Below are 57,671 nucleotides of genomic sequence, written 5' to 3'. Positions count from 1 at the left end.
AAGAAGAACATGAGTCTCTTCAAAATGCCACATCAACTAATGAGGATGAATTAAGAACTTTAAGTGACTTAAAAAACTTTTTTGATGATCATGGTACAATTTCTAATTATAGTAAAAATGATATTGTTTATAAAGAAGGCCATAACTCTAACTTTATCTATCTCATCTTAAAAGGTGTTGTTAAGTGCTATAAATTTGATACAAAAGGAAAAGAATTGACAACGGCACTTCATGCAGAAGATGACCTTTTTGGCTATACGTCTTTTACCCAAAATATACCCTATAGAGAAACTGCAATTGCCATGAAAGATTTAGAATTGGCAGGCGTTTCTAAGTCTGAATTAACCGATGTGTTAGAGAATAACCACAAACTAACATTAGAAGTAATTCAATTATTAACCGAAGATATTACTGGTGTTAAAGATCAATTACTGCAAATGGCTTATAGCTCTGTGCAACGTAAAACAGCCTCAACAATTTTAAGGTTTGCTGAAAAGTTACATTCAAACCCAGGTGATCCCATTGTAATTTCTAGAAATGATTTAGCAAGTGTTGCAGGTATTGCTACTGAAACATTAATTAGAACGATGTCCGATTTTAAGAAAAAAGGAATTATAGATATGGAAGGTAGAAATATTAAAATTCTAGATCTTCAAAAATTACATGATATCAATTGATTATTAAACATATTTTTCAATAAATTCATTTAAACTTTTGGTTTTTAACAAATTAAAAACGCTTAAAAAGATCAATATGACCAATATCATATTTTAATTATCCTCATCGATTTAGATTTGTATCCACTAAGAAATTTAAACGATGAACATTTTATTACCAACAGATTTTTCTGAAAACTCGTGGAATGCCATTTCTTATGCCATTGACTTTTTTGAGCCAGTAGCATGTAATTTTTATCTGCTTCACGTTAATAGAGTAGATACCTTTATGTCGGGTGATGGTGGCTATGTGCCAACGGCAGATCAAATTGAGGAAATATATGTTAAACCTTCAAAGCTTAAATTAAGAACGTTACTAAAAGAAATTGATGAACACCATAAACCTAATAAAAATCATAAGTTTTATACGTTAAGCGATTATGGTTTTTTCTTAGAATCAATTAGAAAATATGTAACTAAGAAAAAGATAGACTTATTAGTAATGGGTACCAAAGGTGCATCAGGATTCAAAGAATATATTGTAGGCAGTAATACTGGCGACGTTATAACAAAAGTGAAATGTACAACATTGGTTGTTCCAGAAGATGCAAAATATAAAGGGCTTAAGGAAATAGCGTTTCCAACAGATTTTAACCTCTCTTACGACTTAATGGCACTTCAGCCATTTACAGATATCTTAAAAACTGTAGAAGCGAGTTTACACATCATTCATATTCAGAAAAAGGATGCTAAGCTAAATATAGAACAGCTTGAAAATAAAGATGTATTAAGCGATTATTTTGAAGAATTTAAACCTAGCTTTCATTATCTAACTAATGGTAAAGTAGAAGATGCTATACAGTGCTTTGTGGAGAGTAGAGATATTAATATGATTGTCATGGTTGCTAAGAATCTCAACTATTTTCAGAGTATACTATTTCATTCTAATGTAGAAAAAATTACGTATCACACAGACATACCATTTCTAGTTTTACATCAATAAAATATTTAAATTATGGGAAATTCAATTTTTTTAGCAAAGTTTTGGGGATGGTATCTTATTATTTTCTTTTTAATCTTAAGTCTAAACCCTAAACGTATTAAGCAGATTTTTAACGATCTTAAAGATGAAAAATTTTTAATTGTTTTTTCATTCATTGCCATAATTGTAGGACTATTAAATGTGCTGTTTCACAATATATGGGAACCGAACTATAAACTAATTGTGACGCTAATTGGTTGGTCATCCTTATTTTTTGGATTAGCCTTATTTATGTTTCCAAAACCAACGGTGTATTGGCTCGAGATTATTAACATAAAAATGGTGCAAGTGATTTATACCTTATTGTTTTTAATTGGTCTCTTTTTGCTTAATGTGGTTTATAATATTGTTCCTGTATAGTGCGCTTTAAGTTGAAGTAACTATTGAAAAAATCAAATACAATATTAAGGGATATACATTTTATTTGCTATTAATCATTTAAGGCATCCAGCTAAACGAAGTTGGATGTCTTTTATTTTATAATAGTGTCATCTGATATATATCATTGTTTTTAGTGTTTCAGTACTTTAACTTTAGTAACGTAATTTAAAACAATCATTATGTTAACTGTTCTACTTCCCACCGATTTTTCCGAAAATTCTCGGAATGCTATTAATTACGCTGTACAATTATTAAAGAATGAAAAGTGTACGTTTTATTTATTTAACGCGTATACACCTGTTATTTATCATGTGGAATATGTTCTTGGTTATCCTGCCCAATTTGGTTTAGGAGATGCTGTTAGAAATACATCACAGAACAATTTGAATGCTATAGTTTCAACACTTAAGGACACCTATGATAACGATAATCACAAGTTTGAAACTTTTGCAAGATTCGAAACGCTAGTGTCGGGCATTAAAGAGTTCGTCGAAGAGTATAAAATTGATTTTGTAGTTATGGGAACTAAAGGGGCTACTGGTGCAAAGGAAGTTCTATTAGGCTCAAATACCGTGCATGTGTTTAAAGAGATAAAATGTCCTATTTTGGCAGTTCCATCAAGTTTTTCTTTCGAAGCTCCTCACGAGATTTTATTTCCTACTGATTTAGATGTGGAGTATAACGATTCGACCCTTAAAATTCTAAAAGAATTAGTATACTCAAACCATGCTAGACTAAATGTTTTACATGTATCAACAGGTTCTGAGCTTAACGAGAAACAAAAATCAAATAAAGAAAAATTAAAATTAGTATTTAAGAATTCAGCTTTTCTATTTCATCAGTTCAAAAGCATGGAAATAACTGATGCTATAAATGAATTTCAAATAAAACAGAAAATCAATCTCTTAGTGATGATAAATAATAAACATTCTTTCTTTGAGAATCTGTTCTTTAAAAATAAAATTAACCAGATTGGGTTTCATTTAAATGTTCCTTTTTTGGTTATTCCTTGTGAAGCTTGAGATGTTATTTGATACTAAAGGTTCTGAAGGCGGCTTTAGCATTTTATAATAGTATTGATTTTAATAATTCTTTTAAACTTAGATTATGAATATTGACGATATAGACATTATAAAATACTCTGGCGAAAAAGTGAAATTTTCGTTAGATAAATTACGTGTATCTCTAAAAAGAACAGGAGCAGATGATACTATTATTAATCAAATCCTAGATAAAGTGAGAGATGAATTGTATCAAGGTATTTCAACTAAAGAAATTTACAACAGAGCATTTGCCTTACTTAAAAAAGATAAGCGCTGTTTTGCTTCAAAATATAAACTAAAAAAAGCACTATATGAATTAGGACCGACAGGTTTTCCTTTTGAGCATTTTGTAAGTGCAGTGTTAAATTATTCAGGCTACAAGACAGAGGTTGGTAAAATTTTGCAAGGAAAATGTGTTTCGCACGAAATTGACGTCATCGCCCATAAAAATTCAGAGTCAACCTTAATAGAATGCAAATTTCATAGTGAGCAAGGGCTTAATTGCAATGTAAAAATTCCTTTATACATCAACTCAAGGTATCAAGATGTAAAAGCCAATTGGAATAAAAACTCTAAAGATAATGCCGCATTAACCAAAGGCTGGGTGGTAACCAATACACGGTTTACAAAAGACGCTTTACAATATGGTAGTTGTTGTGGCTTGTATTTATTGAGTTGGGATTTTCCATCAAACAATGGTCTCAAAGATAGGATAGATCGCTTAGGATTATACCCAATAACCGTATCTACACTGCTGAACCAAAGAGAAAAGCAATTTCTCCTTAGTAGATCTATTGTGTTGTGTAGAGATTTAATTAACGATAAGTTTTATTTAGATCATCTTGGAGTTTCCGAGACACGGAAAAAGAAAATTTTAAATGAAATCTCTCAATTGTGTGCCTAATTAAATAATAAATCATGGAAAAATTTGCGAAAATCAATTTTTTGGGAGCAGCAGGAGTTGTTACTGGATCAAAATTTTTAATTGAAACTTCAGAAAAAAACATACTGATAGATTGCGGTATGTTTCAAGGTCTAAAAGAACTAAGAAAACTCAATTGGGAGGATTTACCTATAGATGTGGCAGCTATTGATGTTGTTTTGTTAACTCATGGTCATTTAGACCATGTTGGTTATCTACCACGTTTATTAAAACAAGGATTTAAAGGTAAAATTAAAGGGACTGCTCCAACGCTTGCCATTGCAGAAATAATATTAAAGGATAGTGCTAAAATCCACGAAGAAGAAGCTAATAAAGCCAATAAGGAAAAGTATAGCAAACACAATCCTGCGTTGCCATTTTACACTATTAAAGATTCTGAAAATACTATAAAGAAATTTGAAATAGAGCTTGTGGATAAATGGATTCAGTTATCAGAACATATTTCTTATCGATTTCAGTATAACGGCCATATAATAGGGGCTACATTTATAGAAATTGAAATAAACGGTAAGCGCTTTGTGTTTTCTGGAGATATTGGTAGGCGGAATGATTATTTACTCAATGCTCCCAAAAAACCAGAATGGGCAGATTTTTTATTTATGGAAAGTACCTACGGAAACAAAATACATCCAAAAGAAAATGTTGAAGATGTCCTAACAGAAATCGTTTTAGAGACTCTACAAAAAAAAGGCAATTTAATTATTCCAAGTTTTGCCGTAGAACGATTACAAACACTGATGTATATTCTCTGGAAGTTGTATCAGCAAAATAGAATTCCAAATATTCCAATTTTTGTAGATAGTCCAATGGGTAATAATGTTTTGGATGTTTTTAAACGTTTTCCGAAGTGGCATAAATTAGCGATGCAAGATTATGATGCTATGTGCAATCATGTCAATATTATTCAATCGTATAAAGAAACTTGGGAAACTATTGACGACAAAAGATCTAAAATTGTTATTGCTGGTAGTGGCATGGTTACAGGCGGACGCGTACTCACATATTTGCAGCAGCTTATAGATGAGCCAACAACGACTGTGCTGTTAGTGGGTTATCAAGCAGAAGGTACACGAGGTAGACAACTTTTAGAAGGGGCACACGAGATTCGCTTTTTTGGTAAATACTATCCTGTAAAAGCTACTATAAAAAGTATTGAGAGTCTATCAGCACATGCCGACCAGCAAGATTTGTTAGATTGGGTAAGTGATATAAAAAATGTACCTGAAAACATATATTTAATTCACGGAGAACCAACAGCTCTCGATGCTTTTAGAGTGAAATTAAAAGATAAATACAATTGGAATGTGACTATTCCGAAATTGACAGATGTTGAAAAAGTAATGCTATAAAAAATAAGTAAGCAATTATTGGTTGAACTGACATTCGTCATTTTAGTTTTTAGTTATAGGTATTAACTTAGTACTTAAATTAATAATTAACCCAAAACCTATGGAAATCATGAAAACCACACAAACAAACTTACGCCATGCAGAATGGTTGAGTGCAGAAGAAATGCACATAGTGTCTAAAGAATGGTTGTCTGAATTGAATTTTATAAAAGATGAACATCTGTTTTTTGAAGATTTAGTAACACATTTTACATCTCAATTAATAGCATCTGATAAGTTTTCTGATAGTAAAGAAATTGTAGATGCCATTAATAGATCAGAAAAGCATAACAATAAACTAATAGAGGCTGTTAAAATGCATGAAAATGAGTTAGAAATAATGGTGGATGGCATTGATCAAAAAGAAGCGGAAAAAGCATATACTAAAGAACATCAGGATTTAGTCATTGGGATTAAAGACTTCTTAAAAGAGTATAAGTCATTGAAAACACAACTTTTTGATATTATAAAAAACATCAAAAAAGAAGATAAAAGAAGTCATCTGCTAGATAGGGAATGAAATATCAAGAAAAATTTAATCGTCTATGAGTTGTATAGAAGAGGAAGATAGGCAAAATAGACGCTCTGAGTTTTTGATTGTAAAGGATTATAAATGCTTTTAGTAAACATACTAAAAGCATTTTTTTTTGCTAAAAATCTTACGCTTAATTTCATCATTAATTTATGTAGTGCGCTAAATCTTTTCTGTTTGAAGAGTGTATGTTTATATATTATTTTAATAATCTCTAGAGATTTAGTTCACTTTGTATTTAAAACAATATATAAATGGTATTGCCACAGGAATTAGTGTCTACGAAAATAGCTTAAATGGAGGGCCATGGCAAGTTGAGGGTGTTTTTACTAATGTTTCTGCAGGTGAACATGACATAACAGCAAGAGATAAAAACGGTTGTGGAAAAACAACAGAGTCTATTTTTGTTATCGACTATCCATTGTGTTTTACACCTAATGGAGATGGTAATAATGACGCATGGAACATTCAAGGTATTGGTAGTAAAGCATCAACTTATATTTATGATCGCTACGGTAAACTGCTAATTCAAATGAATCCTGATGGAGAAGGATGGAACGGAACATTCAATGGTAATGCTTTGCCAACAAGTGACTATTTTACTGTAGAGTATGATGAACCAAGTAGCGGCTTACGTAAAGAGTTTCAATCACATTTTGCTTTGAAACGGTAGTTTCAATTTAAAAGCAATTTATATAGAAAGCTGAATGTCTCTAAGAGCCATTCGGCTTTTTCATTTTATAAGAGTCGTTCTTGTATCAACTAATCAATCCAAAGATATATTATGTATTTTTGAAGAAAAATAAGAACAAATGTCCATCATAAAACAATTGAAATGGAGGTACGCAACCAAAAAATTTGATGCTACTAAAACACTTTCAAAGGAAAAATTAAATACTTTAAAGGAAGCTTTCAATTTAACAGCTGTGTCTTTTGGTTTGCAAACCTTAAAAATGGTTGTTATAGAAGATAAGATTGTAAGAGAGCGTTTGATAGAAGTCGCTTATGGTCAACGACAGGTTGTTGATGCTTCTCATTTATTGGTACTATGTATTCAAACTGAAATTGACGGTAACGATGTAAATGATCATTTTGATACGATTAAAGCCATACGAAATACACCAGATGCAATTCTTAATCCTTTTAAGGAAGAATTAAAATCTACAGTTGAAGATATGCCTGCAGATAAGAAACTAATTTGGGCAACTAAACAGGCATATATCGCTCTAGGTAATCTCATGACGGTTTGTGCTGTAGAAGGTATAGATAGTTGTCCGATGGAAGGCTTTATACCAAAAGCGTTAGATGAAAAATTAGAATTGGAAAAACACGGTTTAAGTTCTGTATTATTGCTACCTGTTGGTTATAGAGCCGATGATGATATGTTTGCCGATTTTAAAAAAGTAAGACAACCTATTTCAAAAACCGTTATAGAATTATAGCAGTTTTCACTGTAAGAAATATGTAAAATGATATCTTTGTTTTTCGACTGAAAAAACACAATAAAATCAAAATTCACTATGCCAGGATTCGAGTTATTTAGCGATTTAGAACGCAAAGAAGTTAATGATGTTTTAGATAACGGAGTATTAATGCGCTATGGTTTTGATGGTATGCGAAACGGCCATTGGAAAGCTAAAGAATTGGAAGCTGAATTGGCGACCACATTTCAATCTAACCACGTTCAATTGGTTTCTAGTGGAACAGCCGCAGTATCTGTTGCCTTAGCGTCAGCGGGAGTAGGAGCAGGTGATGAGGTGATTATGCCAACCTTTACGTTTGTGGCGAGTTTTGAAGCCATTATGATGTTAGGGGCTATTCCTATTTTGGTTGATATTGACGATACATTAACTTTAGATCCAAAAGCTGTTGAAGCTGCAATTACTCCAAAAACTAAAGCCGTTATGATTGTACAAATGTGCGGAAGTATGGGGAATATGGATGCGTTGCAAGACATTTGTAATACGCATAATTTATTATTTGTAGAAGATGCATGCCAAGCTATTGGAGGCACTTATAACGGAAAACCATTAGGTAGCATTGCTGACTTAGGGTGTTTTTCTTTCGACTTTGTAAAAACAATTACCTGTGGTGAAGGAGGAGCTGTTGTCACGAATAACAAAGATTACTATATAAATGCCGATCATTACAGTGATCATGGTCATGACCATCTTGGTAATGATAGAGGTGCAGAAACACATCCGTTTTTAGGTTATAATTTTAGAATTTCAGAATTACATGCAGCCGTTGGTTTGGCTCAAGTAAGACGTTTACCTGAGTTTATTTCTATTCAGAAACGTAATTATACGATTCTAAGAAATGCATTATCTAGAGTTCCGGGAGTAACGTTTAGAACTGTTCCTAAAGGAGGTGAAGAAAGTTATGCCTTCTTAAACTTCTTTTTACCAGATGCCGAATCTTCGCAAAAAGTAATTGAAGCGTTTAAAACAGGTGGAGTAGATGCGTGTTGGAATTACTATCACAACAATTGGCATTATATTAAAGAATGGAATCATCTTAAGGATTTAAAATCGTTGTTTCCAATTTCAACAGAAGTAAAAAAAGGTTTAGAATACCTTCAAACAAAAACCTTTGAGCAATCTGATTCATACATCGCTCGTAATATATCGTGTTTAATTAAATTGTCTTGGACAGAAGATGAAGTTAAAGCACGTGCTGAAAAGATGGCGAAAATTATTAAAGCGCATATTTAAATTTAAACTTATTTTCTATCAGTCTATGTATTTGTAAGAAACCATGTTTTAATTTTCTTACATTCAAACTTCAATTTTTTTAAATTAGAATTTATTTATACACAAGGCAGAACAGATAAAAGTAGATCAATTAGAGTCTGGTACTTACGTATTGAAAATTTATTCTGATAAAGGAGAAATGACAAAAAAGATAGTCATAAAATAGAATAAAAGTCGCTATTAATAACTATAAAAAGAGAGCCAGATTTAAAAAATAAGGCTCTCTTTCTAATTAGTGAAAAAACACTATAACTAATACATTTATATAGTAGACGTCCTTAATACTCTACATAATCTACAATTTCTAAACCATAACCAATCATACCAACACGTTTGGTTTGGAGACTGTTGGATAATAATCTTAGTTTTCTCACTTTAAGATCGTGAAGTATTTGGGCTCCAATACCGAAATCTTTAGAATCCATACCTAAACTCGGTGCTTTTACTAATTCCCCTTCTATTTGATTGTCTTTCAAAATAGACAGACGATTCAATAGATTCATCGATTCTGCTTGCTGATTAATGAAAATTACAGCTCCTTTTCCTTCTGTATTGATGGCGTTGAACATATTGTCCAATTTTTGATCTGCATTATTGGTTAACGTTCCAAGGATGTCATTATTAACTAAGGAAACATTAACACGTGCTAAAACAGGTTCGTCTTTTGACCAACTTCCTTTAGTTAAAGCAATATGAATTTGATTGTTCGTTGTTTGTTGGTAGGCTCTTAGTCTAAATTTACCAAAACGTGTTTCGATATTAAAATCTTCTTTCTTTTCAATTAAAGAATCGTGCTCCATACGGTAGGCTACTAGGTCTTCAATTGAGATAATTTTTAAATCAAATTTCTCAGCTACTTTCAATAATTCAGGAAGCCTTGCCATGGTGCCATCCTCATTTAAAATTTCGACTAAAATTCCGGCAGGTTGAAATCCAGCTAAACGCGCTAAATCAACCGCGGCTTCAGTATGACCTGTACGTCTTAAAACTCCGCCATTCTTAGCTTTAAGAGGAAATATATGTCCTGGACGACCTAAATCTTGTGGCTTGGTATCCTTTTCAACTAAAGCTTTAATTGTTTTTGCTCTGTCATGGACAGAAATACCTGTTGTACATCCTTGTCCTATTAAATCAACAGAAACCGTAAACTGGGTATGATGTAGAACGGTATTGTTTTGTACCATCATTGATAAATCTAGTTCGTCACAGCGGTCTTCAGTAAGAGGAGCACATATGAGCCCTCTACCATGTTTTGCCATGAAATTTATCATTTCAGGCGTTACAGCTTCTGAAGCTGCAATAAAATCACCTTCATTTTCACGATTTTCATCATCAACAACAATAATAACCTTACCTTGTTTAATGTCTTCTATAGCTTCTTGAATAGTGTTTAGACTGGTTTGTGTATTCTTGGTTTTAGTTATCATCATGGTGCTTTTTTTTTGACGCTGCAAAGATACGTTTATTTTATATTTTGAAGACAGCTGAGGTAGAAGTCTTGAGAAATTCTACTTCTTACAATTATATACTTTAGTGGATAAATAGGAAGTGTTAAGGCAACAATAAAAGGATTGATGTGCTTTCCTTCCTGATTAATAATCTTATAAAATTTTGAATAGACAAAAGCGTTGACAATAACATATATAACAAAAAATATGAATGCGATAATACTTAAAGTTAAAGCCGACTCTGCTAATTCCGGAAGTTTATTATTGTTAAATACAAAATGTAACACAAGTAGTACAATACCAACACAATAACTTATTAAACTAGTTTTTGAATAATCATTGTAATCTTTAAGTAGTACTCTCGCTTTTATAAGTGTATCTGGAATTTCTAAACCTTCAGACTTTAAACCTTCAAGTGAAATATTGCGATCTAATATATTATGAAGTGCAATCTCTTTTGGCTTTTTATCCAACGTAATTTCATCTTGATTTTTAATAATCCCTATTAACTCTTCCATAGAATATTTGGAATAAAAGTTATACACTTTAGTATCACTTTCTGAAAGTTGAAGTTTATTCTTAGGATTGAATAATCGTTTTAAAGGCACAATGATGGCATCAAACTGAAAAACACCTTTATCATTTGTCGCACGTGTTGTAAGATAAATACTTAAAGGTAGCATTACGGCTGTAGAAAGCCAAGAACCAATAATGGGACTAAAACTACCTTTTTCAGCACTGTTTTTTGCGAAAATTCCAAAGAAATGATAGGTTAGGAATAGTACAATAGCGATGACCATTGGGAGTCCAAGTCCACCTTTACGTATTAATGCTCCAAGTGGTGCTCCTACAAAAAAGAGAATAATACAGGCAAATGCTAAAACAATTTTATCTTGTAATGAAATAATGTGCTTGTTTAAGAATATTTGCTTCGTTTCTAAATTCTTTTTATTAGAATCTAAAATTTGTCTAGTACTATTAGAAGAATTTACTGCCAAATTTAAAATCTGAATTTTTTGAGCTGTACTATAAAAATCTAAAAGATTCTTAGAAATTAAAATAGAATCCTTAGGAACGGTTTTTCTAGTCTTAGATGTATCTATATTAATATTTAAAGACGCATATGTACTTCGATTGTATAAGGTGCTAGATAAAGCTTTATAATCATTTGCTCTGTTTCGTTCTAAGGTATCAATTACTTTATTTAGCTGAGCTACACTTAACATGTTGTATCTGTCAGATTGACTTTTCTCATCTAAGTCATCACTATTTAGTATTTCTAAATCAACATTGGTAATGTAGTTATCAAAATAGCTTTTTACATGCGGCTTGTTTTGATTCTTCCTTACGTCTTTGCTAATGACTTCTTCGTAGTAATTCCCATTCAACAATTCAAGTTGAAGAATATTAGAGTCTGGACTACTTTTTAATTCACCTTTTTCAGAAGCAATAACTTTATAATTTCCGCGTCTCGTGGTGCTTTTTTCATGAATAACAACATCTTCAAGAAACTGCCCTCGGTCACCAGATTTCTTGGCAACTTTTATATTAATATTTCCTATTTCATTAAACTGACCTTCAGCAATAGCTAATGCTGGTTTCATTTTAGCGATGTTACGTCTTAGGTTATAAAAATTATATTCTCCCCAAGGAATCACATTATTCGCAAAAAAGAAACAGCCGATTCCAAGTGCAACAATAAAGACACTTAAGCTACGCATAGCACGTTGCAAAGAAATACCTGTAGATTTCATTGCCGCAAACTCATAGTTTTCTGCAAAGTTGCCAAAAACCATGATTGAAGATAATAAAACAGTCAAAGGCACTACCAAAGGAATTAACTTTGGCATATAGTACAAAATAAATTTAGCCGTCACAGTAACGTCCAGATCTTTACCAGCAAGTTCAGCAATGTATAGCCAAACTCCTTGTAAAATAAAGATGAACATGAATATAATAAAGACGCTAAAAAACGTCTTTAAAAATGTGATAAGTATGTACCTATCTAATATTTTCACACAATTAAAATTTAGCCTTAGTCTATTTTATTGATAAAGTAATCGCTGTATTTACTTTTGTCAAATGTAAATAAGGTTTTTGATATAGGTTGGTCGGTTTTAAAAGAATTAACAGTTAATGTTGTTTTCGTTCCGTTTTTACCAACTTCAATTAAATTGTAAATATGCTTAGTAGTTGCATCAATCCCTAATAAAATATGCTTTATTTCAGAATTTGTATCCATTGGATTGAGTTTGATATACTGAATTTTGCGTCCTTTGATGGTTTGTAAGATGTCCATTTTAAAGCTATAACCATCTTCATAAAAGGATAACATTTTACTTGGTGTGATGGTACTTTCATCTTCTGAATTATCCGAAGAAATAGTAACTTCCTCATCTTCAGGACTAATAGTGTGTAATGTCTTGCCATCAAAAATGCGTGTAACACCTAGGATGTTAAGCTTGTATTTTTCACCCTCTATGACTACATCACCTCGCGTTTCTTGTTTAATATTCTCGCTAATATTATTTAATTCATATTTAAAATCTAAGCTAATGTTTTTATAGCTTTTAATTTTTGTGCTTACTTCTTTTAGTAAAGATTCTGCTTTGGCATCATTTTGAGCGAAAGCATTGAACCCTATAGCAATACATGCGATAATAATTAATTTTTTCATTCTTTTTTGTTTCTATTTATAGTGTAAAATAATGTTTTTGTTACCTAGTGCAATGTACTGTTATTGTTCATTATCTAGCAACTGATCTAAGGATACTAAATCAGGAATTAAAACTTGACGCGCTTTACTTCCTTCAAAATTTCCAACAATACCAGCAGCTTCTAATTGATCAATAATACGACCTGCTCTGTTGTAACCTAATTTTAATTTTCGTTGTAATAAAGATGCAGAGCCTTGTTGTGCTGTTACAATAAGTTCTGCTGCTTCTCTAAACAATTTATCTCTGTCTGATATATCAATATCAAGATTTGTGCCACCTTCTTCACCAACGTACTCTGGCAGTAAATGAGCATCCGGATATGCTTTTTGTGAACCGATAAATTCTGTTATTTTTTCAACTTCAGGAGTGTCTACAAACGCACATTGAATACGAATAAGTTCGTTACCTTGTGTGTAAAGCATATCTCCACGACCAATCAACTGATCGGCACCCGAACCATCTAAAATAGTACGCGAATCTATTTTACTCGTTACTCTAAATGCGATACGAGCTGGGAAATTCGCTTTAATAATACCTGTAATAACGTTAACCGATGGACGTTGTGTTGCCACAATTAAGTGGATACCAATAGCACGAGCCAACTGCGCAAGTCTAGCAATTGGTGTTTCTACCTCTTTACCTGCCGTCATAATTAAATCTGCAAACTCATCTACAACCAATACAATATATGGTAAAAATGCATGACCATCATTAGGGTTTAATTTTCTGGCTTTAAATTTTACGTTGTATTCGGCAATGTTTCTACAAAAGGCATTTTTAAGCATTTCGTAACGGTTATCCATTTCAATACAAAGTGAATTTAAGGTGTTTATAACCTTTGTATTATCTGTGATGATGGCTTCTTCACTATCTGGAAGTTTTGCCAAATAATGACGTTCAATTTTATTGAAAAGTGTTAATTCTACTTTTTTAGGATCAACAAGAACAAATTTTACTTCTGCTGGATGCTTTTTATATAATAAAGAAGTCAGCACAGCATTTAAACCTACCGATTTACCCTGGCCTGTTGCACCAGCCATAAGTAAGTGTGGCATTTTAGCCAAATCGACAACAAAGGTTTCATTGCTAATGGTTTTTCCAAAAGCGATTGGTAATTGCATATCCGATTTTTGAAATTTTTGAGACGCAATAACTGAGCGCATCGATACAATAGTCGAATTTTTATTAGGTACTTCAATTCCAATGGTTCCTTTTCCTGGAATAGGGGCAATGATTCTAATTCCTAAAGCCGCAAGGGATAGGGCAATATCATCTTCTAAGTTTTTAATTTTTGAAATTCGGATACCAGCATCTGGCACAATTTCATATAGTGTAACTGTTGGTCCGATAGTCGCTTTTATGCTCGAAATTCCAATTTTGTAGTTGTTAAGTGTTTCTACAATTTTGTTTTTATTTTCTTCAAGCTCATCTTGATCTATAGAAATACCTTCATTATCATATTTCTTTAATAAATCTAATGGAGGAAATTGAAATTTACCTAATTCGAGTGTCGGATCAAACTGTCCAAAATCTTCAACTAATTTATCGGCTAAATTGTCGGTTTCAGATTTTTCTTCTTCAACGGCTTCAACCTCGATTTTTAATTCAGGAGTTTCAATGGTTTCTTCTTTTGGCTTTTCTGTGACTTCCATTTTTAGCATTTCCACTTTAGAATCCTTCTCAACCTCAGGTTCTGGTTTAGAATGCTTAGTAATAGTAGGTTCTGTCTTTTTTAAAGGAATGTCCAAAGCAGACTTAATAGCTTCGGCTTCTTCAGTTAAACTATTATCGAAAATAGGTGTCGGTTCTGTTGCCTTTTTATCGGATTGTAAATCTTCTTTGATAGAGCTTTTTGCACTTTTAAAACTGTTTACTAGAGTCTCTCCTGTGATTTTAAATCGAATAGCCAAGTAGGTGATAAGCCCAAACACTAACAAGAGTATCGTACCAATTTTACCAATGTAATCTTGAAAGAATTGATTCATCTCGAAACCAATAGTGCCACCTAGAAAATCATATTTATGAGTGAAAAATCCAAAAAGAATTGACAGCCATACAACGATCAGTGTTCCCCAAATCCAATGTGATCTTAATTTTGATTTGTTTAAACTCAAAGTAACATAAACACCTGAAAGAAATAATAAACCAGCAAAAATAAAGGAAGGTAAACCAAATCCTTTAGTAATAAAAAATTCGCTTACCCAAGCACCAAGCTGACTTGCCCAGTTCTTATATTCATTTGAACGTTCTGGGAAATTATGAAGCACACTTTGATCTTCCTTACCCGTAAATACAAAGGATAAAAATGAAATAAAGAGGAGTGCTCCTAAAATAATAAGGAAACTACCAAAAATTAGTTTTTGTTGACTAGACAACTTAAGTGAAGGCTTTTTAAATGCCCTCTTAGCCTTAGTCTTTGGTGCCGCTTTAGTGGTTGTTTTCTTTTTTGTTGTTTTTTTTGCCATGCTTACTTCCCACGAAAGTAGGAATCTATATTTTAGTTGTAATCTTTTGCTCCTTTAGAAATCCCATTGACATAGTCTTCTATAATATGTAATTCTTTTGCTGTTTCAAAACCTTTAAAATCACTAATATCTTCAATGGTGATATTAGAATTATAAAACTCTAAATAGTGATGTGCTAGTGGTAAATAAGACCAATGCCATTTTTCTAGATTGTAACCTGTTCTGCCATTTTCTTTGGTGGTGTAAACTTGATAAAACCCAAAATTATGAGCATTAGCATTCAGCCAATCATAGATAGACTTTCCTTCTCCACTGCTAAAATACGAATTACTTAAACTATTTAAGTCTAAATCTGTTCCCCAATGATGACGAGAAGAACTTGGCATAGAACTATATTCTAAAATTTTATGAGCTCGTTTTAGCGGCTCAAGATTAGAATAGGTATTCCATTTGCGTTCCCAAATTGCTTTTTGTTCGTCAAAATTTCGTGTTCCTGATAAGATGCGTAATACGACTCCGTCTTTTTCAGCAGCATTATACATGTCTAAAAAAGAAGCATAAACCGTTTTATTAAGGTATAAGGTTTTTGCAGAATGTTGTGCACTAACCTTACTAAATGTAGAATCTGTTTTATAATCAAACTTTCCTAAAACCAATGCTTTTGTAATGGGGATGCTTGGAGCTTCACTAGTTTTTAAAGTATCTATTTGGGCTGTTATAAGTTCTGTAGAACTAATTTTTTTATCCTTTTCATTGCAACTGAAGAGCGCTAATACAATAGAAAACGTCACAAATAATGATTTCATCTTAAGGCTTAAAAGTGTTGTTGGTTTTGAATGGGACAAAAATACAAATATGAAACGTTTCTATTCTTGATTTTGGTATGGAAACGTGAATTTATAGATGGGATATTTTAATTTACTTACCTAAGGTGTGTTTTTTTCCTTATATAAACTTAGGAATATAAATAATGCCAGCAATTATAACCGCGACTATAGAGGCAATAAAAACGGCACCAGCAGCCACATCTTTTATTAATCCAATTTTTTTATGATAGTCAGGATGTATAAAATCAGCAAGAGCTTCAATAGCAGTATTCATACCTTCAAGACTCATTACCAAGCCAATCATTGAGAATTGTGCAATCCATTCGGTTTTAGAAATATCAAAACAGAAGCCAGTAATTGTGACCACTATGGCGATGCATAGTTGTACTTGAATACTGGCTTCTGTTCTAATAAGTATAAGCATGCCTTTAAAAGCAAAGCCTATACTTTTTATTCTATTAATTAGAAAAGATTCTTTTTTGGGCATGCAGTAATTATGCTAAACTTGCTAATGCACTTTCGTAATTAGGCTCATCTTTAATTTCAGCAACTTGCTCTGTATGTAAAACAGTACCATCAGTATCGATAACGACAATACAACGCGATAATAAAGGTGCTAAAGGTCCTGTTTTAAAAGTGATACCGTAATCTTTTCCAAAATCTCCGGTTTTAAAATCAGAAAGACTTTCTACGTTATCTAAACCTTCAGCTCCACAAAAACGAGCTAAAGCAAATGGTAAATCTTTAGAAATACATAATACTTTTGTGTTGTCTAATGCGCTTGCTTTTTCATTAAATGTTCTCACAGATTGCGCACAAGTACCAGTATCTATACTTGGGAAAATATTTAATATCAATCGATTGCCTTTGTAATCTGTATTAGATTTAGCCGATAAATCGGTTGCTGTAAGTGTAAAATCGGGTATTTTTGTACCTACTGCAGGTAATTGACCTGTAGTTTCTATTGGGTTTCCTCCTAATGTTATATTTGCCATGATTTATTTTTTTGTTTGTTAAAAATACCAACTTTTATGCGCATTACTCTTAAATTAAGAATAATATTTAGAATTATTATTTGAATTGATTATTACTGTAAAAATGCTGCTTCGTATATACTATTAATAGAATGGATTTAAAGCGTTTTAAACATACAAAAGCCCTTAATCATAAAGTTTAAGGGCTTCTTGTTTTTGATAATTATTGATTGTTATCGCAATTCAGCCCCCAGTTTACTTTCAAAATTAGATTGTAGTTTGGACATGATTTTATCAATTTGTTTATCGTTTAGCGTCTTGTTTTCGTCTTGAAATATAAAACTCACCGCATAACTCTTTTTACCCTGAGGTAAATTTTTGCCTTCGTAAACGTCAAATAAATTCACGTTTTTAAGCAATTGTTTTTCGGTCTGCTTGGCTATGGTGTCTATATCTTCAAAAGTAACATTGTTGTCTAATAACAAAGCAAAATCGCGTCGTATAGATGGGTATTTAGAAATAGGACTAAACTTAATTTTATTATGTTTTGCCATTTCTATCACATTATCCCAGTTAAAATCTGCGAATAATACATTCTGAGAAATACCAAAATGTTTCAATACCGATTTTTTAACCAATCCGAAGTCAACCATTTTCTTCTTTCCAACAGAAAAACTCATGCCTTCACTGAAAATATCAGATGTATTTGGAGTCGATTTTAAACGTGATAAACCTAAACGTTGTAAAATCACTTCTATAGTTCCTTTTAAATAAAAGAAGTCACCTGGATGAGCAGCTGCATTCCAACGTTCTTCCGTTTTATTTCCTGTTACAAATAACGATAAGTGTTTGTGTTCTTCTCGCGCTTCAGTGTATTGATGATAGGTTTTACCGTATTCAAAAAGCTTTAAATCGTTGCGTTTTCGGTTAATGTTATGTGCTACAGCTTCCAATCCTGAAAACAATAATGACTGACGCATCACTTCTAAATCACTACTAAGTGGATTCAGCATTTTTACATTATGATCCGCGTTTAAGTCGTCACTCAATTCAACATACTTAGGTGTTGTTAATGAGTTGGCCATAATTTCATAAAAACCTTGAGATACTAATTGATTTCCAATGATATTTTGAAGTTTATAATCTTCAAAACGTGATGAATTAGAAATAGACGCATTAAGCTTTTCTGTAGTGGCTATATTATTGTAACCATACACTCTCAAGATTTCTTCAATAATATCAGCTTCACGCTGAACATCGTTTCTGTAGGCAGGTACAGTTAATCCTAAACCAGCTTCAGTAACATTATTGACTTTAATCTCTAAAGAGGATAAAATACTTTTTATAGTTTCTTCGGGAATCGTTTCTCCAATTAATTTTTTAGCACTGTCAAAACTCAATCGTACTTCAAAATCTTTTATTTTCTTCGGATAGGTATCTACAATATCACTTGTAATTTCACCACCAGCAATTTCCAGAATTAATAAAGCAGCGCGTTTTAAAGCATACTCAGTAAGATTAGGATCAATACCACGTTCAAATCTAAAAGAAGAGTCCGTATTTAAACCATGACGTTTAGCTGTTTTACGAACACTAACCGGATTAAAATAAGCACTTTCTAAGAAAATACGCGATGTGTGTTCTGAAACACCAGAATCAAGACCTCCAAAAACACCAGCAATACACATTGGTTTTTTGGCATCGCAAATCATTAAGTCTTCCTCGTGTAATTCGCGCTCAACACCATCTAAAGTGGTGAATTTTGTTCCTGCTTTACAGGTTTTAACTTCAATTTTATTACCGGTAATTCTATCACCATCAAAAGCGTGTAAAGGTTGCCCTAACTCGTGTAAGACATAATTTGTAATATCTACAATATTATTAATAGGTGATAGGCCAATAGATTTTAAACGGTTTTGCAACCAAGCCGGAGAACTTTCAACTTTAATTCCAGATATGGTTACACCAGAATAGCGTGGTGCTTTTTCATAATCTTGCACATCAACATCTACTTTATATGCTCTAGCATCAACGTGGTAAGAGCTTACTGAAGGAGTAATAAGCTCTAGGAAAATTTCTTTTTGTAATAAACCAGCTTTTAAATCGCGCGCTACACCGTAATGGCTCATCGCATCTGCTCGGTTAGGAGTCAGGCCAATTTCAAATACTTCATCATTTTCAACCTTAAAAAGATCTGCAGCTAGTGTGCCAACTTTTACATTAGCATCTAAAACCATAATACCATCGTGCGATTCTCCAAGACCTAATTCGTCTTCAGCACAAATCATTCCATGACTTTCTTCGCCTCTGATCTTACCTTTCTTAATGGTCCAAGCTTCTCCTTCTGCAGTGTATAGCGTAGTGCCAATAGTTGCTACAGGTACTTTTTGTCCGGCAGCCACATTAGGTGCCCCACAAACAATTTGTACAGGAGTATCCTCACCAATATTTACGGTTGTAACTTTTAATCGGTCTGCATTTGGGTGTTGTACGCAAGTTAAAACCTCACCCACAACAATACCTTTTAATCCGCCCTTTACAGATTCGTAAGTGTCAATACCTTCTATTTCTAAACCCAGATCAGTAAGTAATTCGCCTGTTTTTTCGGCGTCCCAATCGGTTTTTATAAACTGTTTAAGCCAGTTGTATGAAATCTTCATTTTTTCAATTTAGTGAAGCTACAAAGATAGTAATAGTTGATTTGTAATGAAATGTGAAAGGATAAAATTTAGAATTGATTTTAACATTGTGATTTTTGACGCGTTACACCACAAAAATGATGGATTATAAGATACTGAAGTATGGGTGTTTTGTCGTTTTTGGGAATGACGTTCAAGATTTGTTAACGTATTTATTTTACTTTTTATGTTGAAAAACATTCTAGATTTACGATTTTTATCAATTAATTAGAATAGAAAATTATACTATGAAAAACCTTATAGGCTTTTTAGCCATTATTTTATTGTCCTCTTGTAAATCTGAGACATCATCTAAAACCTTAGAAATGGGGTCTTATAGAGCTGTTATTGAGGTACAAGACAATGAAGAATTACCATTTATTTTTGAAGTAAAGTCAGCTACCGAAATAAAAATATTTAATGCAGAAGAAGTCATAGACGTCAACGAGATTACTTATGAGAATGATTCTGTTTTTATTAAGCTACCAGTATTTGAAGGTTATATCGCTGCTAAATTTGAAGGTAATAATCTAAAAGGGAGTTTTATAAAAGAAAGTTTAGATCGCATTGTGCCATTTACTGCAGATTATAATAATGCTAAACGTTTTGAAGTAAAATCGAAGCCATCACAAAATAGTACAGGTATTTGGGAAACCATTTTTAGTAAAGACATTGCTGACGACGAGTATATTGCTAAAGGTATTTTTAAACAGGAAGGAGATAAGGTAACCGGAACTTTTAGAACAACCACAGGTGATTATCGTTTTTTAGAAGGAGTTATGGATGGAAATGAAATGAAACTGTCGACGTTTGATGGAGCTCATGCATTTTTATTTACAGCAATCGTTACAGATTCTACCATGGAAGGTCATTTCTATTCTGGCAACCATTGGAAAGAACCTTTTGTCGCCAAACGAAACGATACTTACGAATTGCCAAGTGCTAATAATTTGACCTTTATAAAAGAAGGTTATGATGATATTGATTTTGAATTCTCAAATACCGCTGATGAATTAATATCTATAAAAGACGAGCGTTTTAAAGATAAAGTTGTGATTGTGCAAATTATGGGAACGTGGTGCCCAAATTGTCTAGACGAAAGCAAATATTATGCAGAATACTATAAAGAGAATAAAGGCAGAGGGATCGAATTTGTAGCTCTAGCATTTGAATATGCAAAAACAAAAGAAGATGCTTTTAGCCGCATAGACCGTTTGCAAGACAATGTTGGTATTGATTATCCGATACTTTTAGCGCAATACGGAACGTCAGATAAAGTCAAGGCACAAGAGAAATTACCAATGTTAAACCACGTGTTATCGTACCCAACCTCTATTTTTATTGATAAAACAGGTAAAGTGCGTAAGATTCATACCGGTTTTAATGGACCAGCAACTGGTAAAAAGTATGTTGAGTTTAAGGAAGAGTTTGAAGGATTTGTTAATGGGTTGTTGAAGGAGTAGGGGGGGCGCTGTGCTATTTGGCTTTTTAAGTGGTTTGGTAATTAAAAGCGGAATATAAAATCTTTGAATATTTTGTAAGTAGATTAGAGCCAATAATAAATTATATAGGTTGTTGTAAGTAGCTTTTATTCCGTTCCTTTTGATGAAATAACTTTTGTTTTTGCTCCGTAAATTTCAAATACTACTTTAGCTTTATTTCTCGTTCGTTTATCATCCGATATGAAATAGTCAAAATATGATGAATAAAAACTATGACTTGCATCCCATAATCTCGCGTAATTAGATTTTGAATTGTGTTTGTCTTTCCAAATAGCCAATTAAATCTAATAGTTCAAAAATTCCAGCAAATCTATTTCCATTCCCATTTCTTTTCCTTGTGGATGAATATTAATAGCGTTTTCAATCATTCCAACAAATGATAATCCACCCAATTCAGTACTCCGAGTATTTACTTGTTCGATAACCTCTTGCGGTATATAATTGTTCATTTGAACGAAATTAATTTTCATTCTTTCTCGAAAGTTCTTTTTTGTTTCTTCACTTATGGAATTTATCACTGCTTTAATCACACTTTGGACATTTGGCACATCTCTGATTGTTTCAAAAACTGTTTTAGGATTTTCAGTTTAAGTCTAAACTTTATTCGAGGGTAGCTCTTGGTTGACGTATTTATTATTAGTAACTAGACTTAAAGTTTCAAATCGCCTTTGAAGTCGCTCTTCAAGTAAAATGGACGTTTCTGCTTTGATTTCGTTAGCCTCTTGTAAATGTGCAGATGAATAATAAAATTCAGTCATATTTTTATCAATATTATTCCGCAAATTATCTGTCGACAAATTCTCTTGTTCGGTTTCTACAATAATGTTGTTATCTAAATATGCTGTATTTTTCAAATTAATAGCCGTTTTATGATATAACGTCGTTTCAATGACTTATATCAAGCGTCAAACGAAATTAACATTTTTCAATGTAAAAGTCAGTAGTTCAGCTTTTAAACATATTCATGCCTTATTAACAATTTTCAAGTCCACAACAGTTCGCTTAACACACGTCTTTAGTTCAGGTTTTTAATTATTTAACGTTTTGTTTTGTCAATATGCGCTAACATAACTATGAAACAAGTCAATGAATTTAACGTGTTCGCTCTAATTTTGTGTAGAACAAAAAAACAAACAAATGTCTTTACTAACAATCATATTATCGATTCTCTTGCCACCATTGGCCGTATTTTTAAAACACGGTTTAGGAATCGAGTTTTTAATTAGTCTTTTGCTAACCCTTGTAGGTTGGTTGCCAGGAGTTATTTATGCGTTTTATGTCAATAGTAAATAAAAATAATTATGGAAAATATATTAGTAGCTGGTGCAAACGGTACCACAGGAAAACATGTTGTCAATCTTTTAAAAGCATCGCAATACTTTAACCCAATTGCTATGGTACGAAAAGAAGAGCAACAAAAGCAATTTAAGGATGATGGAGTAGAAACCGTGCTCGCAGATTTAACAGAAGATCTAACACATGCTGTAAAAGGTATTGATAAAGTGGTTTTTGCTGCGGGTTCTGGTGGGAAAAATGTGGTGGAAGTTGATCAAGAAGGAGCTAAACGTTTAATGGCTGTTTCTAAGATGGCTAATGTCAACAGATTTGTAATGTTGAGTTCTATGGGAGCAGATCAACCAGAAGCTTCAGAAGAACTGCAAGAGTATCTAAAAGCCAAGCAAAATGCGGACGAGCATCTTAAAAACAGCGGCCTTAAATATACAATTGTAAGGCCTGGATCTTTAACTAATAATGAAGGAAAAGGAACAGTAGAATTGAAAGAAAAATTAAATAAGCGTGGTGAAATTAGTAGAGCAGACGTGGCGCAAACCCTCGTGAAATCTTTAAATGATGATGCTCCGTATAATACCACATTCGAAATCATAGAAGGTAACACTTCCATTGGTGAAGCCATGAGTGAATTACAATCGACTGTTAGTTAGGTTTTACCTATGTAAATTGAATTTCAATAGAACAAAAGAAAATTTAACACGAATTAAAATTAAGATTAAAATGGAAAATTTAAATAAGAAAACAGTAGCTATATTAGCAACAAACGGATTTGAAGAAAGTGAATTAAGAGAACCCAAAAAAGCTTTAGAAGATGCAGGAGCAGAAGTGCATATTGTATCCTTAGAGTCTGGCGAAATTAAAGGATGGGCAGATGGAAATTGGAGTAACTCATATAAGGTAGATAAAACTTTGAAAGACGTGAGTCAAAAGGATTACAATGCTTTAGTATTGCCTGGAGGGCAAATCAATCCAGACATATTACGTAAGAATAAGGCTGCGGTGTCCTTTGTGAAATCTTTCTTTGAAAACCATAAACCCGTTGCTGCCATATGCCATGCACCATGGTTGTTAGCAGAAGCAGGAGTTTTAAAAGGACGTAAAATCACATCATACGATTCTATAAAAACGGATATGATTAATGCCGGAGCTAATTGGGTCGATGAAGAAGTGGTGGTGGATTCAGGATTAGTGACCAGTAGATCTCCTGAGGATTTACCAGCATTCAATAAAAAATTAGTAGAAGAAGTCTACGAAGGTAAACACGAAGAGCAAGTGGCTTAATACTAAACACTTTGCTTTGATTAAGAAAGAGAAAAGAGACGTTATAAGCGTCTCTTTTTTTTTTTGTTTCAAATTGAACTAACAAAATGACTATTCAATGGTTTATGAAATATAATTCCAAATGTTGCGATACTTGCTCATTTGTTTATAGGTATGGAGTATTGCACTATGCTCTGGAGACGCTAAGCTAGGGTCGATTTTTAAAATGTTTTTAGCATAATAACGCGATTGCTCCAAGATATCCTTGTCTTTTACAATATCTGCAATTCTAAGGTTTAAAACACCACTTTGTTGGGTGCCCATAAGATCGCCTGGTCCACGTAATTTTAAATCCACTTCAGCGATTTCAAAGCCATCACTACTGCGTACCATGGTTTCTAGTCTAGTTTTACTGTCTTGACTTAGTTTATGACTTGTCATCAATATACAATAACTCTGTTCTGCACCACGACCAACACGTCCGCGCAATTGGTGTAATTGCGATAAGCCAAAGCGTTCTGCGCTTTCAATAATCATAACAGAGGCATTGGGCACATTAACACCAACTTCAATAACGGTTGTTGCCACCATAATTTGAGTTTCGCCTTTTACAAAACGTTGCATTTCGTAATCTTTGTCGGCAGGTTTCATTTTTCCGTGAACAATTGAAATCTGGTAATCTGGCATTGGAAACTCTCGAGACACACTTTCATAACCATCCATTAAATCTTTATAATCCATGGTTTCATTTTCTTGAATTAATGGATAGACGATATAAATTTGACGACCTAAAGCGATTTCATCTTTCATAAATTTGAAAACTTTCAGTCGGTTATTATCAAATCTGTGAACCGTTTTTATGGGTTTTCTTCCTGCTGGTAATTCATCAATTACAGAGATATCCAAGTCGCCATAAACAGACATGGCTAAGGTTCTTGGAATTGGAGTAGCGGTCATTACCAAGACGTTTGGAGGAAGGGTGTTTTTATGCCATAATTTTGATCGTTGCTTAACTCCAAAACGGTGTTGTTCATCAATAATAGCGAGTCCTAAATTCTTGAATTTAACCTTATCTTCAAGTAAAGCATGCGTGCCAATTAGGATCTGTAAATTGCCATTTTCTAGATTTTCATGAATGATTCTTCGTTCTGAAGCTTTGGTTGAGCCTTGAAGAAGTGAAACACTGATTCCTAAAGGTTTGCATAGGTCACTTAATCCTTGGTAGTGCTGGACTGACAAAATAGCAGTAGGAGCAATTAGACAGCATTGATAACCGTTGTCAAGCCCCATGAGCATTGACATAAACGCGACTATGGTCTTTCCTGAGCCTACATCTCCTTGTAAAAGGCGATTCATCTGGGCATTACTGCCTAAATCGTGTCTGATTTCTTTTAAAACACGCTTCTGTGCATTGGTTAATTCGAAGGGTAAATGGTCTTTGTAAAAGGTGTTAAAATAGTCTCCTACTTTATCAAAAGTAAAGCCTTTTATTTTCGATTTATGAATGAGATTTTTGATAATTAACTGCAGCTGAATGTAAAATAATTCTTCAAATTTTAATCGAAATTGAGCTCTTGCTAACAGCTCTGGAGTCTTCGGAAAATGAATATTAAAAAGTGCTTCAGGTTTTGAAATTAATTTTAATTCAGCCATAACTGAATCGGGCAACGTTTCTACAAACCGACCTTTGGTTTCCAAAAATAATTGCTGCATTATATTGGTTACAACTTTATTTGTAACACCCTTATTTGATAATTTTTCGGTTGAAGGATAAATGGCTTGCATGGCTGAACGCAAATTACTTTCGTGCTCCGATTGCAATTCTATTTCAGGATGTGGCATATTAAATTTACCACTAAACCAATTGGCTTTTCCAAAAATCACATAAGTTTGACCTGTCTTTAGGTTGTCGCGTATCCACTTTTGACCTCTAAACCAAACGAGTTCCATCATGCCTGTGTCGTCTCTAAAGTCTGCGACTAAACGCTTGCCTCTTTTTTGAGCGACTTCTCTAAATCCTGTAATTTTTCCAATGATTTGAACTTCGGCATTATTACGCTGTAATTCATTGATTTTATAGTACCTAGTGCGATCGATATACCGATTTGGAAATAGATTAAGAAGATCTTGATAAGTCTGAATGCCCAAATCTGAGCGCAGTAAATCCGCTCGGTTGGGACCAACGCCTTTAAGATAATCGATGGGAGTTTGTAAATTCACACTCATAATTGCGAATTTACCAAATTCCTGCGAACGTAGGAATCTCATCTGATGAAGAATTCAACTTTATTTTTATCGGTATATTTTAGGTTTGTCATTCCTCCGAAGGCAAGAGTCTATTTTGTACCTTGTAATACGCAATAGGATGGTGTTTTTACTTTAGAAAATCACTCTGACGACCTAAGTTGTTATTTGATGCTTTTCTTTCCTGTAGCGCTCAATGGTATCGTTTTTTCAAAAACAATCCGTTGCGGGATTTTATAGGAGGATAAATGTTTAGAGCATTCTTTAAGAATTCTTTTTTTATGTCGTCTTCGTCAATTACATGGCTAAGAACGATGGTGGCTTGTATTGCTTCACCTAAAAGGTCGTCATCAAAACGAGTAATCATACAGTCTTCGACTTCTGGGATTGCTAGTATAACGTCTTCAATTTCTTTCGGACTAACGCGTTTACCTCCAACTTTTATGATTTCTTTTTTCTTGCCACCAAATAGATGAATCCATCCTTGTCTATTTTGGCTAAATCACCTGTGTGGAGCCATCCATCTTTAATGGCAAGATCAGTGCCTTCTTTGTCTTTAAAATAGCCTAACATGATGTTTTCTCCACGTGCTAACAGCTCTCCTTCTTCATTTATTGTTGCGGTTTCACCTTTGTCGTTAACTATTTTTAATTCGACATTTGGAATAGCTTTTCCGATGGAGCTTGTTTTGGTATGGATAAATTCAGGAGGTAAATAAGATAAGCGTGCTGTAGCTTCGGTTTGGCCATACATCACATAGAATTCTTTAGTTGGAAAGGCTTCTGTGAACTCGTCAATAAAAATAGTATGCAATTTCCCTCCTGCTTGTGTAACGTATCTTAAACTAGGAAATACTTCGGTTTTAAACGTTTGCGATTTTTTTAATAAAATTTGAAAATGACTTGGAACACCAGCAAATCCGGTACAGTTGTAATTTTTTAAATCGTTGATAACTGAACCAAGGAAAATAAAACTATTATTGAGAACTAGTGATCCACCAACTTTAAGATGTGTATGTAATAGCGATAAACCATAGCAATAAAAGAACGGTAATACCACGCACATAGCGTCGTTTGAAGTCAGTTTTAAATACGTAATAATAGCATCTGTATTTGCGATAATATTTTGATGACTAATCATTACTCCTTTTGGTTCTCCTGTAGAGCCAGACGTAAAAATGATTTCTGATACACGATTACTGTCGAAATTTGAATTCATTTCAAGAATATTCTGATACTCTCTAATTTCTAAAGATGCATCTTCATCAATTAAATGGATATTTGAGTTGAATTCTAATTTGCGTTTTAACGATTTTGTGATAAAAACCAATGCACTTTCCGTTGTGTTGAGGATGTAATCTAAATTGCCTTGTTCTATGGCAAAATTAAGAGGTACACAGGTATTGCCCGATTTTAAAATACCTAAGTATGCGGTTATAAAGAAAGCGGAATTTGGACTAATTAATGTAATATGTTGATTCTCTCCAGCAGTTTCTTTTAAATATGAGGCTATTTTTAGGCTATCACTATAGAGTTTCTGAAATGAAACCGTTTCTTTTGAGCCTAGTAAGAAATCCTTTTCAAGATTTTTAGTGGTGTCAAATAAGTGATCAAAAACATTCATATCTAAGGATTTTAAAATATTGGACGCATTCTTAAATATTCTGTTGTCTTTCTTTTGCGTTCAAAGTTTTTATAGATATTTTCAATATCTTGAGGAGTTCTGTCCATAACTTTAGCAACTTCATCTGCGGGATAGTCATTTTCCCAACCATACCAAATGAGATCCATTTGCTCAAAAGGCATTTGGTAAAAGAAATCTTCCTGGGTTTGTTCTGCAGTATAGGTATCTGTGGTTGGTGTTCGGTCAATAATTTCCTGAGGAACGCCTAAGTGACTTGCTAATTGGTAAACTTGTGTTTTATATAAATGACCAATAGGCATCACGTCTGCACCTCCATCACCATGTTTTACGAAAAAGCCTTGCTCAACTTCATGTTTGTTTGGTGTCCCAATAACAGCATAGTGTAAACGTTCTGCATGATAATAAAGCATACTCATTCTGCTACGTTGTTTAAAATTGGTAGAGGCCACAATTTGAAGGTATTCTTTTACGGGTAATAGTTTGCTTATGATATCTCCGTTTAGTTTTATGACGGTTACAGAAAAAGCAGGAGGCAGGTTTGATGCTGCATCTTGTTTTATTTCAATTTTAGCTTTGTCAATAGTAGGGTCAAAATTAGTAATCACTCTTCCGATGGCGTCATCTCTTCTTTGGTAGCATCCAAAACCATCTAGTGCTTTGGTAATGTCTTCAACTAAGGTATCTGTGACTTCAAATTTAGCAGCTAGTTTTTCAGCGAGTATTCGGCTATCATCACTAGAATCTTGCTCTGGGAGCATGATAGCAGTAACTTTATTCGGACCAAAAGCTTTAGCAGATAATGCCATGCAGACTGAAGAGTCAATTCCACCGCTGATACCAATAACGGCACCTCTTCGCTGTAATTTTTTTGCGACATCAGTTTTTAATTTTGAAATGATCTCATTGCAAACAGTTTCGATGTTTTCAATATGTAATATATCTTTTGAAAAAGGTTTACGTGTTGTGTTCATGATTAATTCTTTTGCCAGATGATTCGTCTATTATTGTTATATTTAGCACAACAAGTTCGTTTTCTTGTAATGCTGGTATGGATTTATTGATATATAAATCATATAATATTTGAGTGGATAAAACAGCTGTAATTGCCATGTTATCAATCTCTGATACGTGTTTATTTAGTGTCATCTTCTTTTTAAGTTGACTGACGTATGCTGCATTGAAAATTCCAAATTCGGTAATCTTTTCTTCTGAGAGCATCGTGTTTAAATAGGGCGGCATGTCTCCTGAAAAAAAGCGCTTTGAATAGGTGCTCGGTAGGCTTGCTTCGGTCGATTTAAAATAGATTCTGGTAATCTGTCTTTCATTAGTTTCTTTAACAGATACTTTTCGTTTAAGCCATTTAATTTTAAATCAGGATTCAAGTTCATGCAAAATTCAATAACTCTATGATCTAAAAAAGGATAACGACCTTCAACTGAATTTGCCATAGCCATTCTATCTCCTTGAGAAGATAAAAGATATTTTGACATAAAGAAGTTTAGTTCAATCCACTGTGCCTTGGTTAAATAGTCGAGGTCTTTAAATTTTGTTTCTAACTGCTTTTCAATTTCTAAAATGGGATTGTAATTCTGAATCGCTTCTTTGTAGTCTTTCGAAAAATAATTATTGATTCGAGATGTGTTATGCCACCGCAGCAAATGCGAATAAATTGGTGATGTGGTTTCGTTCAATTTATAGCCGAAAAATAATTTTAATATAGTGTTGTTCGCTTTGCTTATTTGTGGAATGTAAGGATATAGTTTTTTGAGTAATAATGGTCGATACTTAGATTGTGGATCCTTAGCCCAAAAAAGCTTAATCTTAGTTTCTTTAAATATGTTGTAGCCTCCAAAAAGTTCATCAGCACCTTCACCTGTTATGACCACTTTAATGTTTTGATCTCGGACACTTTTCGCTAACAAACTCATAGGTGCAGGAGCTGTGCGTAATAAAGGAGCTTCGGAATGCCAGACCACATCTTTAAAGTTTTCTGAAATATCTTTTGGGCTGCACGTAATGCTAGAATGTTGTGTTTTAAAATAATCTCGCGCTATATTTTGAAAAGAGGATTCGTCAAAATCCTTTTCTGTAAAACCAATAGAGAAAGTTCTCAGATTATCGGGTAAAATCTTTTTGATAAAAGAAGTGGTAATACTAGAATCTAGACCTCCACTTAAATATGCGCCCACTTGCACATCTGCTCTAAGTCTTAATTTTACGGCATCTGTAAAAAGAGATTCAAAGGCTTCAGAAGCTTCTTCTAGTGTATTGTATTTATAGTCGTTGGGTTTGGTTATTGGTAACTCCCAATAGGTTTTTATGGTTTTGGAATTCGCGTTAATCGTCATGTAGCTTCCGGGAGGTAATTCAAAAACATCTTCAAAAGCTGAATTAGAAGAAAGTGTTGTCCAAAATGTGAAATATTCAGACAATGCTTTTGCTGAAATTTTTGGCCGAAATTCTGGAAATTCTAAAAAAGATTTTATCTCAGAAGCAAAAATAAAAGCGTCGCCAACTGTAGTGTAAAATAAAGGTCTAATGCCTACACGATCTCTAGCTAAAAATAATTCTTGTTTGTTTTTATCCCAAATGGCAATAGCGAACTGGCCGTTTAATTTATTAAGAAATTCAGGCCCATATTCTTCATAGAGATGCACAATGACTTCAGTGTCACTATGGGTTTTAAATGTGTGGTTTTTTGCTAATAGTTCTTCTCTTAGCTCAATGTGGTTAAATATTTCGCCATTAAACACAATCCATAATGAGTCATTAGAATTAGAGAGAGGCATTGTGCCTGTGGCTAAATCGACAATGCTAAGACGTACACTACCAAGGCCAACAGCTTTAGATAGATAAATGCCACTTTCGTCAGGTCCTCTGTGCTTAATTCGTGTAAGCATTTGCCGAAGTGTATAAGCTTTATCTTCTGTGGATAAATTAAAATTATAAAAGCCAGCTATTCCACACATAGTTAAAGAATAAAAAGTTTGAAATTACATCTTACTCTCAATGAAGGCGATAATGTTATTAATAGATTGAAAGTTTTCTACAACGAGTTCTTCATCGCTCGTTGTTAAGTTAAATTCTTCCTGTAGAAATTCAATTAAAAACAATAAACCCATAGAGTCTAGGATGCCTTCTTCGAAAATAAGAGTGTCATCTTTTATCTTTTCTACATCATCAAAAGTAGATTCAATAATGTAATTTTTTACTTTGGTTTTTGTATCAGTTTCTGTCTGCATTATAAGATTATTATTAACTAAGAAGGAGTGTTAAAAGTGTTTTAAAGTTTTCAATTAAATCATTTAATATATTAAAGCGTAAACTTATTAATTTTCTTACAAAATAAAGTTGAAATATTTCTAAAGTTATTCTAAATTATTGTTCATAAGTTAGTTGACTAGGGTTTTTGAAATGTTTCAAATAAAAATTAGTTATTTTTCGTTTTAATTCTTCAAGAAATTCTTGCTTTTTATGTAATAGGTTTTTAGATCTGTTTGTGAGTTTTCTTAATGGGTTTCCAGCATATAATGTCCATGAGTTTAAATTTGAGCCAATTAAAGATAAAGCACCAACAGAGGCTCCTTCTCCAATAAGAACATTCGGAAGTATAGTACATCCTGCTCCGATTATGGAGTGTTCACCAAGTGAAACTCTTCCTTTTTTCATGGTTTTATATGTGTCTGGTATTGTTGGATTCGTTAATGAATTACCCGAGTAATCATCCGTTTTACTGTATATTTTTACTCCTTGAGATAGACCAGAAAAATCGTTAAGTTCAATACCGTCAGATGCAAGTAAGTGGCAATATGAAGCAATATGTACGTATGATCCTATGTTTAAATAGCCATCTCCGGGTACTACCAAAGAACAAAATGAATCTATAATAACATTACTGCCGATAGATATATTCTGGATACCATAAATTAAACAATTTTTAGCGATTTTAACATTGGTTCCAAGGGATTTAAAACCAAGTGATTTTAGGTCATTATTATCGTAATAACCAATTTCAAATAGGTTTGGGGTCATTGAGTATGATTTAATTAAAAAGCAGAGCTGTAAATGTATAAAAGAAATTAGATAAGGTAAAGATACATATAAAATTAACGAAAAATATGATATTTGTCAGTCCGCAAGTGGTGCACTTTTGAACAGGTTATTTTTTGTTTTAATGTTGGAAATTATACGTTGAGCGTTAAAAAAAGGAACTTCATTTCTGTCATTCATACAATTTATGCTAAACTCGTTCTAGTAACGCATGAATCTAATTTAATCGTAACAATATAATTTTTAGAATTGAGTTTTTGTGTTATGAGAGTTGAATTCCGTATTTTGGTCTTATTCTTGTCTAGTTCTATTTTATGAAGAAATTTTTTGTTGCCCTTTGTGTTTTTATTACGAGTTTGTCATTTGCTCAGCAGACTGAATATGTGGATTTTAAAAGAGCAAACGGAATGCTTAATATCCTTATAGATTCTTCAATGGTAAAAGGGAGAGTTTGGTATAATCTCGATATTACTAAATCAACAGATTCTATATTTTTAGATGCTGTAAATATGACATTCAAAAATGTTGAGATAAAAGTAGCTGACTCTAATGTTGAGCAATTGGACTATTCCTATGAAGATAATAAAATCTATTTTAAAAATCAGTTTAAAAAAGGTCAGTCTTATACTATTTATTTTGATTATTCTGCAAAGCCTAAACAAGCCTTATATTTTTTGAAACGAGAGAATGAGCCTCAAGTATGGACGCAAGGGCAAGGAAAGTATACAAGCCATTGGTTTCCTAGTTTAGATGATGTTAATGATAAAATTATTTTCAATTTAAGTACAATTAAGAAATCTGAATATCGCTTTATATCTAATGGTTTAAATACAATTAATAGTCCTTTGCAGGATGGTTTGGAGAAGGTTTCTTATCAAATGGAAAAACCGATGTCTAGCTATTTATTAGCTTTAGTATATGGTAAATACAGCAAAAAAACAAAAACATCTAAAAGTGGTATTCCTTTAGAGTATTACTATTATCCAGAAGATTCCTTAAAAGTAGAGCCAACATATCGCTATTCTGAACAAATGTTTAATTTCTTAGAAGAAGAAATAGGATTTGCTTATCCATGGCAAAATTACAAACAAGTTCCTGTCCACGATTTTCTATATGCAGGGATGGAAAATACAAGTCTTACTATTTTTTCAGATGCTTTTGTGGTCGATGATATTGGGTTTAATGACAAAAATTACGTCAGTGTTAATGCGCACGAGTTAGCACATCAATGGTTTGGTGATTTGGTAACTGCAAAATCTGGAGAACACCATTGGTTACAAGAAGGGTTTGCAACGTATTATGCGCTTTTGGCGGAACGCGATATTTTTGGTGATAATTATTTCTACTATAAATTATTGGAGTCAGTCTTGGAGCTAAGCAGACAAGATCTTTCAGGTAATGGAACATCACTTTTAGATCCTAAATCTAGTAGTTTAACCTTTTATCAGCGTGGAGCTTGGGTTTTACATGCTTTAAAAAATGAAGTTGGGGATGTCGTTTTCAAGAAAGCTGTTAAAAATTATTTAGAAAAGCATCAATTTGGAAATGTTGAAACCGCTGATTTTATTTCTCAAGTTGAAAACCTACATGGTCAGTCCTTATCCCATTTCGTTAATCATTGGATTAAAAATAAAGCCTTTCCTTATGAGGAAGCGTATGATATTTTGAAACGTCAATCTACATTTATCAATGAATATGCAATGGTAGATTGCGAGGCAAAAACGTCTAAATGTGAAGAACACCTGAAATATTATGTTTCAGATGAAGCAAAAGTGAAGATTATTTCACAAGTACCAGAATTGGTGACGCCAAATGTGTTTAATAATAGTTTAAAGGTTAGACAAGCTATTTCGGAGCATGTGACTAAAATTCCTGAAAGTATAAAATCAGATTATGAGTCTTTACTTAATGATAAATCGTACATTACGATAGAAAACGCCTTATATAACCTTTGGGTTAATTTTCCATTAGAACGTTCTAAATATCTTTCTAAAACTCGAAAAACAATCGGTTTTAATGATAAGAACGTGAGAATGTTATGGGTTGTTTTAAATTTAAACACACCTTATTATGATGCAGATAACAAGCAAGTATTATTTGATGAGTTAATGGGATATACTGATGAGAAATATAATACAGATGTGAGAATTAAAGCCTTTAATTATTTAGATTTAATGAAGTCTTGTTCTGAAGAATGTCAATCTAATTTAGAAAAAGCAAAATCACATCACAACTGGCGAATGGTTAAGTTTGCTAAACAATTGTCTGAAAAACTACAACAAAAATAAGATTAATGCGAGCATTAGTGATATCTGGAGGTGGAAGCAAAGGTGCATTTGCAGGGGGTGTGGCGCAGTATCTAATTGAAAATAAAAAGCATAAGTACGATTTGTTTATTGGGACGTCTACCGGAAGTCTTTTGGTGTCTCATTTAGGATTAAACCGCGTAGATAAAATAAAACATGTCTATACGAGTGTCAATAATGATGCGATATTTGATAGTTGTCCTTTTATCATCAAAAAAAAGAAAGGTATTGAAACCATAGGGATTAATCATTTTATAGTACTTCTAAATTTGTTAAAAGGGCATAAGACGTTCGGTACAAGTCTTAACTTAAAACAACTCATTAAAAGGACATTAACCAAAGAGGAATTTATTACGCTTAAAGAAAGTAATATAGATGTTGTAGTTACTGTTTCTAACTTATCACTTAATCAAGTAGAATATAAATCTATAATAGATTTTGATTATGAAGAGTTTTGCGAATGGATTTGGATATCTTGTAATTATACACCATTTATGTCCCTAGCTAAAAAATATGGTTGTGAATATGCAGATGGCGGTCTAGGATCTATGGTGCCTATAGAAGAAGCTATAAAACGAGGTGCAACAACAATAGATGCTATTATTTTACAAACGGAAATAAGTCAACTTAATAGAATGCCTTCGATTAATGCTTTCTCTTTACTTACTAATATGTTTGCCTTTATGTTGGACAGAATAGAGAGTCAAAATATTAGAATCGGTAAGTTTGTAGCTTCAAATCAAAACGCTATCATTAATTTTTATTATACTCCAACAGTTTTAACAACCAATTCATTAGTTTTTGATAAAGTTAAAATGACTAAATGGTGGGAGAGTGGATTTAATTACGCCAAGTATAAAAACGAAGAGGTTAGTCCATTAGAAACAGAATAAATCAACATTAATAAATATAAATAATTAAATGCGAGCTTTAGTAATATCTGGTGGAGGAAGTAAAGGAGCATTTGCAGGCGGAGTGGCACAATACTTAATGGAACGGGAAAAACATAATTACGATTTGTTTTTAGGTACATCAACAGGAAGTCTTTTGGTACCGCATTTGGCGGTTAACGAAATAGGTAAACTCTATGATATTTTTACTAATGTACAGCAGCACGATATTTTTAGCATTAGCCCTTTTATTCAACATAAAAAAGGGGATAGAGAATATGTGTCTATTGATTTTATAAATTCGTTATGGCAATTTATAAGACGTAGACGGACTTTTGGAGAAAGTAAAGCCTTAAGACGTCATATTAGAAAAAATGTGACTTATGAAGAATACCTGAAAATTAGAAAAGAGAAGCATGATGTAGTGGTGACGGTTTCTAATTTATCTATGAATCGTGTAGAATATAAATCTATACAAGAATGTTCGTACGAAGAATTTTGTAATTGGATATGGATTTCATGTAATTACATTCCGTTTATGTCCTTAGCAAAAGTAGATGGTTATGAGTATGCAGATGGTGGATTAGGATCTGTAATACCTATTAGAGAAGCTATTCAACGGGGAGCAACAGAAGTAGATGCTATTGTTTTAGAAGCGGAAACTTTAGGAAAACAAAAGGTATTGGGTAAAAATCCGTTTTCATTAATGATTAGTTTGTTTGGGCATTTACTAAATCAGGTGGAAAGAAATGATATCATCATCGGAAAGTTAGCTGCACGCAATAAAAATGTAAAACTCAATTTGTATTATACACCTACTAGCCTTACCGAAAATTCACTGATATTTAGTAAGCGATTAATGACTAAATGGTGGCGAGAAGGCTACGAATATGCTGAAAGACGTCATGAAAAGAAAAAATAGTATTCTTTAGGTCAAATATTCAATTGCAATAAGAGTTATCAAATGGAATTAAAATACGATTATATCATTTTAGGGGCAGGTGCTTCGGGACTAATGTTGGTGTACAGAATGTCGAAAGATGCATTTTTTGATGATAAATCCATTTTAATCATAGATCAAACAAAAGAAAAGGGCAACGACAGAACTTGGTGTTTTTGGGAAGAAGGGTCAGGAGAGTGGGATGATCTCTTAGTTAAAACTTGGAATAATGTTTACTTTGGAAGTGATACGTTTTCTAAAGTTATTTCAATTGCTCCGTACCGGTATAAAATGATTAGAAGCGAAGCGTTTTACAAATCATTGTGGGAAAGTATAAGTTCTAAATCTAATTTTAGTTTTATTGAAGACACTGTGGATCGTTTTACGGAATTAGAAAACGGAGTTCAGATAATTAGTAAAAATGATACTTATTTTGGTTCTAAGGTTTTTAATAGTTTACCAAATCCTGAAACTTATACTTCTCAAGATAAATACCCTTTAATACATCAACATTTTGTAGGTTGGTTTGTAAAAACAAAAGTCGATTTGTTGGATGATTCTGCTGCTACTATTATGGATTTTACAGTGCCTCAAAACGGAAATACGCGTTTTATGTATATGTTACCAATAGATAAACGTACAGCCTTATTTGAATATACCTTGTTTTCAAGAGATTTATTAAAACTTTCTGAATATGAGGATTCTATTAAAGATTATTTGAGTGAGAGAAACATCGTAGATTACGAAATTATAGAAAAGGAAAAAGGGAATATTCCAATGACCTCTTTTAAATTTAATGACTTAAATTCTAGGCACATATTAAATATTGGAACAGCTGGAGGTTGGACAAAAGCAAGTTCTGGTTACACCTTTACAAATACATCAAAGAAAACTAAAGCAGTCGTGTCGTTTTTAAAGAAAGAACAGGACTTATCTAAGTTTTATAAAAACGATAAATTTGGCTTTTATGATTTAATACTTTTAGATGTATTAGCGCATCATAATGAAGAAGGAGCAGCTTTATTTTCGTCCATGTTTAAAAAGACAAACATTAAAACTATTTTTAGGTTTTTAGATGAAGAGTCTACGTTATTCGAAGATCTAAAAATTATTCTATCAGTTCCGCCAAAACGATTTATTCAAGCCTTTTTTAAGCGGCTATTTTGAAAAATTAACTTTTAATTATACGCTTGTCAGATCAACTTAAGAATATACTTGTCCTCTATGGGGTTTTAATGTATCTCGTATGGGTTTCATTTCTGACTCATCAACGACTAAGTAAGCTATACTGTGCATGTCGCTAAGAATTTCAACACCTGTAATTGTAATGTCTAGTTTGTTCATAGCAATATATTCCTTTAAATGTATAACATGGTGTTCAGCTGTTTTTTGTCCTGCTGGTCCTCTAAAATCCCATATTAATTTCAATTTTCGCATAGTTTAGTTTTTACTGAATCTTTATAAAGTTTAATCCGTCTTAATTAGCCTTATGAATTGAAATGCCTTGTTCAACAAATTTCTTAAAATTAGTCATATAAGTTTTTGTCTGTTTCTTAAATGCGCTAGGTATTAAAAACAACATTAAACTAATTTTAAAGCTAGTCGGTTGGCAATCTGTTATAGATGTCCATTGTGTTATATTGTTTTCTGTAGCTTTAAAATAATTTTCTTGAATGTTGCGGACTCCTTTTGTTGCATAGGTAGCGTGAAATTCATTAGGGAAATCTTGTTTTGTAACGGTTTCTATAATTTCCATTTTACGTTTTCCAAAACTAAAGTTTAATTTCATTTTAGCACCAAGTTCATTCGGAATTCCAGAAATATGTTCAGTACTAACCAAGCCTTCTTGCCAATGTTTTAAGTTGTCCGCAGAATTAAATTTTTTTATAACTTCTGAAATAGGTTTGTTAATTAATATTTCAGTGGTGTACTGCATGTTGTTGAAGTTTTGATAAAAGTATAACAAGCGATAGTAAAAATGTTATCTAATCGTTGTTGAACACTTTTAATTGTTAAAATCATCGTAAAATATTACGACTTGTACTTTTGGTGTGATTTTTACAACATAGCTAACGATAACTATTAAAATAATGCTATTTAATCCACTTGCTAAATACGCTATTTATGTTACTTTTGCTGAGTTTTAAAAGTGAGTTATTTATATCAATACAAATCAAGTTTAAATTATGAAGCTTAATATTAAATGTTTGTTTCTAGTGTTTTTTGCACTAAGTTTTTCTTTTGCACAAGATAAAGATGAAGTACTTCTAAAAGTAAATGGCGAGCCAGTTATGGCTTCGGAGTTTTTAAGAGTCTATAACAAAAATTTAGATTTAGTACAAGATGAAAGCCAAAAGGATATTGATGGTTATTTAAAATTATTTACGGAATACCAATTAAAACTAAAAGAAGCTAAACGCTTAAAATTAGACGAAGATAAAAACTACCAACGCGAGTTCTCTAGATATAAGCAACAGTTAATTAAAAATTATATTTCGGAGAACAAAGTAACTGAGGCTTTGGTAAAAGAAGCTTATGATCGTAGTAATATAGATATTAATGCGTCACATATTTTAGTGCGTTTAGATGCAGCATCAAAAGATACTTTAAATGCATATAATGAAGTTTTAGCGTTAAGAGAACGTGTTTTAGCAGAAGGTTTTGATAAAGTGAAAGCAGAAATGCATAACGGAAACACTATTTTTCTAGAAAGTTTAGGCTATTTCTCAGCGTTTAAAATGGTGTATGAATTTGAAACTGCAGCGTATAATACTAATGTTGGCGAAATTTCAATGCCGTTTAGAACCCAGTTTGGTTATCATGTAGTTAAAGTTGATGATAAAAGATCATCTAGAGGTACAGCAACTGTAGCTCATATTATGGTTAACTTGGTTTCTAAAGATTCTTTAGCAGATCCTGAAAAGCGAGTTAATGATATTTATAAAAAGTTAAATCAAGGAGAAAGTTTTGAGTCCTTAGCGAAACAATTTTCAGAGGACAAAAGTTCTGCTCGAGAAGGTGGGAAAATTGCACCTTTTAAAAGTGGGCAGTTAAGTTCTGCGGAATTTGAAGATGCTGCTTTTGCATTAGAAAATGATGGTGATGTGACTAAACCTTTCAAATCTGCATATGGTTGGCACATTGTAAAACGAATTAGCTTAAAGCCAATTGAGCCCTTAGAAAATTTAAAAGAATCTTTTGAGTCAAAAGTAAAAAGAGATACAAGATCTAAGTTAATCAATGAAGCGATGATAGCTAAGTTAAAGGCGAAGTATAATGTAACGTATAATTCTGAAGCTAAGGCGTATTTTACGTCTATTCTTAATAAAGAGTTTTATAATCGTAATTGGAATTTACCAACTGATTTTAAAACTAACGAAACGCTGTTTTCTGTAAATAAGACAAATTTCACTTATGAAGACTTCGGAAAACATTTAGTGACAGCACAACGAATTTACTCAGGTAAGGCGACACCTTTTGCTACAATTGTAGAAAAAGAATACGAGAGTTTTATTGAAAAATCGATACTTCAATATAGAGAAGATAATTTAGAGGTAGAAAACTTAGAGTATGCAAATATTCTAAAAGAATATAGAGATGGATTGTTATTGTTCGATTTAATGGAAAAAGAGATTTGGAATAAAGCGTCTCAAGACTCTACAGGTATTGGATCATTTTACAATAAAAACAAATCTAAATACAAATGGACAGATAGAGTAGAAGTTGTTATAGCATCGTCAGCAGATAAGTCTAATGCAAAGAAAGCGCTTAAAATGATGAAAAAGGGGAATTCTGAAACAGATATTAACGAAAAATTAAATACAAACGATAAGCAAAACGTTATCTTTACTAAAGGAACTTACACATTAGATAATCCTATTCTGCCGTCTAGCTTTAAAGCTAAAAAAGGTGTTTCTAGTGTTTATGAACATCACGATGCGTTTCACGTTATTGATGTAAAGGAAGTTTTGCCAGCAGGACAAAAAACACTGGAGGAAGCAAAAGGTAATGTAATTAATGATTACCAAGCCGAAATTGAAAACACTTGGATTAATGATTTATACAATCGCTTCAAAGTAGAAGTTAATCAAGAAACCCTTAAAGCTATTAAAGCTAAAATAGGAAACTAATTTATATACTTTTTGAAATATTTTTTATACATATTTTGCCTTTGTTTACTTTTTACTAGCTGTGATTATTTTAAAAAATCAGATGGTCTAGATCCTGTTGCGCGCGTTAATGAAAACTATCTTTATAGGGAAGATATTAAGGATATAGTACCCAAAGGCACTTCTGTTGAAGATAGTACCTTAATGGTAAATGCCTATATTAATCGTTGGGCTAGACGTTTGCTTTTAATGGATGGAGCTTTAATAAATCTTTCTGAAGACAAGCAAAATGAATTTTCTAAATTAGTAAAGCAGTATAAAAATGATTTATACACCAAAGCGTATTTAGAAGGCTTAGTGAAAAAAAATATAGATTCTGTGGTAAAACGCGAAACAGCCCAGCTATTTTACGATGAGAATATAGAATCTTTTAAGCTTAATGATAATCTTATACAATTTAGATATATAAGTTTGCCGCTTAACCCAATTAATTTAGATACTATAAAAAAACGTTTTCAACGCTTTAGTTATAAAGACAAAATGTATTTAGATTCCATTTCTGTACAGTTTAGATCGTACTCTCTAAACGATTCGCTTTGGTTAAAACTAAGTAGGGTTGCAGAGAAAATTCCGATTTTAAATAACACTAATAAAAATGAACTGTTAAAAAAAACTAATTTCTTACAGCTCAAAGATTCATTAAACCTATATTTGATGTTAGTAAACGATGTGCGACTTCAAAACGACTACGCACCTTTAGATTATGTGAATTCGTCGATCAAAAAAATTGTTATAAATAAGCGAAAACTAGAGCTCATCAAGCAACTCGAAAATGATATTACAAAAGATGCCATCAAACAAAATAAATTCCAAACTTATAATTAAAGCAGCCCTTTTGGTTGGTTTTATTTCATTCAACTTCAGCAACGCTCAAGAAATTATTGAGGACGAAGTGCCACAAGTTCAAAAAACTAAGGATACTTTAGTAAACAAAACTCGAATTAAAGCAGACGGAGTAGCAGCTGTTGTAGGTGATTTTATTATTCTAGAGTCTGATTTAGATAGAGAAATTGCGCAACTTCAGGCACAAGGAGCAGATCTTAAAGATTTAACAAGATGCGAACTTTTTGGGAGCTTGTTAGAAAATAAGTTATACGCACATCAAGCTATTCAAGATAGTGTAATTGTTAACGAATTGTTTATTAAGTCGCGTACAGAACAGCAAATACAAGGTATTTTGGCGCAGACTAAAGGAGATATGGAAGGCTTATTAGAATTCTATAAAAAAGATTCAGAGCAAGCCTTACGTGATGAAATGTATGAGATCAATAAAAACGGATATCTTGCTCAAGAAATGCAATCTAAAGTTATTGGCGATATTGAAGTAACACCAGAAGAGGTTCGTACCTTTTTTAACGATATACCAAAAGATGAACGCCCTATTTTTGGAACAGAATTAAAGTTAGCTCAAATTGTAATTATTCCTGAAGTTACAGAAGACGCTAAGCAAGCTGTAATAGATCAATTAAATGATTTCAAAAGAGATATAGAAGAAAACGGTTCTAGTTTTGTAACTAAAGCTATTTTTTATTCTGAAGACGGATCAAAAAGTGATGGCGGAAAGTTACCTACCATGAATAGAAAGCAACCAAGAATGGTTAAAGAGTTTAGGGATGCTGTTTTTAATATGCAAGAAGGAGAAATTTCAGAGCCTTTTGAAACTGATTTTGGTTATCATATTGTCTTTTTAGAAAAAGTAAGAGGACAAGAATATGATGTGAGACACATTTTATTACGTCCAAAATTATCTCAGGAAGCTATAAAAAAAGCAAATGACGAAATTAAAGAGGTTAGAGCTAAAATCATGGATGGCTCATTAACATTTGCACAAGCAGCAAGAGAATTTAGTGATGAAAAGGAAACTAAATTTGAAGGTGGTCAATTAACCAATCCAACAACACAAGATTTCAATTTTGAATTAACACGAATGGAACCAGAGTTGTATTCTCAAATTCAAGATTTAAAAGATGGAGAAATTAGTGAAGTCTTACAAGATGAAGATCGTGTAAATACTATAAAATTTAAAATTTTAACGGTAACTGATCGTATTGACGATCACGAAGCCGATTTTGCAAAAGATTACTTAAAAATTAAAAATTTAGCCTTACAAGACAAACAAGTTAAAGCTGTTGCAAAATGGCAAAAAGAAACTATTATCGATACCTATATTAAAATTAATGGTGAGTATAGAGATTGTGACTTTCAAAGTAATTGGTTAAAAAAATAATAGAGTATGTCTGATGTTGCAATAATTGAAAATTTTGTCAAGAAATATGCTGCACTAAAGCAAGAGATTTCTAAGGTTATCATAGGTCAAGATGACGTTGTAAATCAAATATTAATTTCTATTTTTTCTGGAGGTCACTCGCTTTTAATCGGAGTGCCTGGTTTGGCAAAAACATTAATGGTAAATACCATTGCACAAGCATTAGGCTTAAACTTTAAACGTATTCAGTTTACTCCAGATTTAATGCCAAGTGATATTCTTGGTAGTGAAATCTTAGATGAAAACAGACAATTCAAATTTATAAAAGGACCAATTTTTGCTAATATTGTTTTAGCAGATGAGATTAACCGAACGCCACCAAAAACACAAGCAGCCTTATTAGAGGCCATGCAAGAACGTTCGGTAACTGTAGCTGGTCATCAGTATAAATTAAGTTTACCTTACTTTGTATTGGCAACTCAAAATCCAATAGAACAAGAAGGAACTTACCCTTTGCCAGAAGCTCAATTAGACCGTTTTATGTTTGCTATTAATTTAGAATATCCTTCGTTTCAAGAAGAAGTTGATGTTGTAAAAGCAACGACAACAGATGTTCAGATGACGGTTAATTCACTATTTACAGCACAAGAAATTATTGATTTTCAAAATGTCATTCGTCGTATTCCTGTTGCAGATAATGTTATAGAATACGCAGTTTCTTTAGTGGCTAAAACAAGACCTAAGGCAGATTCAGCAGCAGAGATTGTAAAAGAGTTTGTAGATTGGGGAGCAGGACCAAGAGCTTCTCAAAATTTAATCTTAGCAGCAAAAACACACGCGGCTACCAACGGTAAGTTTTCACCAGATATCGAAAATATACAAGCCGTAGCAACCGGGATTCTTAGACATAGAATCATAAAAAACTACAAAGCGGAAGCAGAAGGTGTTACAGACGAAAAGATCATTCAAAGTCTGTTTTAATCAAAACAGCACTTAATATTATAGTCTTGTCCTTTTCCTAATTTAATCTAAGTCTTTTGTTGTTGAGTTCTATTATTAATAAAGACTTATTAAAACGATTTGTATTCGCTTAAAAGCTGAATTTTAATTCATATTTATTCTAAATAATGAAACCGTCTTGATTTCGTTATAAGGTGTTGATTTTTAATTTTTTACACGAATTATTTCCTATAATTTAAATTAATTATACTATATATTTAAAGAATAAGCAATAATGCTACATTTTCTTAAAATGTGTAGATTTGTTTCGTTTTAAAAAAAATTATAAAACTTTCAAAGAATTCTATTTTATATTATATGAACATTTATAAAGATTACCTAAAGCAAATAGAGGAACGAAAAGCTCAAGGGCTTCATCCACAGCCAATTGATGGGTCTGAGTTACTTAGCCAGATTATTGAGCAAATTAAAGATTTGAATAATGAATATAGAGAGGGTTCTCTTAATTTCTTTATTTATAATGTGTTACCAGGAACAACAAGTGCTGCTGGTGTAAAAGCGAAGTTTTTAAAAGAAATTATTTTAGGCGAATCAGTAGTGAAAGAAATTACTCCTGCATTTGCTTTAGAGCAATTATCGCATATGAAGGGTGGACCTTCAGTAGCAGTGTTATTAGATTTAGCTTTAGGAGAAGATGCTGCTATTGCAGAAGAAGCTGCTAAAGTGTTAAAAACACAAGTATTTTTATATGAAGCAGATACTGAACGATTAGAAAACGCTTTTAAAGCAGGAAACACAATCGCAATTGATATTATTGAGAGTTACGCAAAAGCAGAATTCTTTACCAAATTACCAGATGTTGAAGAAGAGATTGAAATAGTAACTTATATTGCCGGTGTTGGTGATATTTCTACAGATTTATTATCTCCTGGTGCAGATGCACACTCAAGATCAGATAGAGAATTACATGGGCAATGTATGTTTGAGCATAATAAAGAGATGCAAAATGAATTGTTAGCTTTAAAAGAGCAGCATCCAGATAAACGTGTAATGTTAATCGCTGAAAAAGGCACCATGGGAGTTGGTTCTTCAAGAATGTCTGGTGTAAACAATGTTGCATTATGGACCGGTGTTCCTTTCAGTAAGTATGTTCCATTTATCAATTTTGCACCAGTAATTGCTGGTACAAATGGAATTGCACCAATTTTCTTAACAACAGTTAGTGTAACCGGAGGTATTGGTATTGATTTAAAAAATTGGGAAAAGCAAATAGATGCAGAAGGAAATACTATTGTAGATAAAGATGGCGAACCCGTTTTAAAACAAACATATTCTGTTGATACAGGTACAGTATTAACAATTAATACAAAGACAAAAAAATTATACAAAGACGGTGAAGAATTAAAAGACATTTCTACTGCATTAACGCCACCAAAAATGGAGTTTATTAAAGCAGGAGGTTCTTACGCTGTTGTATTTGGTAAAAAATTACAAACATTAGCTTGTAAAATATTAGGAATAGATATTCCTCAAGTATATGCAACTTCAAAAGAAGTTTCTGTTGAAGGACAAGGTTTAACAGCTGTTGAAAAAATATTCAATAAAAATGCTGTAGGAACTACACCAGGAAAAACCTTGCATGCAGGTTCTAATGTTAGAGTAGAAGTAAATATTGTTGGTTCTCAAGATACAACAGGTTTAATGACGTCTCAAGAATTAGAGATGATGGCAGCTACAGTGATTTCACCAATTGTTGATGGTGCCTACCAATCGGGTTGTCATACGGCGTCTGTTTGGGATGATAAGTCTAAAGCTAACATTCCAAGATTAATGAGCTTTATGAACGATTTCGGTTTAATTACTGGTCGTGATCCAAAAGGGAAATATTTCCCAATGACAGATGTTATTCATAAAGTATTGAATGATATTACTGTTGGTGATTGGGATATTATTATTGGTGGAGATTCGCACACACGTATGTCTAAAGGTGTTGCTTTTGGAGCAGATTCAGGAACCGTTGCTTTAGCATTGGCTACAGGTGAGGCTACAATGCCAATTCCAGAATCAGTAAAAGTGACGTTTAAAGGACAAATGAAATCTTATATGGATTTCCGTGATGTAGTTCACGCTACACAATCTCAAATGTTGAAGCAATTTGGAGGAGAAAATGTATTCCAAGGCCGTATTATCGAAGTGCATATTGGGACTTTAACTGCAGATGAAGCCTTTACATTTACAGATTGGACAGCAGAGATGAAAGCGAAAGCTTCTATCTGTATATCTGAAGATGATACATTAATTGAATCTTTAGAGATTGCAAAAGGTCGTATCCAAATCATGATTGATAAAGGAATGGACAACACGAAACAAGTACTTAAAGGTCTTGTAGATAAAGCAGAAACTAGAATTACTGAACTTAAAACAGGTATTAAACCGTCTTTAAGACCAGATGCTAACGCTAAATATCATGCAGAAGTTATTATTGATTTAGATGAAATTTCTGAACCAATGATTGCGGATCCAGATGTCAATAACGAGGATGTTTCCAAACGTTATACGCACGATAATATTAGACCATTATCTTTTTACGGTGGCACTAAAAAAGTGGACTTAGGATTCGTAGGATCTTGTATGGTTCACAAAGGTGATATGAAAATCTTAGCGCAGATGTTGAAAAACATTGAAGCGCAACATGGTAAAGTTGAATTTAAAGCGCCATTAGTCGTAGCTCCTCCTACATATAATATTGTAGATGAGTTGAAAGCTGAAGGGGATTGGGAAGTCTTAGTAAGATACTCAGGTTTTGAATTCGATGATAATGCACCAAAAGGAGTCGCACGTACAGGATACGAAAACATGTTATACTTAGAGCGTCCAGGATGTAACCTTTGTATGGGTAACCAAGAAAAGGCAGCACCAGGAGATACGGTTATGGCAACGTCAACACGTTTATTCCAAGGTAGAGTTGTAAAAGATTCTGGAGAGAAAAAAGGTGAATCATTATTATCATCAACTCCAGTTGTTGTATTGTCTACAATTTTAGGTAGAACACCTACACTTGCAGAATATGAAGCTGCAGTAGACGGCATTGTTTTAACGAAGTTTAAACCTTCAACAAAGCAATTAGTAAGATAATTAAAGTTTTATTTTATATAAGTGAAAGCCTGAATCTTAGATTCAGGCTTTTTTGTTTTCTAATAACAGTTGTTTTAAGAAAATACTATTTTCAATTTAGAATTATTATGACATAGAAAATACTTATTCCACTATCATTATTATATGTTATGAACGCTTTTAAAGTCATATTGCATTTCGTATATTAGTAAAATTAATTAAAAACTGATATTCCATGGCATTTGATATTGATATGATTAAAAAGGTTTATGCTAACATGACAGAGAGCGTTGATGCTGCTAGAGACATTGTAGGTGAGCCATTAACACTTTCAGAAAAGATTTTATACTCACATTTGTGGGATGGCAAACCGAACAAGGCGTTTACTAGAGGAAAGGATTATGTAGATTTTGCTCCAGACCGTGTAGCTTGTCAAGATGCAACAGCGCAAATGGCATTATTGCAATTTATGCAAGCTGGTAAGCCAAAAGTGGCTGTGCCAACAACGGTACATTGTGACCACTTAATTCAGGCTAAAGATGGAGCTGCAACAGATTTAAAGCACGCTAATGAAACGAGTAGTGAGGTTTTTAATTTCTTAGAGTCTGTATCTAATAAATATGGTATCGGATTCTGGAAACCAGGAGCTGGTATTATTCACCAAGTGGTTTTAGAAAATTATGCATTTCCTGGTGGAATGATGATTGGTACAGATTCACATACTGTAAATGCAGGTGGATTAGGTATGGTTGCCATTGGAGTCGGTGGAGCAGATGCTGTAGATGTAATGGCAGGAATGGCTTGGGAACTAAAATTTCCTAAGTTAATTGGTGTAAGATTAACAGGAAAACTTTCGGGTTGGACGGCACCAAAAGATGTCATTTTAAAAGTAGCTCAAATTCTTACGGTTAAAGGTGGAACAGGAGCTATTGTAGAATATTTTGGACCAGGAGCAACGTCTATGTCGTGTACCGGTAAAGGAACAATCTGTAATATGGGAGCTGAGATTGGAGCAACCACTTCAACATTTGGTTACGATGATTCTATGGAACGTTATTTACGTGCTACAGATAGAGCAGATGTTGCAGATGCAGCTAATGCTATAAGACCATATTTAACAGCAGATGATGAAGTTTACGCTAATCCAGAGCAGTATTTTGATCAAGTTATCGAAATTAACCTTTCTGAATTAGGACCATTATTGAACGGCCCTTTTACTCCAGATTTATCTACAGAAGTTGGTCGTGATATGACTGAAAAAGCAAAAGCTAACGATTGGCCAATGCAAGTAGAATGGGGACTTATTGGTTCTTGTACCAATTCATCTTACGAAGATTTATCAAGAGCATCATCTATTGCGCAACAAGCATTAGATAAGGGCTTAAAAATGAAGTCTGAATTAGGAATTAATCCTGGTTCTGAGCAAGTACGATTTACTGCTGAACGAGATGGAATTCTTGGAATATTTGAAAAATTAGACGCTAAAATATTTACAAATGCTTGTGGTCCTTGTATCGGACAGTGGGCAAGATACAGCGATCCTAAAAATGCACCTAAAAATAGTATTGTACATTCTTTCAATAGAAACTTTGCTAAGCGTGCAGATGGGAATCCTAATACACATGCTTTTGTAGCATCACCTGAATTAACAGCCGCTATTGCAGTTGCTGGACGTTTAGACTTTAATCCAATGACAGATAAACTTATCAATGAAAATGGAGAAGAAGTAATGTTTGACGAGCCAACAGGATGGGAATTGCCGCCAAAAGGCTTTGAAGTTAAAGAAAACGGGTATTTAAAACCAGTTGCTGACGGAAGTGGAGTTGAGATTTTTGTAAAAGAAGATTCAGAACGTTTAGAGTTATTAGAACCGTTTACACCACTTGGAGATACTATTACAGGAGCTAAATTGCTGATCAAAGCTTTTGGTAAATGTACTACCGATCATATTTCTATGGCTGGTCCATGGTTGCGTTTTAGAGGACATTTAGATAATATTTCTAACAATACACTAATTGGTGCTGTAAATGCTTTTGGTAAGAAAACTAATTTTGTTAAGAATCAACTTACAGGAGAATTTGCTGGAGTGCCAGATACGGCAAGAGCATATAAGGCTGCAGGAATAAAATCTATAGTTGTTGGTGATCATAATTACGGTGAAGGATCTTCTAGAGAGCACGCAGCTATGCAACCAAGACATTTAGGTGTTGCAGCAGTTATTGTTAAATCTTTTGCACGTATTCATGAAACTAATCTTAAAAAGCAAGGCATGTTAGGTTTAACATTTGACAATGAAGCGGATTACGATTTAATTCAAGAAGATGATACATTCAACTTTACAGATTTAAATGAGTTTGCACCAGATAAACAATTACATATAGAAGTTGTTCATGCAGACGGAAGTAAAGATGTCATTGCATTAAACCATACTTATAATCAAGCTCAAATTGAATGGTATAATGAAGGTTCTGCTTTAAATTTAATTAAGAAGCAAAACGCTTAATCGCACGTTATATTTAAAATAAAAATCCGTTAGAGTTTTATCTCTAACGGATTTTTTTATTTGCTATGTATTGTTAAAAATAGTTTAGAATTATAAAAAGGTATATTTGTTTCAAACCTAGATTTATATGAAAAAAATTCTACTCTTATTTGGTTTCATTTTTTTACTACAAACAAATGAAATTCTTGCACAAATCATCGAATTACCAAATATGCTATATTTATGTGATAGTGGTTCTATTCAACTTGATGGCACCGTTGTAAATACATCAGATACAAATATTACGTATCAATGGTACTATGGATTATCTTTTAGTTCTTCTAATACTGAAATTGTTGGAGCAACCAATCCTTTACTTACAATAACAGGTACTGATAATGAACGTGGGTTTTATAAAGTAAGAGCCATATTATCTAATGGTAGCAACCATGTTGACTGGGTTCAAATCGTAAAGAGTGATAGCAATACTAATTTTGAATATGTACAGTGTAATAATTTTTTTATAGAGGAATTGCAAATTGAGAATACGTTTTCAAATGTTTCTAATATTACTACTAAATATTACGAATTAGAGGAAGATGCTACTCTAGGAAATGAGAACAATTCATACGAGTTTTTTATATATGACTTTGCCATTACTATTTTCATTCGTGTTGAAGAAAATAGTGGAGCATGTGCAGATATAATACCAGTAGAAGTCTCCTCTAATTCTTATTTGTATGCAAATTGGGTTCCAAACATGGGTAATTGTTCTACGGATTCTTCAAATATGGTTTTTGACTTAACAACAAATGATGATCAAATTCTTGGAGGTCAACAAGCAGAAGTGAGTTACTTCGTTAGTTATAATGATGCTATAAATTTGACAAACCCAATAACAAATGCTTCAACTTATATCCCATTATCTCCAAATCAAACCATTTATGCAAGAGTTTACAATCCCGATGATATAAATTTTGGTTGCTTTGCGGACAATAGTATTATTCAATTTCAATTGTTGTCTATCTCAAGTCCAACTCCAAATACAGAATTAGATTATATCGTTTGCGATACGTCTAATGGCTCTACTACAGACGGTATTGGTGCATTTGATTTAACAAGTAAAAACGCTTTAGTGTTATCTGGCTTAAGTACGTATCAATATAATATTAGTTACTATAATACTTTGGTTGATGCAGATAGTAATACAAATGCTATAGACTCACCTAATAATTATATCGCTAGTGATGAAGTCGTTTATGTTAGAGTAGAGAGCAGTTCTAACTCGTCATGCGTACAAATATCACAAATGAATTTAATAGTTCAAGATATATGTGATGATATTTCGGTGAATTTACTTTCTTATTGGCAGGCACCGAGACCCGGATTTACGTACAGAAACATGTTAATTGTAAGAAATTATGGAGAGTCCACAGTCAGTTCTGGTACTGTAACGTTTACTGCAGATCCGTCAGTAACCTATACCGGAGCGTCAGGGTTAAGTGCAGGAAATTCCATTACACCAGCGCCTAATGGCTTTACTTTAGATTTTACAAACTTATTACCTGGTGAAAGTGAAGTGATTTATATTGAAACATTAGTCGCCACATCAGCTAATTTAGGAGATATGATTACCAATGTTGCAGAGTATACAACAGCAGCAAATGATGTTGTTATTGAAAATAATACCTCTAACTTATCGGAAATCATTATTGGTTCTTATGATCCTAATGATATTAGCGAATCACAAGGACCAGAAATTGAACATGTAAGCTTTACGGAAGACGATTATTTGTATTATACCATTAGGTTTCAAAACGTTGGAACTGCTAGTGCCATAAATGTAACTATCAATAATAGTTTAGATGAAAAATTAGATAAAACAACATTTCAAATGTTAAGAGCAAGTCATTCATATGGAATTGAGCGCGATTTTGATAATTTAACATGGAATTTCTATAATATAAATTTAGCAGATGAAACTACTGATGAGCTTAATAGTCATGGTTTTGTGAATTATAAAATAAAACCATTAGCCGGCTATGAAATAGGAGATATTGTACCTAACACAGCAGGCATTATTTTCGATTTTAATGAACCTGTAATTACTAATACGTTTAATACAGAATTTGTAGCTGCTTTAAACTTAGCCGAAAATAATCTTAACTCTCAGTATTTGTTATTCCCAAATCCCTCAAAAGATATAGTGAGTTTAAGTTTTAGTTCAAAACAATCAAACATAGAAGTTACTGTTTTGGATATTTTTGGGAAAATGGTATTAATGCAAAAGGAGCAACACGTTTCAACACTAGAACTTAATATATCGGCTTTAGAAAAAGGTGTTTATTTTGTGAAAGTTAAAGATGATAAAGGACAATGGGGATCAAAAAAGATTATTAAAGAGTAATCTCTAATGTTTTTATAAAAAAGTAGAGCCTTTGAGAGATCAAGGGCTTTATTATGTTAGGATGGTCGTTTTATCTCGACAATTAAACTATCTAATAAATACGTCTTCAAATGCAGTCACTGTGGTTCTTTGACAATGTTAACCTGTTCAAGGTGCTCTGTCCTCATAAAGTCAAAATTTACGCTAATGAACATAATTTTTGTTCTTATAAAAAGAAAGATTACATCTATATTCAAGCAGATGCGGCCAATAAAGTCTATTTGATAGAGCACGGAAAAGTTAAAATTGGCTATTACAGTGAAGATGGAAATGAAATCGTAAAAGCCATTCTTACTAAAGGTGAATTGTTTGGTGAGAAAGCTATTTTGGGTGATGATAAGCGCGATGAATTTGCACAATCTGTAGATAATGAAACGTCTATATGTCCTATCAGTGTTGATACCATGCATGATTTAATGCGAGACAACCAAAATTTTAGTTTTAAGGTTTATAAGTTTATTGGTTTAAAATTTAAAAAATTAGAACGTAGGTTACAAATGTTATTATTTAAGGATACTAAAACACGCTTAGTTGAATTTCTAGATGAGCTTTGTATCGATTTTGGTTATGACTGCGATAAAACAGGAGATCATGTTATTAAGCATCCCTACACTCAAAAAGATATAGCATCGTTAATTGGAACCTCGAGACCAACAATTAATATCTTGTTGAATGAACTTAAAGAGGAAAATTACTTAGATTTTAACAGAAAAGAAATAAGAATATTAAAAAAATCAGCATAGTGTTAGCTATCTAACATTTCGTTAAGCTTTGGGTATTTAATTTTGAAATATAATTTTAAAATTAAAAAGCGATGAAGAAAAAAATGATTTTAGCGGTATTGGCATTAGGTGTTTTTGCCAGTTCGTGCAGTAATGATGACGATAATACTAGTTCTGTAGATTCAAATTTAACTCTTAATCTTGATGGTTTAGAAGCATTAGGAGATGATTTTGTGTATGAAGGATGGATTATTGTAGACGGATCTCCTGTATCTACAGGGACCTTTAGTAGTGTAGATTTTCCACAGACATTTAGTGTCAATTCAGAACAATTAGAGGTAGCAACCACATTTGTGTTGTCTATTGAACCAGCAGTGGATTCTGATCCTTTACCCGCAGCAACAAAAATTCTAGCTGGCGATTTTTCGGGCGCTTTGGCTAGTGTAGATTCTAATGGTATCGTAGCAAATTTTGCAACGGCGACAGGTAGTTACATTTTAGCAACACCAACAGATGCAGATGATACTAATGAAGAAAGTGGAGTTTGGTTTTTAGATAATTCTAGTGGAAGTGCTGTTACAGGTTTAGACTTGCCAACATTAACAGAGGGGTGGAAATATGAAGGTTGGGCTGTCTTAGATGGCACACCAATTAGTACAGGGACATTTACAGATCCAACATTAGCAGACGATAATGCAACGACTTCAGTTTTTAAAGGAGATGCAGGGGATGGACCAGGTTTCCCTGGTGAAGATTTTTTACAAAATGCACCAGCAGGAATAACATTCCCAACAGATTTAAGAGGAGCTACAATTGTAGTATCAGTTGAGCCAAGTCCAGATAATAGTCCAACACCTTTTACATTAAAGCCATTGGCACATGTAGTACCTAGCGATGCTGCGGTGCATACAACTATTTCGATGGGAGTAGGGCCAACTTCGGTTATTTCAGGTTCTGTAACACGAAATTAAAGCAAATTTAAATTGTTAGATTTGAAGCGTGATACCTATTTTTGGTGTTGCGCTTCTTCAATTTGATTATGTTATGACTAAAGATAAAACGACTAAAGATAAAACCACTAAAAATAGGATTTATAATGTTTTAGCGATTTTACTAATTATTTTGTTTGTGATTCCGCAAACAAGAGAGCCAATTCAGGTCTTCTTTCATAAGGGGTTTAGCTATATTAATACAGCAACACTTATAGATAAAGTAGAACGAAAAACGGTTAGTAATTTGAATTGGGATTTAATATCTGATAATGGTAAACGATTAGATTTTAAAGCTACAAAAGGCAAAGTTGTATTGATAAACTTTTGGGCTACGTGGTGTCCTCCATGTATTGCAGAAATGCCAAGCCTTCAAGAATTATATGATGATTATGGTGATAAAGTTATATTTCTATTTGTTACCAATGAAGATTTTGAAACCGTAGAAAAGTTTAAAGCAAAAAAGAGTTTTAATTTTGAAGTATTTAGGCCTCTAAGTGAAGTTTTAGAGGAATTGAGAGCACATTCAATACCAAGAACATTTATCTTAAATAAAGCTAGTGAAATTGTTGTTGACGAGACTGGAGCCGTAAATTGGAATAGTGCTAAAGTCAGAAAACAACTAGACGAGTTACTTGCCGAATAAACTACTTAAAATATTTAAAAGGCACTATGAGCATTCCAAAGTTCTCTCCTTCATGCTTACCTAAGTGTTTATGATGCATTTTATGTGCACGTCTTAAACCTCTAGCGTATTTATTGTCAACATTCCGCAACCATTTAAAGCGTTGATGAATAAAGATGTCATGAACAACAAAATAGGCAACACCATAAGTTAAAATACCTAAGCCAATAGGAAGCGTATACCAAACGTTTTCATAACTCCAAAGGTAAAAGCATGTTATACTCACCAATGCATAAAATATAAAAAAGGCATCATTACGTTCAAACCAGCTATCGTGATCTTTATGATGATGATCTTTGTGTAAATTCCATAAAAAACCATGCATAATATACTTGTGCGTAAACCACGCATTAAATTCCATAATGAAAAATGTAGCAAGAAATATTAAAATCCAAAAAGTGATTTGCATTGCGTTATTATTTTAAAGTAAATTTAATTGATATTTCACATAACTACGTGTTAGAAGCTCTATTTTTCTGTAGTTAGGAACTCTAATTCTAGTAGATTTTATCTGTAATGCCGGTGTTTTTTTAGTTTTCTAATAATTTGCTGTAATATCTGTAAGCCATAAATACACCAAAACGCGCTTCTATAGGTAAGCGTTTAATACCTTTTAATCCATTAGCAAAATCGGTTTCGATATCTGTAATAATGGTCTGTTTTGAAATTTCATCAAGTTGATTTAAATCTGTATTCGGAAAATAAGTTCTACTTAAATCTTCAAAATCTTCTTTTAAATCACGTAAAAAATTCACTTTCTGAAAGGCAGAACCAAGACTCATCGCTGAATCTTTTAAATCGTCATATTTAGTGTTGTCTCCCTTTACAAAAACTTTAAGGCACATTAAGCCTACAACGTCTGCTGATCCATAAATGTAAGCCTTGTATTCATCATTAGTTAAATAGTCCGTTTTATAAAGATCGAGACGCATGCTTTTCATAAATGAATCAACCAAATGTTTATCAATTCCGTAATTATGATAGGTGTTTTGAAAAGCGTTTAAAATAGGATTAAGGCTTATCTTATGTTCTAAAGCGGCCTCAAGATCACTTTCAAACATGTTAAAGAGCTTTTCTTTATCATAATCATGAAAAGAATCTACAATTTCATCAGCAAATCTTACAAAACCATAAATATTGTAAATGTCTTGTCTTATGGTGTGAGATAGCATTTTTGTAGCCATAGAAAACGATGTACTGTAAGCATTTGTAACGGCCTTACTACAGGTATGAGAAACGTTGTCAAAAATTAATTTCATATGATGGTTATGTTTGCTATTAAACTTCGTTTTTTTGAATCAGTTCAGCTACGAGCTTGCCTGAAATTAAAGCCGGTGGGACTCCTGGTCCTGGCACAGTGAGCTGTCCTGTAAAATAGAGTCCATTTACTTTTTTACTTTTTAATTTTGGTCTTAAAAAAGCTGTTTGCATTAATGTATTTGCCATTCCGTATGCATTTCCTTTATAAGAATTGTAATCTTCAATAAAATCGTTAACACAATACGATTCTTTAAAAAGTATATGTGCTTTAACGTTTTGTTCTGTTCTTTGTTCAAAACGATTTATAATAAGGTCAAAATATTGCTGACGTAATTCTGATGTATCTTCAAGTCCTGGAGCAATTGGAATTAAGAAAAATCCGGTTTCACAATTTTCAGGAGCCATACTTGCATCAGTTACTGAAGGAAAGTTAACATAAAATAATGGATTTTTAGGCCATTTAGGATCGTCATATATTTCTTCGGCATGATTTTCAAAATCGGTGTCAAAAAATAAATTGTGATGCTCTACATGTTTTATCTTTTGGTTGAAGCCAACATAAAAGAGTAGAGACGAAGGTGCAAACGTTCTGCTTTCCCAGTAAGATTCACTGTATTGTCTATAGTTTTTGTCTAAAAGCGTTTCAGAATGGTGATAGTCAGCACCACTTAAAATAATGTCAGAACTAATAATAGTCCCGTTTACCGTTATGCTTTTCGCTCTCTTATTGTTAACGTTAATTTTTTCTACGTTACTATTGGTATGTATCGTTACACCTAAGCTTTCTGCCAAGCTTTTCATCGCTTTAACTATTTCGTACATGCCTCCTTTTGGGTGCCATGTGCCTAAGCCAAAATCGGCAAAATTCATAAAACTATAAAACGAAGGAGTTTGATTTGGTTTAGCTCCTAAAAACAAAACAGGAAATTCTAAAGTTGAAATCAGTTTAGGATTTTTAAAGTTTTTTCGGACCTCTTTGCTAATCGTTTTATAGAAGCGATCTAAGCGTGTAATCGTTTCTTTAGTCACCAATTCGAAAGGTGAAAGACCAGGCTTTAAAACCACCTTATTTATAGCGATATCGTAGTTTTCTTGAGCAGTTGCTATAAATTTACGAAGCGGTTTAGAGCTGCCACTTTCAATACGTTCAAATTCATCACAAATTTTATTCATATGGTCACCAATTGTGATCACATCATCAGAAAAGAAAATTTTATAGGCAGGACTCAACTTATCAAGTTGATAGTAGTCGCTTGTGCTTTTTCCGAAATCATTAAAGAATTTATCAAATATATCTGGCATCCAATACCAGCTTGGTCCAATATCAAACGTAAAACCATCCTTTTTATACTGTCTAGCTCTTCCACCAACAGTACTATTTTTTTCGAAAATGGAAACAGTATGCCCGGCTTTAGCTAAATAGCATGCGGCTGATAAAGCAGAGAAACCAGAACCTATTATGGAGACTATTTTGCTCATTGGTTTTATAATTCCTTAGTTAGTGTTTTAATAGAGCTAAATGAACTAATGTTCTTTGGAAATTGATCCTTATCAATAGTACTTAGCATTTGACCTAATACCCAAAAATTAGTATTTGGTGTTTTGAGTAAAAGGTCATGAAACGCATTAAGATAACTTAAAAGATTCTCTTTTTCAGGTTTTATAGTAAAATAAGAAACGAAAACAATCTCTTCATAATAGCTTTTAAGTTCAAGCAAACTATCTATCGGAACACTTGGTCCTAGAAAGATAGATCTGTAGCCATGTCTGACAATTTCGTGATTAAGAAACAATAGACCAAGTTCATGTATTTCGTTGTCTGGTAAATAGAGAACAAAGGTTTTCTCAGATTTATGTATTTGTTTCGATTGTATTTTTTCTGTGCTGATTAATATTTTTTGACGAATAAGCGTAGAAATAAAATGTTCGTGTGCAGGTGTTATAGTATCTGTTTGCCATAATAGACCGATTTCAGTTAAAAACGGAATAAATATATCGTAAAAAATATCTTGAAATGTCTTTTCTTTAAGCAGCGACTCATAAGTTTTATAAAATAAGGCTTGATCAAAATTGAGCATTGAGAGTTTAAAAGCATTAATAGCGTGGCTTTCCATATTAGTTTCTGTTGCGATTTCTCTAACTAACTGTGGAATCTTTTGCGCTTCAATTGTAGCAATCTTAGAAATTTTATAACCATTATTATTAAGGTAGCTTACATTGAGTAGTTTTTGAAAACTAGCTAAGTCGTAATATCTAATATTTGTGTCCGTGCGTTTAGGTTCAAGCAAATTATAACGCTTTTCCCAAATTCTTATAGTGTGTGCTTTAATCCCTGTAAGGTTTTCTAGATCCTTTATGCTAAACCTACTCTTAATATTGTTCATTTTATTTTAAAAATGTTTAAACAAAAATAAGGTTTATACCAATACGAAGTTTAGAATTAACAAAAATTATATAAAAAAAGAATGTAGGGTAATTTAGAAACTTGAATTTACTTGTATAGGTAAGAGTAATGTTTTTGAGTAATTGTGCGCACGAGAAGACTCGAACTTCCACGGACTAATGTCCACCAGCCCCTCAAGCTGGCGCGTCTACCAATTCCGCCACGTGCGCAAAATAATGAAGTAAATATATAAAAAAAAGTTAAGCATTATACTTAACT

General features: G+C 32.8%; 51 protein-coding genes, 1 tRNA gene and 1 pseudogene (1 of these 53 running past the window's edge). 29 read left to right on the top strand and 24 right to left on the bottom strand.

Going from position 1 to position 57,671, the window contains the following annotated elements:
- The 11 genes from ADIWIN_RS06880 to ADIWIN_RS22150 form a co-directional block, all read left to right on the top strand.
- On the top strand, positions 1-677 hold the 3' portion of the coding sequence (locus tag ADIWIN_RS06880) for a response regulator (protein ID WP_020894313.1). It extends 376 nt beyond the left edge of the window; 677 of the gene's 1,053 nt are visible here — the last part of the coding sequence; its start codon lies beyond the left edge, outside the window; the stop codon is at positions 675-677.
- A 142-nt stretch (positions 678-819) separates the two neighbouring features.
- Complete coding sequence (locus tag ADIWIN_RS06875) at positions 820-1,659, top strand: universal stress protein (RefSeq protein WP_020894312.1); 840 nt, start codon at positions 820-822, stop codon at positions 1,657-1,659.
- Between the two features lie 12 nt (positions 1,660-1,671).
- Entirely contained in the window at positions 1,672-2,058 is a 387-nt protein-coding gene (locus ADIWIN_RS06870) for a hypothetical protein (RefSeq protein WP_020894311.1), read from the top strand.
- 200 nt (positions 2,059-2,258) lie between these two features.
- Positions 2,259-3,101, top strand: coding sequence for a universal stress protein (locus ADIWIN_RS06865; RefSeq protein WP_020894310.1), 843 nt, complete (start codon positions 2,259-2,261; stop codon positions 3,099-3,101).
- An 85-nt stretch (positions 3,102-3,186) separates the two neighbouring features.
- Positions 3,187-4,026: a restriction endonuclease gene (locus ADIWIN_RS06860; RefSeq protein WP_020894309.1), complete on the top strand. Its 840-nt coding sequence runs from the start codon at positions 3,187-3,189 to the stop codon at positions 4,024-4,026.
- A 14-nt stretch (positions 4,027-4,040) separates the two neighbouring features.
- On the top strand, positions 4,041-5,414 hold the full coding sequence (locus ADIWIN_RS06855; RefSeq protein ID WP_020894308.1) for an MBL fold metallo-hydrolase RNA specificity domain-containing protein: 1,374 nt from the start codon (positions 4,041-4,043) through the stop codon (positions 5,412-5,414).
- Positions 5,415-5,523: 109 nt separating this feature from the next.
- Positions 5,524-5,973, top strand: coding sequence for a hypothetical protein (locus ADIWIN_RS06850; RefSeq protein WP_040756710.1), 450 nt, complete (start codon positions 5,524-5,526; stop codon positions 5,971-5,973).
- Positions 5,974-6,217: 244 nt separating this feature from the next.
- Entirely contained in the window at positions 6,218-6,658 is a 441-nt protein-coding gene (locus ADIWIN_RS06845) for a T9SS type B sorting domain-containing protein (protein ID WP_020894306.1), read from the top strand.
- 139 nt (positions 6,659-6,797) lie between these two features.
- Positions 6,798-7,427, top strand: a complete 630-nt coding sequence (locus ADIWIN_RS06840) for an NAD(P)H-dependent oxidoreductase (protein WP_020894305.1) — start codon at positions 6,798-6,800, stop codon at positions 7,425-7,427.
- A gap of 78 nt (positions 7,428-7,505) precedes the next feature.
- On the top strand, positions 7,506-8,699 hold the full coding sequence (locus ADIWIN_RS06835) for a DegT/DnrJ/EryC1/StrS family aminotransferase (protein ID WP_020894304.1): 1,194 nt from the start codon (positions 7,506-7,508) through the stop codon (positions 8,697-8,699).
- Between the two features lie 97 nt (positions 8,700-8,796).
- Positions 8,797-8,904, top strand: a complete 108-nt coding sequence (locus ADIWIN_RS22150) for a T9SS type A sorting domain-containing protein (protein ID WP_081669546.1) — start codon at positions 8,797-8,799, stop codon at positions 8,902-8,904.
- A 112-nt stretch (positions 8,905-9,016) separates the two neighbouring features.
- Here the strand turns inward: ADIWIN_RS22150 and ribB are convergent, their stop codons facing one another.
- The 8 genes from ribB to pheT form a co-directional block, all read right to left on the bottom strand.
- A complete protein-coding gene (gene ribB / locus ADIWIN_RS06830) occupies positions 9,017-10,165 on the bottom strand; it encodes a 3,4-dihydroxy-2-butanone-4-phosphate synthase (RefSeq protein ID WP_020894303.1) in 1,149 nt (382 codons plus the stop codon).
- A gap of 35 nt (positions 10,166-10,200) precedes the next feature.
- Complete coding sequence (locus tag ADIWIN_RS06825; protein WP_081669540.1) at positions 10,201-12,204, bottom strand: LptF/LptG family permease; 2,004 nt, start codon at positions 12,202-12,204, stop codon at positions 10,201-10,203.
- 17 nt (positions 12,205-12,221) lie between these two features.
- On the bottom strand, positions 12,222-12,863 hold the full coding sequence (lolA1, locus tag ADIWIN_RS06820) for an outer membrane lipoprotein periplasmic chaperone LolA1 (protein WP_020894301.1): 642 nt from the start codon (positions 12,861-12,863) through the stop codon (positions 12,222-12,224).
- A gap of 60 nt (positions 12,864-12,923) precedes the next feature.
- Positions 12,924-15,368 carry an FtsK/SpoIIIE family DNA translocase gene (locus ADIWIN_RS06815; protein WP_020894300.1) on the bottom strand — a complete coding sequence of 815 codons (2,445 nt, stop codon included), beginning with the start codon at positions 15,366-15,368 and terminating at the stop codon, positions 12,924-12,926.
- 32 nt (positions 15,369-15,400) lie between these two features.
- Entirely contained in the window at positions 15,401-16,174 is a 774-nt protein-coding gene (locus tag ADIWIN_RS06810) for a M15 family metallopeptidase (RefSeq protein WP_020894299.1), read from the bottom strand.
- 139 nt (positions 16,175-16,313) lie between these two features.
- Entirely contained in the window at positions 16,314-16,682 is a 369-nt protein-coding gene (locus tag ADIWIN_RS06805; protein ID WP_020894298.1) for a diacylglycerol kinase family protein, read from the bottom strand.
- A gap of 7 nt (positions 16,683-16,689) precedes the next feature.
- The gene (gene tpx, locus ADIWIN_RS06800; protein ID WP_020894297.1) at positions 16,690-17,190 is read right to left on the bottom strand and encodes a thiol peroxidase; all 501 of its coding nucleotides are present in this window, start codon (positions 17,188-17,190) and stop codon (positions 16,690-16,692) included.
- Between the two features lie 212 nt (positions 17,191-17,402).
- The gene (gene pheT / locus ADIWIN_RS06795; RefSeq protein WP_020894296.1) at positions 17,403-19,829 is read right to left on the bottom strand and encodes a phenylalanine--tRNA ligase subunit beta; all 2,427 of its coding nucleotides are present in this window, start codon (positions 19,827-19,829) and stop codon (positions 17,403-17,405) included.
- A gap of 266 nt (positions 19,830-20,095) precedes the next feature.
- Between pheT and ADIWIN_RS06790 the strand changes: the two genes are divergently transcribed.
- Positions 20,096-21,310 carry a peroxiredoxin family protein gene (locus ADIWIN_RS06790; RefSeq protein WP_020894294.1) on the top strand — a complete coding sequence of 405 codons (1,215 nt, stop codon included), beginning with the start codon at positions 20,096-20,098 and terminating at the stop codon, positions 21,308-21,310.
- A gap of 323 nt (positions 21,311-21,633) precedes the next feature.
- Here the strand turns inward: ADIWIN_RS06790 and ADIWIN_RS06780 are convergent, their stop codons facing one another.
- Complete coding sequence (locus ADIWIN_RS06780; RefSeq protein ID WP_152487229.1) at positions 21,634-21,897, bottom strand: hypothetical protein; 264 nt, start codon at positions 21,895-21,897, stop codon at positions 21,634-21,636.
- A gap of 45 nt (positions 21,898-21,942) precedes the next feature.
- Positions 21,943-22,203 (bottom strand): hypothetical protein, encoded by a 261-nt coding sequence (locus ADIWIN_RS06775; protein ID WP_020894291.1) that lies wholly within the window; start codon positions 22,201-22,203, stop codon positions 21,943-21,945.
- A 283-nt stretch (positions 22,204-22,486) separates the two neighbouring features.
- On the opposite strand from ADIWIN_RS06775, the gene ADIWIN_RS19985 reads away from it, so the two are divergent.
- The 3 genes from ADIWIN_RS19985 to ADIWIN_RS06765 all read left to right on the top strand — a co-directional run bounded on the left by ADIWIN_RS19985 (position 22,487) and on the right by ADIWIN_RS06765 (position 23,923).
- The gene (locus tag ADIWIN_RS19985; protein ID WP_081669539.1) at positions 22,487-22,642 is read left to right on the top strand and encodes a YqaE/Pmp3 family membrane protein; all 156 of its coding nucleotides are present in this window, start codon (positions 22,487-22,489) and stop codon (positions 22,640-22,642) included.
- Positions 22,643-22,650: 8 nt separating this feature from the next.
- Positions 22,651-23,292 (top strand): SDR family oxidoreductase, encoded by a 642-nt coding sequence (locus ADIWIN_RS06770; RefSeq protein ID WP_020894289.1) that lies wholly within the window; start codon positions 22,651-22,653, stop codon positions 23,290-23,292.
- 70 nt (positions 23,293-23,362) lie between these two features.
- Positions 23,363-23,923 carry a type 1 glutamine amidotransferase domain-containing protein gene (locus ADIWIN_RS06765; protein ID WP_020894288.1) on the top strand — a complete coding sequence of 187 codons (561 nt, stop codon included), beginning with the start codon at positions 23,363-23,365 and terminating at the stop codon, positions 23,921-23,923.
- A 102-nt stretch (positions 23,924-24,025) separates the two neighbouring features.
- On the opposite strand, the gene recG is transcribed toward ADIWIN_RS06765, so the two are convergent.
- The 7 genes from recG to ADIWIN_RS06735 all read right to left on the bottom strand — a co-directional run bounded on the left by recG (position 24,026) and on the right by ADIWIN_RS06735 (position 31,822).
- On the bottom strand, positions 24,026-26,128 hold the full coding sequence (recG, locus tag ADIWIN_RS06760) for an ATP-dependent DNA helicase RecG (RefSeq protein ID WP_020894287.1): 2,103 nt from the start codon (positions 26,126-26,128) through the stop codon (positions 24,026-24,028).
- Between the two features lie 459 nt (positions 26,129-26,587).
- Complete coding sequence (locus ADIWIN_RS06755; protein WP_020894285.1) at positions 26,588-27,769, bottom strand: AMP-binding protein; 1,182 nt, start codon at positions 27,767-27,769, stop codon at positions 26,588-26,590.
- Between the two features lie 11 nt (positions 27,770-27,780).
- Positions 27,781-28,761 carry an NAD(+) synthase gene (nadE, locus tag ADIWIN_RS06750; RefSeq protein ID WP_020894284.1) on the bottom strand — a complete coding sequence of 327 codons (981 nt, stop codon included), beginning with the start codon at positions 28,759-28,761 and terminating at the stop codon, positions 27,781-27,783.
- Positions 28,745-29,008 (bottom strand): hypothetical protein, encoded by a 264-nt coding sequence (locus ADIWIN_RS20830; RefSeq protein ID WP_020894283.1) that lies wholly within the window; start codon positions 29,006-29,008, stop codon positions 28,745-28,747. The genes nadE and ADIWIN_RS20830 overlap by 17 nt, the downstream gene beginning before the upstream one ends.
- Positions 29,009-29,013: 5 nt before the next feature.
- Entirely contained in the window at positions 29,014-30,759 is a 1,746-nt protein-coding gene (asnB, locus tag ADIWIN_RS06745) for an asparagine synthase (glutamine-hydrolyzing) (RefSeq protein ID WP_020894282.1), read from the bottom strand.
- Positions 30,760-30,783: 24 nt separating this feature from the next.
- Positions 30,784-31,032 (bottom strand): acyl carrier protein, encoded by a 249-nt coding sequence (locus ADIWIN_RS06740; RefSeq protein ID WP_020894281.1) that lies wholly within the window; start codon positions 31,030-31,032, stop codon positions 30,784-30,786.
- Positions 31,033-31,168: 136 nt separating this feature from the next.
- On the bottom strand, positions 31,169-31,822 hold the full coding sequence (locus ADIWIN_RS06735) for an acyltransferase (RefSeq protein ID WP_020894280.1): 654 nt from the start codon (positions 31,820-31,822) through the stop codon (positions 31,169-31,171).
- A 332-nt stretch (positions 31,823-32,154) separates the two neighbouring features.
- Here ADIWIN_RS06735 and ADIWIN_RS06730 point away from each other — a divergent pair, with 332 nt between their 5' ends.
- From ADIWIN_RS06730 to ADIWIN_RS06715, 4 genes are read left to right on the top strand one after another with little or no spacing between them, the layout of a single operon-like run.
- Positions 32,155-34,128: a M1 family metallopeptidase gene (locus tag ADIWIN_RS06730; RefSeq protein WP_020894279.1), complete on the top strand. Its 1,974-nt coding sequence runs from the start codon at positions 32,155-32,157 to the stop codon at positions 34,126-34,128.
- A 5-nt stretch (positions 34,129-34,133) separates the two neighbouring features.
- Positions 34,134-35,039 (top strand): patatin-like phospholipase family protein, encoded by a 906-nt coding sequence (locus tag ADIWIN_RS06725; protein ID WP_020894278.1) that lies wholly within the window; start codon positions 34,134-34,136, stop codon positions 35,037-35,039.
- A gap of 28 nt (positions 35,040-35,067) precedes the next feature.
- Positions 35,068-35,958: a patatin-like phospholipase family protein gene (locus ADIWIN_RS06720; protein ID WP_020894277.1), complete on the top strand. Its 891-nt coding sequence runs from the start codon at positions 35,068-35,070 to the stop codon at positions 35,956-35,958.
- A 42-nt stretch (positions 35,959-36,000) separates the two neighbouring features.
- A complete protein-coding gene (locus ADIWIN_RS06715; protein ID WP_020894276.1) occupies positions 36,001-37,143 on the top strand; it encodes a lycopene cyclase family protein in 1,143 nt (380 codons plus the stop codon).
- Positions 37,144-37,179: 36 nt separating this feature from the next.
- On the opposite strand, the gene ADIWIN_RS06710 is transcribed toward ADIWIN_RS06715, so the two are convergent.
- Together ADIWIN_RS06710 and ADIWIN_RS06705 are read right to left on the bottom strand one after the other, a co-directional pair.
- Entirely contained in the window at positions 37,180-37,413 is a 234-nt protein-coding gene (locus ADIWIN_RS06710) for a hypothetical protein (protein ID WP_020894275.1), read from the bottom strand.
- 40 nt (positions 37,414-37,453) lie between these two features.
- Entirely contained in the window at positions 37,454-37,912 is a 459-nt protein-coding gene (locus ADIWIN_RS06705; protein ID WP_020894274.1) for an SRPBCC family protein, read from the bottom strand.
- 250 nt (positions 37,913-38,162) lie between these two features.
- On the opposite strand from ADIWIN_RS06705, the gene ADIWIN_RS06700 reads away from it, so the two are divergent.
- The 10 genes from ADIWIN_RS06700 (at position 38,163) to ADIWIN_RS06655 (ending at position 53,710) form a co-directional block, all read left to right on the top strand.
- Positions 38,163-40,106 (top strand): peptidylprolyl isomerase, encoded by a 1,944-nt coding sequence (locus ADIWIN_RS06700; RefSeq protein ID WP_040756682.1) that lies wholly within the window; start codon positions 38,163-38,165, stop codon positions 40,104-40,106.
- A 12-nt stretch (positions 40,107-40,118) separates the two neighbouring features.
- Positions 40,119-40,970 carry a hypothetical protein gene (locus tag ADIWIN_RS06695; RefSeq protein WP_040756681.1) on the top strand — a complete coding sequence of 284 codons (852 nt, stop codon included), beginning with the start codon at positions 40,119-40,121 and terminating at the stop codon, positions 40,968-40,970.
- Complete coding sequence (locus tag ADIWIN_RS06690; protein WP_040756680.1) at positions 40,918-42,372, top strand: peptidylprolyl isomerase; 1,455 nt, start codon at positions 40,918-40,920, stop codon at positions 42,370-42,372. Before ADIWIN_RS06695 ends, ADIWIN_RS06690 begins: the two co-directional genes overlap by 53 nt.
- A 6-nt stretch (positions 42,373-42,378) precedes the next feature.
- Entirely contained in the window at positions 42,379-43,332 is a 954-nt protein-coding gene (locus ADIWIN_RS06685; protein WP_020894270.1) for an AAA family ATPase, read from the top strand.
- Positions 43,333-43,668: 336 nt separating this feature from the next.
- Positions 43,669-46,446: a bifunctional aconitate hydratase 2/2-methylisocitrate dehydratase gene (locus ADIWIN_RS06680; protein WP_020894269.1), complete on the top strand. Its 2,778-nt coding sequence runs from the start codon at positions 43,669-43,671 to the stop codon at positions 46,444-46,446.
- Positions 46,447-46,660: 214 nt separating this feature from the next.
- Positions 46,661-48,928: an aconitate hydratase gene (locus tag ADIWIN_RS06675; RefSeq protein WP_020894268.1), complete on the top strand. Its 2,268-nt coding sequence runs from the start codon at positions 46,661-46,663 to the stop codon at positions 48,926-48,928.
- 127 nt (positions 48,929-49,055) lie between these two features.
- Positions 49,056-51,314, top strand: coding sequence for a T9SS type A sorting domain-containing protein (locus tag ADIWIN_RS06670; protein WP_040756679.1), 2,259 nt, complete (start codon positions 49,056-49,058; stop codon positions 51,312-51,314).
- A gap of 110 nt (positions 51,315-51,424) precedes the next feature.
- Entirely contained in the window at positions 51,425-52,096 is a 672-nt protein-coding gene (locus ADIWIN_RS06665) for a Crp/Fnr family transcriptional regulator (protein WP_040756678.1), read from the top strand.
- A 71-nt stretch (positions 52,097-52,167) separates the two neighbouring features.
- Entirely contained in the window at positions 52,168-53,046 is an 879-nt protein-coding gene (locus ADIWIN_RS06660) for an anti-sigma factor (RefSeq protein WP_020894265.1), read from the top strand.
- Between the two features lie 28 nt (positions 53,047-53,074).
- Positions 53,075-53,710, top strand: a complete 636-nt coding sequence (locus ADIWIN_RS06655; protein WP_020894264.1) for a TlpA family protein disulfide reductase — start codon at positions 53,075-53,077, stop codon at positions 53,708-53,710.
- A 1-nt stretch (position 53,711) separates the two neighbouring features.
- Here ADIWIN_RS06655 and ADIWIN_RS06650 read toward each other — a convergent pair whose 3' ends face one another.
- From ADIWIN_RS06650 to ADIWIN_RS06630, 5 genes and pseudogenes are all read right to left on the bottom strand, one after another.
- Complete coding sequence (locus tag ADIWIN_RS06650) at positions 53,712-54,158, bottom strand: sterol desaturase family protein (RefSeq protein WP_020894263.1); 447 nt, start codon at positions 54,156-54,158, stop codon at positions 53,712-53,714.
- A 12-nt stretch (positions 54,159-54,170) separates the two neighbouring features.
- A pseudogene (locus tag ADIWIN_RS06645) lies at positions 54,171-55,008 on the bottom strand (phytoene/squalene synthase family protein).
- A gap of 19 nt (positions 55,009-55,027) precedes the next feature.
- Positions 55,028-56,488, bottom strand: a complete 1,461-nt coding sequence (gene crtID, locus ADIWIN_RS06640) for a bifunctional phytoene desaturase/3,4-desaturase (RefSeq protein ID WP_020894261.1) — start codon at positions 56,486-56,488, stop codon at positions 55,028-55,030.
- Between the two features lie 5 nt (positions 56,489-56,493).
- Positions 56,494-57,393, bottom strand: coding sequence for a MerR family transcriptional regulator (locus ADIWIN_RS06635; RefSeq protein WP_020894260.1), 900 nt, complete (start codon positions 57,391-57,393; stop codon positions 56,494-56,496).
- 145 nt (positions 57,394-57,538) lie between these two features.
- Positions 57,539-57,622: transfer RNA gene (locus ADIWIN_RS06630), tRNA-Leu, on the bottom strand.
- Positions 57,623-57,671 lie beyond the last annotated feature (49 nt).

Source organism: Winogradskyella psychrotolerans RS-3, from assembly GCF_000427335.1.
GTDB classification, from domain to species: Bacteria; Bacteroidota; Bacteroidia; order Flavobacteriales; family Flavobacteriaceae; genus Winogradskyella; species Winogradskyella psychrotolerans.
Note: the sequence above shows the minus strand (reverse complement) of the source record. Positions and strands in the feature narration are given on the sequence as shown.

What these genes read in the sequence shown, in the direction of transcription:
- ADIWIN_RS06875 (WP_020894312.1), top strand. Translation starts at nt 820, where the DNA reads ATGAACATTTTATTACCAACAGATTTTTCTGAAAACTCGTGGAATGCC.
- ADIWIN_RS06870 (WP_020894311.1), top strand. Translation starts at nt 1,672, where the DNA reads ATGGGAAATTCAATTTTTTTAGCAAAGTTTTGGGGATGGTATCTTATT.
- ADIWIN_RS06865 (WP_020894310.1), top strand. Translation starts at nt 2,259, where the DNA reads ATGTTAACTGTTCTACTTCCCACCGATTTTTCCGAAAATTCTCGGAAT.
- ADIWIN_RS06860 (WP_020894309.1), top strand. Translation starts at nt 3,187, where the DNA reads ATGAATATTGACGATATAGACATTATAAAATACTCTGGCGAAAAAGTG.
- ADIWIN_RS06855 (WP_020894308.1), top strand. Translation starts at nt 4,041, where the DNA reads ATGGAAAAATTTGCGAAAATCAATTTTTTGGGAGCAGCAGGAGTTGTT.
- ADIWIN_RS06850 (WP_040756710.1), top strand. Translation starts at nt 5,524, where the DNA reads ATGAAAACCACACAAACAAACTTACGCCATGCAGAATGGTTGAGTGCA.
- ADIWIN_RS06840 (WP_020894305.1), top strand. Translation starts at nt 6,798, where the DNA reads ATGTCCATCATAAAACAATTGAAATGGAGGTACGCAACCAAAAAATTT.
- ADIWIN_RS06835 (WP_020894304.1), top strand. Translation starts at nt 7,506, where the DNA reads ATGCCAGGATTCGAGTTATTTAGCGATTTAGAACGCAAAGAAGTTAAT.
- ribB (WP_020894303.1), bottom strand. Translation starts at nt 10,165, where the DNA reads ATGATAACTAAAACCAAGAATACACAAACCAGTCTAAACACTATTCAA.
- lolA1 (WP_020894301.1), bottom strand. Translation starts at nt 12,863, where the DNA reads ATGAAAAAATTAATTATTATCGCATGTATTGCTATAGGGTTCAATGCT.
- ADIWIN_RS06815 (WP_020894300.1), bottom strand. Translation starts at nt 15,368, where the DNA reads ATGGCAAAAAAAACAACAAAAAAGAAAACAACCACTAAAGCGGCACCA.
- ADIWIN_RS06810 (WP_020894299.1), bottom strand. Translation starts at nt 16,174, where the DNA reads ATGAAATCATTATTTGTGACGTTTTCTATTGTATTAGCGCTCTTCAGT.
- ADIWIN_RS06805 (WP_020894298.1), bottom strand. Translation starts at nt 16,682, where the DNA reads ATGCCCAAAAAAGAATCTTTTCTAATTAATAGAATAAAAAGTATAGGC.
- tpx (WP_020894297.1), bottom strand. Translation starts at nt 17,190, where the DNA reads ATGGCAAATATAACATTAGGAGGAAACCCAATAGAAACTACAGGTCAA.
- pheT (WP_020894296.1), bottom strand. Translation starts at nt 19,829, where the DNA reads ATGAAGATTTCATACAACTGGCTTAAACAGTTTATAAAAACCGATTGG.
- ADIWIN_RS06790 (WP_020894294.1), top strand. Translation starts at nt 20,096, where the DNA reads ATGAAAAACCTTATAGGCTTTTTAGCCATTATTTTATTGTCCTCTTGT.
- ADIWIN_RS19985 (WP_081669539.1), top strand. Translation starts at nt 22,487, where the DNA reads ATGTCTTTACTAACAATCATATTATCGATTCTCTTGCCACCATTGGCC.
- ADIWIN_RS06770 (WP_020894289.1), top strand. Translation starts at nt 22,651, where the DNA reads ATGGAAAATATATTAGTAGCTGGTGCAAACGGTACCACAGGAAAACAT.
- ADIWIN_RS06765 (WP_020894288.1), top strand. Translation starts at nt 23,363, where the DNA reads ATGGAAAATTTAAATAAGAAAACAGTAGCTATATTAGCAACAAACGGA.
- recG (WP_020894287.1), bottom strand. Translation starts at nt 26,128, where the DNA reads ATGAGTGTGAATTTACAAACTCCCATCGATTATCTTAAAGGCGTTGGT.
- ADIWIN_RS06755 (WP_020894285.1), bottom strand. Translation starts at nt 27,769, where the DNA reads ATGAATGTTTTTGATCACTTATTTGACACCACTAAAAATCTTGAAAAG.
- nadE (WP_020894284.1), bottom strand. Translation starts at nt 28,761, where the DNA reads ATGAACACAACACGTAAACCTTTTTCAAAAGATATATTACATATTGAA.
- ADIWIN_RS20830 (WP_020894283.1), bottom strand. Translation starts at nt 29,008, where the DNA reads ATGCTCTCAGAAGAAAAGATTACCGAATTTGGAATTTTCAATGCAGCA.
- asnB (WP_020894282.1), bottom strand. Translation starts at nt 30,759, where the DNA reads ATGTGTGGAATAGCTGGCTTTTATAATTTTAATTTATCCACAGAAGAT.
- ADIWIN_RS06740 (WP_020894281.1), bottom strand. Translation starts at nt 31,032, where the DNA reads ATGCAGACAGAAACTGATACAAAAACCAAAGTAAAAAATTACATTATT.
- ADIWIN_RS06735 (WP_020894280.1), bottom strand. Translation starts at nt 31,822, where the DNA reads ATGACCCCAAACCTATTTGAAATTGGTTATTACGATAATAATGACCTA.
- ADIWIN_RS06730 (WP_020894279.1), top strand. Translation starts at nt 32,155, where the DNA reads ATGAAGAAATTTTTTGTTGCCCTTTGTGTTTTTATTACGAGTTTGTCA.
- ADIWIN_RS06725 (WP_020894278.1), top strand. Translation starts at nt 34,134, where the DNA reads ATGCGAGCATTAGTGATATCTGGAGGTGGAAGCAAAGGTGCATTTGCA.
- ADIWIN_RS06720 (WP_020894277.1), top strand. Translation starts at nt 35,068, where the DNA reads ATGCGAGCTTTAGTAATATCTGGTGGAGGAAGTAAAGGAGCATTTGCA.
- ADIWIN_RS06715 (WP_020894276.1), top strand. Translation starts at nt 36,001, where the DNA reads ATGGAATTAAAATACGATTATATCATTTTAGGGGCAGGTGCTTCGGGA.
- ADIWIN_RS06710 (WP_020894275.1), bottom strand. Translation starts at nt 37,413, where the DNA reads ATGCGAAAATTGAAATTAATATGGGATTTTAGAGGACCAGCAGGACAA.
- ADIWIN_RS06705 (WP_020894274.1), bottom strand. Translation starts at nt 37,912, where the DNA reads ATGCAGTACACCACTGAAATATTAATTAACAAACCTATTTCAGAAGTT.
- ADIWIN_RS06700 (WP_040756682.1), top strand. Translation starts at nt 38,163, where the DNA reads ATGAAGCTTAATATTAAATGTTTGTTTCTAGTGTTTTTTGCACTAAGT.
- ADIWIN_RS06690 (WP_040756680.1), top strand. Translation starts at nt 40,918, where the DNA reads ATGATATTACAAAAGATGCCATCAAACAAAATAAATTCCAAACTTATA.
- ADIWIN_RS06685 (WP_020894270.1), top strand. Translation starts at nt 42,379, where the DNA reads ATGTCTGATGTTGCAATAATTGAAAATTTTGTCAAGAAATATGCTGCA.
- ADIWIN_RS06680 (WP_020894269.1), top strand. Translation starts at nt 43,669, where the DNA reads ATGAACATTTATAAAGATTACCTAAAGCAAATAGAGGAACGAAAAGCT.
- ADIWIN_RS06675 (WP_020894268.1), top strand. Translation starts at nt 46,661, where the DNA reads ATGGCATTTGATATTGATATGATTAAAAAGGTTTATGCTAACATGACA.
- ADIWIN_RS06670 (WP_040756679.1), top strand. Translation starts at nt 49,056, where the DNA reads ATGAAAAAAATTCTACTCTTATTTGGTTTCATTTTTTTACTACAAACA.
- ADIWIN_RS06665 (WP_040756678.1), top strand. Translation starts at nt 51,425, where the DNA reads ATGCAGTCACTGTGGTTCTTTGACAATGTTAACCTGTTCAAGGTGCTC.
- ADIWIN_RS06660 (WP_020894265.1), top strand. Translation starts at nt 52,168, where the DNA reads ATGAAGAAAAAAATGATTTTAGCGGTATTGGCATTAGGTGTTTTTGCC.
- ADIWIN_RS06650 (WP_020894263.1), bottom strand. Translation starts at nt 54,158, where the DNA reads ATGCAAATCACTTTTTGGATTTTAATATTTCTTGCTACATTTTTCATT.
- crtID (WP_020894261.1), bottom strand. Translation starts at nt 56,488, where the DNA reads ATGAGCAAAATAGTCTCCATAATAGGTTCTGGTTTCTCTGCTTTATCA.
- ADIWIN_RS06635 (WP_020894260.1), bottom strand. Translation starts at nt 57,393, where the DNA reads ATGAACAATATTAAGAGTAGGTTTAGCATAAAGGATCTAGAAAACCTT.